Here is a 57,671-nt window from a genome sequence, read left to right on the forward strand (position 1 = left end):
ATTACCCAGTGATGGCATAACCCTTACTTGTTTAATATAAAAAGGACGCTAATGTTAGCGTCCTTTTTCGTTTTTGTATTTACTTAGCCTTGCGGTTTTACGACCATCACATTGATTGGAGAATATTCCACAACCTTACTCGCGACGGAGCCAAGCATTACTTTATTGATTTTAGAGCGCTTGTGACTTGGCATAATGATGAGATCAGCGCCTAAGCGTTCTGCATAATCAAGAATGGTCGCGTAGGCCTTGCCTTCAGCAACATGCACTTGGTAAACCACATCTTCAGCAATATGCTCATTAGCGAAAGTTTTTAGTTGCTGCTTCACGTCTTGCTTCATTTTGGCCGCAGCATCTTTCGGAAAGTATGTGGCAACCATCGACATGTGAATACCAGGTAGTACCGTCAGAAGATGGATTTGAGCATTTGCTTGCTTTGCCTGCCAAACCGCTAGTTCAACCGCTCGGTCTGAAAAGCCTTGGTCATTTAGATCAACCGGAACAAGAATTTGTTTGTACATTCAATGTCTCTCATTAAGGCCCCTTTATCCTCGGGGCCAAATCGGTTATGCGCTCAATTGTTCCTTACGAGCACGACGTTTTTGGTTCATTGCAAGCACCAGCAAAATCATTAAGCATGGTACAAACACCCACTCTTTCATCGGACGGTCTGCATCCTGGATAACCCACTTGATTTCCCAATCAAAGTCGATACCTGCGGACTCTGCTGGACTACCAAATTCAACCATATCGACAATCATTTTGTTGTCACTTTCGGTCAGCATCAGACCCATAGATGAAATACGTGCGTCTGCTGTTGTCGCACTGTCTTCGAATGGAAGACGAACCGTTTTCTCAATGTAGTCGCCCTCAAGGTTTTCACCGGCAACACGTAACTCCAATGATTCTCCTACATTTAGTGTTTCCGTGATTTGAGCTACCTCAACGCCAGGAGAAAGAACTTTCGCTGGGTACAGCATGTCCCACCAAAAACCTGGACGGAAAAACGAAAACGTCAGTACTAATAATAGGACTGTTTCCCACCACTTGTTACGCGTGAACCACCACCCTTGAGTTGCCGCAGAGAAAATCAGCATTGCAATGATCGATGAGATGACCGTGAGTGCCAAATGCCACCAAGAGTCGATCCCCATTAACAATAGCTGGGTATTGAACACAAACATGAACGGCAAAATAGCGGTTCGAATATCGTAAGTAAAACCTTGGATACCAGTACGAATTGGATCTGATTTCGCAATTGCTGCTGCTGCAAAAGCCGCAAGGCCTACAGGTGGGGTATCGTCGGCCAAAATACCAAAGTAGAAAACGAACAAGTGCACCGCTATCAACGGAATAATCAAGCCATGTGCTGCGCCGAGCGTAACAATAACCGGCGCCATTAGCGTAGAGACCACGATGTAGTTCGCCGTTGTTGGCAGACCCATCCCCAGAACCAAGCTAATGATGGCGGTAAAGAGCAGCATAAGAATGATGCTGCCACCAGAGATAAACTCGACGAAGTCGGTCATCACTAGGCCGATACCCGTTAGTGTAACAACACCAACAACGGTGCCCGCTGCCGCGGTTGCAACGCCGATACCAATCATATTGCGCGCACCAGAAACTAAGCTCTCGGCAAGATCGACAAAGCCATCTTTGGTTTGCTGAAGCATGTCACCTTGCTTTGACAGCAGTGCAATCAACGGACGTTGAGTCAGCAAAATGAAAATCATGAACACCGTTGCCCAGAATGCCGAAAGGCCAGGTGAGAAACGTTCGACAGTCAAACACCAAACCAATACGACGATAGGGAGTAGGTAGTGCAAGCCTGACTTAACGGTTGGGCCAGGATCAGGTACTTCTGTTAATTCTGCATCAATCTCAATTGCGCCATCTTGCACGTGATTTGCTGAGACTTTCACCAACCCAACGTACGCGATTAATAGTGCGACGGTAACAATTGGTGTCGCGGCATCACCAAAGACGTCCTTTGTCCAACCCACTCCGTAGTAAACCAATGCGCTGATCACACACAATCCTAAGATTGTGCCAGTAAAGGACAGCAGACTTTGTACTAGTGTTGGGTTGTGGCGACGAGGAAGGCCTGTCATGCCTGCTTTACATGCTTCAAGGTGAACAATGTAAATTAAAGCAATATAAGAGATTAGCGCTGGAAGTAGGGCAGCTTTAATCACCTCAACGTAGGAGATACCGACGTATTCCACCATCAAAAATGCTGCTGCACCCATGATTGGCGGTGTTAACTGACCATTGGTTGAAGCCGCTACCTCTACCGCACCCGCTTTTGTGCCGGGAAAGCCAACACGCTTCATCAGTGGAATGGTAAAGGTGCCAGTTGTTACTACGTTTGCGATTGAAGAACCAGAAACCAGACCAGATAAACCTGATGCAACAACGGCCGCTTTAGCTGGACCACCTTTCATATGGCCAAGCAACGAGAAGGCAACTTTAATGAAGTAAGCACCAGCACCAGCGCGTTCCAGCATTGCTCCAAACAATACAAACAAGAAGACAAAAGAGGTAGAAACACCTAGCGCAACTCCAAATACGCCTTCAGTTGTTAGCCACAAGTGAGACATGGCCTTGTTCAAGCTTGCCCCTTTGTGCGCGATAACGTCAGGCATGTAAGGGCCTGCAAAGGTGTAAGTAAGGAAAACAGCAGCCACGACCATTAATGGTGGACCAAGTGCTCGGCGTGTTGCTTCTAAAAGGAGGAGCATACCGATAACAGCAACAACGATATCAACTGTTGTCGGTGCGCCTGAGCGTCCTGCTAGCTCAGTATAAAAAAGGTATATATAGGCTGCTGAAAAGCTGCCAGCCAACGCGAGTATCCAATCAACAAGAGGGATATGATCGCGAGGAGAATTCTTCATCGCTGGATAAGCAGTGAAAGCCAAAAAGATCGCGAAAGTAAGGTGGATAGATCGCGCTTCCGTGTCGTTCAGTACGCCAAAATTGAAAATAAATGGTAACGGGGATGCGTACCATAATTGAAATAGTGACCAACACAGAGGAACAAACCAAAGGATTCGTCCTTGCATTCCCGAAGGGCTACGTGCACCTGTGTCTGCCTGAGCCACCATTTCTTGCACATCTTGTGACGGAGCTTGATTCGTCGCCATGTACTTTTTCCTTATTATTGATGGTCCTGTCTGATTTTTATCGAGAACCACACTTCGCCTCTATCAGTGTAGTGAATGGAGCGAAGTTTGCTTTCGAGTATTTTGCTGCCTGAACTCAAAGTGTTGATTGTTGGATACTCTGTTAGGCGGCGTTTAAGTTTTCTTGGGTATGAGCTCGCAGTTTTCAGAAGAAAACTGGCGAATGAAGCATACAGTTAGAACGTGCTACAACCTGTATGCACAAACAGGCAGAAAATATTCTTTCCTGCCTGTATGTAGAGTCTGAGGAAATTACTTAATTAGACCCATTTCTTTGTAGTATTTTTCTGCACCTGGGTGAAGAGGAATAGAAAGACCAGCTTTCACCATGTCTTCTTTCTTCAAGTTTGCGAATGCAGGGTGTAGACGTTTGAAGGTATCAAAGTTTTCAAACACAGCTTTTGCCACGTTGTAAGCGACATCGTCTGAAACATCAGAGGTCGTTACCATTGTTGCTGCAACACCAAAGCTGTTTACGTCTTTGTCTGTACCGCGGTACATACCAGCCGGTACTGAGCTAAAGGCGTAGTATGGGTTGTCGGCAACAATTTTATCGATTTTAGGGCCTGTTGCTGAAACTAGCTTCGCATCACATGATGTGGTTGCTTCTTTGATTGAACCGTTCGGGTGGCCGACCATGTAAATGAAGGCGTCAATTTTATTGTCACAAAGTGCTTGAGAACGCTCAGAGCCTTTTAGCTCAGACGCCAATTTGAAGCTGTCGTTTGTCCACCCCATCGCTTCCATGACAACGCCCATCGTTGCACGGTCACCAGAGCCTGGGTTACCGATGTTTACGCGCTTACCTTTTAGGTCTTCAACGTTTTCGATACCTGAATCTGCACGAGCAATGATGTTGAAAGGTTCTGTATGAAGAGAGAACATTGCACGTAGCTTTTTGTACGGGCCTTGTTCTTCAAACTTGCTCGTACCGTTGTAGCCGTGGTATTGCCAATCCGATTGCACGATACCAAAATCTAATTCGCCTGCACGGATAGTGTTAACGTTGTAAATTGAGCCACCAGTCGATTCTACTGAACAACGGATGTTGTGGTCTTTACGACCTTTATTTACCAACTTACAGATAGCACCACCAGTTGGGTAGTAAACACCTGTCACAGAGCCAGTACCGATGGTAATAAACTCTTGAGCGTTAACTGCGCCTGCGCCCATTACGGCTGCAGCGATAGCGCCTACTTTGAGAAGTTTGTTAAATGCCATGAATTTCCCTTCCTTATATTCATTATTTACCCGGAAATAACCATAAATCACTTCTGGAGTTTCCTATTTGGAAACGGCACCTTTTTCAATCCAATCGTTTGAAAAAGCGAGCGAATCATAACAAAAAATTGGCAGAAAATTATCCAATTGTTAAATGTTATAGTTGATAAGTCTGAATTTTGTATCAGGGGATAGGATTCAATTTGTGATTTAATTCTTTTTATAACAATTACTTAATTAACGTTTAGTGACTGAAATGAAAAAGATCAATTGCGTGATGTTAATCACAAAATGGGTGGTTAAAGAATGAGCGGAGTAAGCAAAAAATTTACATAAATTATGGGCTACAAAATGAGACTTCTTTTATAACCCACAATGAGTTAGCTGATTGAAGCTTTATAGAACTTAACCAGTATATTCGAACAGCTCGCACACTGATTTGAAGAGTTGCTCAGTCGTAATTGCCATGGTTGGCGTAATGAAAATGGTATCGTCACCTGCGACAACACCAAGAATACCTTCGGATTTACCGAGTGAATCAAGCAAGCGAGCAATCAACTGTGCTGCACCTGGGCCGGTGTGAATTACCACTAACGCTGCGTTACGATCGATGTCTAGTACTAGTTCACGCAGAGAACTGCTGACTGTTGGGACACCTAGCTCAGCAGGAAGACAGTAAACCATTTCCATTTTTGCATTGCGCGTACGGACGGCGCCAAATTTAGTCAGCATACGTGAGACTTTAGATTGGTTGATACTCTCAAACCCTTGCTGTTTGAGTGCGTCAACAATCTCGCCCTGTGAGCCAAAGCTTTCTTCTTTTAACAGGGCTTTAAAGGCGCGAACTAAGTTGTCTTGTTTTTCTGAATTGCGCATAGTCATTACAAATCTCTTATTACGGGTCAGCAATTTTGCATATTCTCGCATATATATTCAGGCGGTGCCAAAGAGTCCCAGGATTATGTTAGATGCGTCACTGTAAACTATATACCACATAGAATTCTTTAGCGCGCTGAAGTAGGGCTGTATCTGTTTTCTTGAATTCCTTGTCATTTCAACAGAATAAAAGAATAATCCAAGCCCCATTTGTAGCACGGTAACAGCGAGTTGCGCGAGGTCGCAAAGCTAGCGTTAATTGATTGTAATCAAGTTGTGATTCCGATAGCTTTATTTAAGTTGGTTACAAACTACCCTACGAATACGTTTATAAGAGAAATACTCTCAAGGAGAACTACATGAAAGTAGCCGTTATTGGTGCCGCTGGTGGCATCGGTCAAGCCCTGGCCCTTCTACTTAAGAACCGTCTTCCTGCTGGTTCTGATCTAGCCCTATATGATATTGCTCCAGTAACTCCTGGTGTGGCCGCTGATCTTAGCCACATCCCTACGCCAGTTTCTATCAAAGGTTACGCTGGTGAAGATCCTACTCCAGCACTAGAAGGCGCGGATGTTGTGCTAATTTCTGCTGGTGTTGCGCGTAAGCCAGGTATGGATCGTGCGGATCTATTTAATGTAAACGCTGGTATCGTTAAATCGCTAGCGGAGAAGATTGCGGTTGTTTGTCCGAAAGCTTGTGTTGGTATCATCACAAACCCTGTAAATACAACAGTGCCAATTGCTGCTGAAGTTCTTAAAAAAGCGGGTGTTTATGATAAGCGTCGTCTATTTGGTGTAACAACGTTGGATGTTATCCGTTCAGAAACGTTTGTTGCTGAGCTAAAAGACAAAGATCCAGGTGACGTTCGCGTGCCAGTAATTGGTGGTCACTCTGGCGTAACGATCTTACCTCTACTGTCTCAAGTTGAAGGTGTTGAGTTTACAGCTGAAGAAGTAGAAGCATTAACGAAACGTATTCAAAATGCAGGTACTGAAGTTGTAGAAGCGAAAGCGGGTGGTGGTAGTGCAACACTATCAATGGGCCAAGCTGCATGTCGCTTTGGTCTGTCTCTGGTTCGTGCTCTTCAAGGTGAAGAAGGCGTAGTTGAGTGCGCTTACGTTGAAGGCGACGGCGAACACGCGACGTACTTCGCGCAACCTGTGAAACTGGGTAAAGAAGGCGTTGAAGAAGTACTAAGCTACGGCAAACTCAGCGATTACGAAAAGTCTGCATTAGACGGTATGCTAGAAACACTAAATGGCGACATCAACATTGGTGTTGAATTCGCAAAGTAATCTAGAAAGCCTATATAAGAAGAAAGCCGATCATTTTGATCGGCTTTTTTGATCCTTGATTTCTCAACTTCGTAAAACTTTCCAATAAAACCACGTAGTGAAGGAGAAGATGATGGAAGCGAGTCGAATCCGTAAAGGCATGGTTGTTGAGTGCCAACAAGGCGTCGGTACGATATTAGTGGTCGACCATGAAGCAGAGACGGTATTGTTGTCCAAACAAGGGACTGAACAGCAGCTCGCCGTTAGCTTTGATGAAATAGAAGATGATCCACAACTGCATGGCGGTAGTGACAGATATTACTAGCGCCTCCGGCGTCGTCATTAGGTATCAAACGTAAAAAAAGGAAGAGCATGCTCTTCCTTTTTGCTATAAGTCTTGCGTTATGGGTAGCTATTGATTACTTCGTGCGTTGTACTGCGACATGAGCCAGAGTAACAAGCGCTTGTTTGTATTCAGACTCTGGCAACACTGATAGTTCTGCGATTGCTTTGTCTGCTTCTTCTAGAGCTTTTTGCGTTGTGTATTCCAGAGAGCCTGCTTCTTTCATGACCGCAAGAATTTCTTCTAAGCGATCCATACCATTCGCTTTCTCAATCGCTTCACGAATCATGATGGCGTTTTCTGGTGTGGTATTACGCATAGCATGGAGTAGAGGTAAAGTTGGCTTGCCTTCGGCCAAGTCATCACCCACATTTTTACCCATGTCTTCGCCATCAGAAGTGTAATCCATGACGTCATCAATGAGCTGAAACGCAGTGCCTAGATACTTACCGTAATTTTGCATTGCGATTTCCACATGCTCAGGAGCATCATTTAAGATTGCACCGATTTGAGTTGCGGATTCAAATAAGCGCGCAGTCTTAGAGTAGATGACTTGCATGTAGCTTTCTTCTGTCGTGTCAGGGTCGTTACAGTTCATCAACTGCTGTACTTCACCTTCGGCGATCACGTTTACGGCATTGCTCATTAGTTTAAGGATCTTCATGGATCCTAGTTCTGTCATCATCTGAAATGAGCGTGTATAGATAAAGTCCCCAACTAATACGCTAGCCGCATTGCCAAATGCTGCATTCGCAGTGGCTTTACCACGGCGCATGTCTGATTCATCTACCACGTCATCATGCAGCAAAGTCGCTGTATGGATGAACTCAATAAACGCAGCTGCCATTGTATGACCATTGCCTTGGTAACCAAGTGCACGGGCTGACAGTATCGCTAAAAGCGGTCTTAGACGTTTGCCTCCACCACTCACGATATAAAAACCGAGCTGGTTGATTAAAGAGACATCAGAATTAAGTTGGGCTTGAATTGTTTCATTCACTTTTGCCATGTCATCGGCAGTAAGCGCTTGGATAGTTTTAAAATCCATCGTATATCCGGCTGAAGTTAGACCCTGCAAGGCTTATTCGATTTATATAATTGTCGAATAATACACTAAAAAACGTTGATTAATACATTACTAAAGGGCATGATTGCCGCACTTTTCTTTGGCGATTAGCTTTTCGCCAATTTTTTCAAAATATGGCTTGTCATAGGAGCATCTATTCTGTAGAATCTGCGCCCTATTGATGATTAGTTTAGCGCACACCCTCAAGAAAGGCTGTGCGGAAAAAGCGGAGTAAAATATGTACGCTGTTTTCCAATCTGGTGGTAAACAACACCGTGTAAGCGAAGGTCAAACTCTTCGTTTAGAGAAATTAGACGTTGAAACTGGTGCAACTGTAGAATTTGATAAAGTTCTTCTTGTTGCTAACGGCGAAGACATCAAAGTTGGTGCTCCTCTTGTAGAGGGCGGCAAAATTGTTGCTGAAGTTGTACAACACGGTCGTGGCGATAAAGTTAAAATCGTTAAGTTCCGTCGTCGTAAGCACTCTCGTAAGCAACAGGGTCACCGTCAGTGGTTCACTGAAGTGAAGATCACTGGTATCAACGCTTAATCTATTAGGAGAGTTTAACAATGGCACACAAAAAAGCTGGTGGTTCTACTCGTAACGGCCGCGATTCAGAAAGCAAACGTCTAGGTGTTAAGCGTTTCGGTGGTGAATCTGTACTTGCAGGTAACATCATCGTTCGTCAACGTGGTACTAAGTTCCACGCTGGTAACAACGTAGGTATCGGTAAAGACCACACTCTATTCGCTCTTACTGAAGGTAAAGTGAAGTTCGAAGTGAAAGGTCCTAAGAACCGTAAGTTTGTAAGCATCGAAGCTGAGTAATTAGGTTTTTAACCAAATTACTTAATAGCTTTAAGCTGAATTCAAAAGCCCTGCCGAATCGGCGGGGTTTTTTATTTGTGGCAGTCGACATATCGAAGTTTCTCGCTAAGATCCTAAGCGATTTGAATCTGGGAGCTTAGATCTGTCATCTGCTAAAATTGTCGGATGACATAGTAAGATTTAATCCACGCACGAAGTAGTCGGAGTAAAAGATGAAGTTCGTAGATGAAGCGGTAGTAAAAGTTCAGGCTGGTGATGGCGGTAGTGGCGTTGTCAGTTTCTGGCGTGAAAAATTCATCACTAAAGGTGGCCCTGATGGCGGTGATGGCGGTGACGGTGGTGATGTTTATATCCAAGCCGATGAAAACCTAAATACCCTGATTGATTACCGTTTCCAGCGCTTCTACGAAGCTGAGCGTGGTGAAAACGGTCGCGGTGGTAACTGTACAGGTAAGCGTGGTAAAGACATCGTTCTTCGTGTACCTGTGGGTACGCGCGCTGTGGATATCCACACAAATGAAATCGTGGCGGAAGTTGCTGAACACGGTAAGAAAGTGATGATCGCAAAAGGCGGTTGGCACGGTCTAGGTAACACGCGTTTCAAATCTTCAGTAAACCGCGCGCCTCGTCAGAGAACATTGGGTACAAAGGGTGAAGTACGCGAAATTCGCCTTGAGCTATTGCTTCTTGCTGATGTGGGTATGCTTGGTCTACCTAATGCTGGTAAATCAACCTTTATCCGCGCAGTATCAGCAGCAAAACCGAAAGTCGCTGATTACCCATTCACGACTTTGATCCCAAGCTTGGGTGTCGTAAGTGTCGTACCAGAGAAAAGCTTTGTTGTTGCAGACATCCCTGGTTTGATCGAGGGTGCAGCAGATGGCGCTGGCCTTGGTATTCGATTCTTGAAGCACTTAGAGCGTTGTCGAGTGTTGCTGCACATGATCGATATTATGCCAATTGATCAGTCCGATCCGGTGCAAAATGCATTGACGATCATTGATGAACTAGAACAATACAGCGAAAAACTGGCAAGTAAGCCGCGTTGGTTAGTGTTCAACAAAGTTGATCTAATGCCTGAAGAAGAAGCGAATGAGAAGATCCAAGAAATCTTAGACGCACTAGGTTGGGAAGACGAGTACTTTAAGATCTCGGCGATCAATCGTAACGGTACTAAAGAGCTTTGTTACAAACTGGCTGACTTTATGGATAACCTGCCTCGCGAAGAGGAAGAAGTGGCTGAAGAAGATAAAGTTAACTTCATGTGGGATGATTACCATAAAGATGCGATGGCGGGTAAAGACGTTATCACTGAAGATGACGACGACGATTGGGATGACTGGGACGATGAAGAAGATGACGGTCACGTTGTCTACGTTCGTGACTAATCAGAACGGTCAAACAATGCCTGTTTGCCTATAATTCATTAAGCCGCAATTATTTATTGCGGCTTTTTTTGTATCTAAATCATATTTAGGTGATGTGATTTACGGCACAATAACTGATACGTCGTGTTTTTTTGAGGGTTAGTTTGGCCCTCGCGCGTATGAATGAGTAACACCCTAAAAGGAATTAGACTTATTTATGACTCTAGAAACCATACCGCCTAGAGAGTTGGCGGTATCTACTCAACGATCGATTTCTCGTCTTGTCGCCCAAGCCGGACAAATGCTACTTGCTCATGGTGCTGAAAGTACTCTTGTGAGCGATATTATGCGTCGTATTGGCCTTGCTTGTGGGGTGAATGAAGTTGCGGTTGCACTATCAGCTAATGCATTGGTTGTGACGACGGTAATGGATGGGCACTGCATCACCACCACCCGAAGCTGCGCTGATCGTGGCATCAATATGCGCGTTATTACGCAAATTCAACGAATCTGTATCATGATGGAGCGTGGTTTACTCGATTCAACCATGGCGCAGAAAAAGCTGAACGCTATCAGTCCAGAGCGTTATAACCGCTGGTTGGTGGTGTTTATGATTGGCTTGTCTTGTGCGGCATTCAGTCATCTAGCTGGTGGTGATTGGGGAGTATTCATCATGACCTTTTTAGCTTCAGCTGGTGGCATGATCGTTCGCCAAGAAATTGGTCATCGTCATTTCAACCCTCTATTGAACTTTGCTGCGACCGCTTTTGTGACTACCTTAATTTCAGCACAGGCGGAAATTTACCAAGTCGGTAATCTACCTACCGTAGCAATGGCATCGTCAGTATTAATGCTTGTACCTGGTTTCCCACTCATTAACTCTGTCGCAGATATGTTGAAAGGCCACTTTAATATGGGGATTGCTCGATTTGTGATGGCTAGTTTACTAACGTTGGCGACATGTTTGGGGATCGTTGCTGCGATGAGTGTAACTGGAATTTGGGGGTGGGCAATCTAATGAGTTTATTTGATTTGATGTTTGGCCTTTTGAATGACATGTTTTTTGCGGCGATTCCCGCCGTAGGATTTGCATTGGTTTTTAACGTGCCACAAAGAGCTTTAGTGTATTGCGCTGTTGGTGGTGCGATTGGTCATGGTAGCCGCTACTTGATGATGCAGTTTGGCATTCCTATTGAGTGGGCAACCTTTTTTGCCGCGACGTTAGTTGGGATGATCGGTGTGTACTGGTCTCACCGTTTTCTCGCGCATCCAAAAGTGTTTACTGTGGCTGCTTTGATCCCGATGGTGCCGGGTGTGTTTGCGTACAAAGCAATGATCGCTATGGTAGAAATCAATCATGTTGGCTACTCACCCGAGCTTGTCGCAACCTGTATGGAAAACTTTCTTAAGGCCATGTTTATTATTGCAGGTTTAGCAGTTGGTCTTGCGGTTCCGGGGCTGTTATTCTATCGCCGCAGACCAATTGTATAAGGACCTAACATGATCATTAGTATGATTGCCGCGATGGCCGACAATCGCATCATTGGCAAAGACAATCAAATGCCTTGGCATCTTCCCGCCGATTTCGCTTGGTTTAAGCGTTGTACCATGGGAAAACCGGTTGTGATGGGACGCAAAACCTATGAGTCTATTGGTCGCCCTTTACCTGGTCGCTTGAATATTGTTATTAGCCGTGATGAGACACTAAAGATCGAAGGTGTCACTACCGTAACATCGATTGAGCAGGCTCTGGAAGTCGCAGGTGATGTGGAAGAAGTGATGATCATTGGTGGTGGTGCGATTTACACCACTTGTCTGCCTATGGCCAATAAACTGTATGTAACACACATTGAAGCGGCCATTGATGGTGATACTCAGTTCCCAGATTGGGGAGACGAGTTTAAGGAAACTTACTCAGAAATGTATCAAGCCGATGAGAAGAACGCCTACAACATGCGCTTTACTGTGTTAGAAAAGTAATTCGAGATTAACACCGCGTAGTTAATACGGTAATGCCGTTCGTATAACAGCGAGCGGCCATCCCAACCTACCGTCATCCTGAAAAGCGACGAAAGAGCGAGATTCAGGAGCCTCTATACGAGTACTTTGTTGTCAAAGGTATTTCTATCTATTCGCAGCGCGAGGATATTAGATTCCTAGTCTCGTTAAGGCTCGTTGGAATGACCCTACAGGAGGTGTTAAGTGACAGGTATTCTTCCTACTATGGATTATCGACTGTTATTCAGTGTTTAACTTAACGCATCCTGAGTAAAAATTTTCTTATCTTCCCAACGGATCATGGTCAGGCTTCCTCCCCAAACGCAGCCAGTATCTAGCCCGATGACTTCGTTGTTCATATAGCCTTGTAGTGCAGCCCAGTGCCCAAAGAGCACCGCTTTGTTTAAGTGGATACGTTTAGGCACATCAAACCATGGAATAAGTTCGTTACCGGAAACTTGTTGCGGTGGCAATTTACAATCCATATCCAAACGACCATCAGGGAAACAAAAGCGCATCCGCGTAAAAGCATTGATAATATAACGGTATCGGTCCAAACCCTGTAGAGAGTCATCCCAGGAATCAGGTTGATTACTGTACATGTTTTTTAATAGCCAAGGCAGCTCTTCACTTTGGATGATGCGCTCAACTTCACGGGCACACTTTCTCGCTGTTTTTAGATTCCACTGCGGTGATATGCCAGCGTGACACATCACGAACTCGTCATGCTCGGCCATTAGAGGTTGCTGAGCTAGCCATGTCAGTAGTTCCTCTTTGTCAGGGGCCGTGAAAATAGGTGCGGTTCTATCTTTGTCTTTGACCTTTTTTATCCCGTGAGCCACTGCGAGAAGGTGAAGGTCGTGATTACCAAGCACGACGATTGCGTTTGCGCCAAGTGACTTGACAAAGCGTAACGTTTCTAGTGATTTAGGCCCTCTGGCGACCAAATCACCAGCAAGCCAAAGTTGGTCTTTTTTCGCAGAGAAAGATACTTTTTCTAGTAGTCGCTGCAATTCATCAAAACAGCCTTGGATGTCACCAACAATATAGGTAGCCACTGAATCTCCAATTTACTAATTTAAAACATTTGGAACAGCCAAGCGAAATGGTTCGATTTCGGTGATGAACTCTTGCCCTTTCTCATCCAGCATTTTGTAGTGTCCTTGCATAACGCCGACAGGGGTTTCTAACGCGGTTCCGCTACTGTACGTGTATTCATCATTGCTTGGAATAAAGGGCTGCTGGCCTACCACTCCGTCACCTTCAACCGTCATTTGCTTGCCATTCGAGTCTGTGATTAGCCAGCGGCGGCTCACTAACTGTACGGTTTGCTGGCTAAGGTTTTTGATGGTGATGATATAAGCGAAAACGTAGCGTTGTAGCTCTGGGTTGGACTGTTCTTCGATGTATTTGGTGTGAACTTGAATTTTGATGCAAGGTTGAATGACGTCCATGTGCACTCCTCAGAAACGTAATATCCCAATAATAATAAGCCAAACCTACAAGGGTTTGGCTCATTGTTTGAGTTCTTAGTGCTGCGGGTTATCCGCAAGCCAGTTCGCCATTGCTACGAATTGTTCTAGCGTCAGGTTCTCTGGACGCATGCTTGGATTAACACCTAGCTCTTCTAGTACTTCTGTGCTTAACAACGATTTGTAGCAGTTACGAACTGTTTTACGACGTTGGTTAAAGCCTTCACGACAAACGCGATCGAGCAAACGCAGATCTTTCGCCGGGCATGGCAGCTCTTCGTAAGGCACTAAACGAACAACGGCAGAATCCACTTTCGGTGGTGGAACGAATGCCGTTGGCGGCACTTCCAGTACTGGTACCACTTTACAGTAGTACTGAGCCATTACCGTTAAACGGCCGTAAGCTTTGCTGCCAGGGCCGGCGGCTAAGCGGTTTACCACTTCTTTTTGCAGCATAAAGTGCATGTCTTGAATGTCTTTATGGAACTCAAAAAGGTGGAACATCAATGGTGTAGAGATGTTGTATGGCAAGTTACCAAAAATGCGCAGCTTGTTGTTTGGCTTCACTAGTTGAGTGAAGTCAAAACGCATAGCGTCACCCTCATGGATGGTCAACTTATCTGCCAGTTCAGGGTGAGTACGTAGGCGTTCCGCCAGATCGCGGTCTAATTCGATAACTGTGAACTTATCTACTTCACGACCTACTGGCTCAGTGATAGCACCAAGACCAGGACCGATTTCAACCAGGTTTTGACCTGGTTTTGGGTTAATCGCTGATACGATTCCATCAATAATGTATGGATCGTTCAGGAAGTTTTGACCAAAACGTTTACGCGCTTTGTGTCCTAAATGGACATCATTTCTCATTGTTTCTTCTCTACCAAATCTATCGCATGCGTGAGCGCTGTTCGGAAACTCCCTGTATCCGCTTGACCTGTCCCTGCCAGATCTAATGCAGTACCGTGGTCCACCGATGTTCTAATAAAAGGTAGACCAAGAGTAATGTTTACTGAACGACCAAAGCCTTTGTATTTTAATACTGGCAATACTTGATCATGGTACATGCCTAAAACAGCATCAGCATCATTTAAATATTTTTCATTGAAAATGGTATCAGCCGGCAGAGGGCCGATCAGGTTGATACCTTTTTCTTGTCGAATTTTTTCCAGTGTCGGAGTGATGGTTTCGATCTCTTCACGACCTAAGCAGCCATCTTCGCCAGCATGAGGGTTAAGCCCGCAAACGTAGATGTTTGGTTGTGCGATAGCAAACTTTTCTACAAGGTCTTTATGAAGAATATCGATGATTTTTTCTAATCGCTCTTCGGTGACAGCTTTGGACACATAAGCTAAAGGAATATGTGTTGTAACCAGCGCCACGCGCAGTCCTTCCGTTGCTAGCATCATTACGACTAGCGGCGTTTGTGACTTCTCGGCGAAAAATTCAGTATGACCACTGAATGCAACACCTGCGCGATTAATCACCCCCTTATGAACAGGGCCGGTGACAATAGCATCAAATTCATCATTCATACAGCCTAAAGCCGCTCTTTCTAGCGTTTTTAGTACATAGTGGCCATTCGCTTCATTGAGCTCGCCTGCGACCGCAGGTTCCGATATTTGGATATGGTCAACGATAAGCGTGCCCGCTTTTTGTGCTTTAGGTGCTTCTTCTGGATTGTAATCAGACAGTTGGACTTCGATGCCAAGCTGCTTGGCTCGCTCCGTCAGCATATTCTTATCGGCACAGACGACAATTTGGTGCGCCCAATCTTCTTTCGATAGGGCAAGCACTAAGTCTGGGCCGATACCCGCAGGTTCCCCTGCGGTTACGACAATTCTACGAATTGTATTAGTTGTCATTGTTGTCATCCACGATTTCAACAAACGCACTTGCGCGTAGCTCTTGCATCCATGCGCCCGCTTCTTCATTAAATTTACGATTAAATAGAATACGGTAAGCTTTGTTCTTCATCGCTGAGTCAGTGCGGTCAACTTGGCGACGATCCAACACTTCAACGATATGCCAGCCGTGAACGGTTTTGAACGGTTCGCTGATTGAGCCAACTGGCAGAGTTTCTACTTGGTGCTTAAATTCTGGCACGTAAAGATCTGGTGTTTGATAACCTAGTTCACCGTCTTGTGCTGCCGAGCCAGGATCTTGACTGTATTGTGTTGCCAATTGAGCGAACGTTGCTTCACCGGCTTTGATGCGGCGTACAAATTCATTCAGTTGCTTCTTCGCCCCTTCGTCGCTCAGAATCACGGTTGGTTTAATCAAAATATGACGCGCATTTACTTCCGTTACCGCAACCGTTTCTAGGCCTTTTACATCCTCTATTTTTAGGATGTGGAAACCAACGCCACTACGGAAAGGACCAATAATGCTGCCTTTGTTTTGCATCTTGATCTGATCAGCAAAGATGGTTGGCATCTCTTCTTTACGCATCCAGCCCCAGTCACCACCTTGTAAAGCTTTAGGACCTTTTGAGTAGGTGTAGGCCATCTCCGTAAAGTCTGCACCTTCGTTTAGCTTTTTCGCGAGCGCTTTAGCTTCTGCTTCTACAGCTGACTTTTCTTTATCGTCAGAGAAGCGCAGTTGAATGTGTCCAATTTTGTATTGAACAGTCGCATTGGTTTCTTGTGATAGTTGCTCAGCAAGGCTATCGACCTCTGCTGGAAGGATATTAATACGGCGACGAACCAGTGCATTGCGAGCTTCTGATGCGGCGATTTCCTTACGAATTTGTTCGCGGAATTCTGGGTAACTTAAACCTTCACTTTCTACAGAAGCAGCGAGTTGTTCTACCGATTGCTCATTATTACGTGCGATCTCTGCAATCGCTTGGTTTAAACGGTTGTCGTCAATACGCACACCAATACGGTCTGCTTCTTGGCCTTGCAACGTATCAATGATAAGTTTTTCAACGACTTGTTCTTTTAACACGCTGGTAGAAGGTAAGCTCTTTCCACTTTGACGAGCGTTGGCTTGCAGCGTTTTCATCGCTGTTTCGATGTCGCTTTGTAGAACTACACCGTCGTTCACGATGACCGCAACCTTATCGATCTCTACTGGTGCTGCAACCGCTCCGCAAGAGAGTAGGGTCGTGAATAAGATTGATTTCCAAATTTTCATTTAAAATTCCGTCAGTATTTTTGAATAGGCGTCTTATTCATTTAAGACGCCTATTTTGATTAATTGTTCAGATAGAATGGGCGGCCGTACTTAATCGCGTTGTCAGAACCATCCAGTTCTTTGACAGCAGTGTCTTCACGCTGGTTGGTCGCAAAGCCTTGAATACCGAAGTTAACGCTGAAGTTATTTTCGTATTCAGGTGATGCCCCGGTGCTGCCGATAGCTTGGTCTTCCCAACCAAGCAATTGGTTTGAGTAAGTGACGCCAATGTACCAACAGTCAGATTGGTAACGCAGGCTCGCTAACCATTCTAGGTCCGCATTTTCATTGAGGTCGTAGTAGTATTGACCACTCGCAGACCAGTTCGGGTTGAACTCGTAGGCCGCTACAATACCTGCTTGAGAAATACCTTTACGAGTAATTGTGTCTAGGTTTTCGAGAATGATCGTATCTTCGATGTATTCACGCGTAACGTAGCGATAGTTACCCTGAATAAAGCCGCCGTTGAATTGGTATTCCAAGGTACTGTTTGCCAACTGCATGGAGCTCAAATCAATATCGTATTGAATTCCACCGTGATAGAACAAGTAATCGTTGTAGTTGAAATCAGCTTCAATCGCCCATGATGAGTAATTGGTGGTCTCATCCGGAAGATTTGGGCTGTTGCTCAGTTTGGTCTTTTTATCGAAGTAGTAAATCTGACCAAATGAAACGTTAAGACGCTCTTTATAGTCATCATCAAAGAAGCGAGTACTCGCACCGTAGCTTAACTGGTTCGCCGAGGCGATTTTATCAATGCCACTGTACTTACGACTGCGGAATAGCCCGTAGTAGTCGGTTTGTAGCAAGGTGGTATCGTAGTTGTAGATGTTGGTTTGATCTTCTTCAGGTACGTACAAGTACTGCAGCTGAGGCTCCAGTGTTTGGGTGTAGCCCTTGATCCAGCTTGTATCTCGCTCTAAGTAAAGTTGCGCATGCGTACGGAACTCAGGAATAACACGAGAAACTTCATCATCCAACTGGTTTTGCAAGTTTACATCTGTCAAACCCGTTAAGTCTTGAGAGTAATACGTAGAGAGCACACGCGCTTCTGTTGTCCACGTTGCCCATGAGTTTGAGAGTGGTAATGTAAGCCCTGGTTCAATGTGAACACGGGTCGCATTTGGTCGCGCAGCATCGCTGGTATCGAAGCGGCTCACTTGGCTCTTCACGTCAAAGTTAAGGTAGTCTCCCCACAACGGCGTGTAGTAGTTCAAGTCTAACTGAGGAAGCAGGCGATAAGGGCGGTTCTCTTCTTTCAATAAGATTTGGAAGTCACGAACGGTTAACGAGGCATCCCAGAAGTCAGAACGATATTGTACTTGTCCTTCTTGAACCAGTTGACCATCTTCACGGTTACCAATGTCGGAGTCTAGATCGAGGAAGTAATCAATATCACTCACTTTTGAGTAATCGACTTTGACTATCCACTGTTTATTGATGATACCGTCGTGTTTAACTTGGTAGCCCCAACGAGACTCGTCCTGATATTTGCGATCACTATTGAGGTATTCGCCTTTGATTTCCCCATTTCCCCAACCATCTGTTAGGTAGCGGAAATCAGTATCGAGTTTTGTACCACGTTGCTGCATATAGAGCGTGGTGAGTGTCATGTCATATTGAGGCGCGATGTTCCAATAGAATGGCACCTCGACTTCCATACCATCACTAGAACCATACGATAAAGAAGGGAAGAGGAAACCCGTTTTACGCGTATCTCCAATTGGCATGGTTAGATACGGCACATAGAAAACAGGCACATCTAACACTTCAAATCGAGGATGGTGCAGCGTCGCTGTCTCTTCATCTTGGTCAACATCGATGCCTGACGCAACCAATCGCCATGAATTATCGCCTTGAGGGCACGATGTGATAGAGCCGTCTTCGAGTTCATAAACCGACTGACCTGTGCGGGCGATATAGGCTGCAGTGCCTCGGCCTTGTTGGCAAAGGAACTGATAATCGGTGTTCTCAAGTGAAAACGTATCTTGATTAATGTCGTTAGTAACACGATCAGATCGAGCTTTGACTTGGCCGTCATTGAAAGTCACGTTGCCTTCGGCAACCACGACGTTGTCTTGTTGGTGCAGCGTTACGCTATCTGCGGTAATTTTCTTCTGGCCTTGGGTGACTTGTACATTACCTGAGTACTGAGCTTTGTCACCATTGATGGCTTGCAGGGTGTCAGCTTCTACCACTACTGGGGTATTAAGAGCGTCCTCCTCGCCACTTGTATCGACCAAACATTGATCTGTGGCGGGCATTTCCTGCACACTATCATGGATATTCGCTTCAGCTTGAGTGGTGGGTACAAACAAGGCGGTGCTGATAGAGGCCGCTAAAAATGTGCGGGAGAAATGTTGCATTGAATTGAACTTTCCTGTGTCACTACTACTCGATGGCTATAGGGCTTGTTGTACCCTAGCGTAATAGCCAAATGAATCAACTATAGTCGCATTTATCCCAGCGTATTGATTCACTGTGGCATAATGACGACAAAATAGCTGCAAAGATAAGCAGGCGAAATGGCCTAGCCGAAATAAAACTAATTCCATTATCATAAAGGAAATCGTTGCATCCGGCACTATAAGACCGCCGTCGTCGATAAAAATTCATTGATAGAGAACACATAATGCATATTTTTGGCAAAATTCTGGGTGCCTTTTTTGGCTTGTTACTTGGCGGGCCGCTAGGTTTACTCTTTGGCTTATTTATTGGCCATCAATTCGATAAAGCACGTCGCTTGAGTCAAGCCGGGTTCTCTACTGGCGGCTTTGGAAAAGGGCCAAGTCAAGCTCAGCGCCAAGAAGAGTTTTTTAAAGCGGCGTTTGCGGTAATGGGACATGTGGCAAAAGCGAAAGGCCAAGTCACCAAAGAGGAAATCCAACTGGCTTCAGCCATGATGGACCGCATGAATTTGCATGGCGAACAGCGTCGCGCAGCGCAAGACGCGTTTCGTGAAGGTAAAGACAGCGACTTTCCGTTAGAAGATGTTCTTGTTCGTGTGAAAATTTCGACAGCTGGTCGCTTTGACTTGTTGCAATTTTTCTTAGAGCTGCAAATCTCGGCGGCCTTTGCAGATGGCTCGATCCACCCGAGTGAACGAAATGTACTACACAAGATTGCACGTGGTTTGGGTTTCTCTTCTGAGCAATTAGAGCGTCGTTTGCAAATGCAAGAAGCCGCATTTCGTTTCCAAAGCCAGGGCGGTTTTCATGGTCAGCATCAAGGCCAATCTTCTGGTGGTAGCTGGCAACAAGCTTCACAAGCAGATCAACTGGCTGACGCGTACAAAATTCTGGATGTGTCTTCAGATGCCGACAGTAAAACCGTCAAGCGTGCTTATCGTAAATTGATGAACGAGCATCACCCGGACAAATTGATGGCTAAAGGTTTACCACCAGAGATGATGAACGTCGCGAAAGAGAAATCTCAAGAGATTCAAAACGCTTACGATCTTATTAAGAAGGTTAAAGGCTTTAAGTAGTCGGACGTTTTCTATCAAACATTTGGATGTAAAAAAGGGCACTCAGTGCCCTTTTTCATGTCTTAGTCTTTGAGTTGTCGGTGTCTTTAGCTTTTGGCCTATCATGTCCCTAATGCTAATTGACCTCACATCCCCCCAGTTTAGTTGGCTTGATTCAAGTCCCAATCGTATTCGTATTTCACTTTGCCAGAGAAGTTTTTGTATTGCGGAGCATACTTTGCGATGTGGTTGAAGACTTGTTTCTCTCCACCAAAGTCCGCTGCAAACCAATCATAAATAGAAGACAGCTGCGCCGTGTTTCCTTGGATAGATACGCCTTTGCTGCTGTTGATAAATGTTTTGGCGGCACTATCCAGTAGAGCTTGCGTGTTGTCAGCAGTGAATGCTTGAGATTGCAGATTAGGGCATCCTAGGCTGGCACAGTTAACCGCGTAATGCGTTCTTGGGTCATTCCAAATTGGACGCAAAATTCGATGTTCAATATCGTTTAAAGTTAGATCCTTCCCGTTGACCACGACCACATCGTCTCCCCAAGGACCAAAGCTAAATAAACCACCTAGCTTGGTGATTGATTCGACTGGATAGTTATCCAAAATAAGATCTACCGTGATGGCGTTGTAAAGGTTTACCCAATAGGCATATTGCTCTGCTTGGTTGTATTGTAGAGGGTCTAGTTTTGCCAAACGCTGGATGTATTGTTTCAGCTTAGTTTTATCGACAGAGGAGACTTGGCTATAACGAAACAAGGTATTCTCGCCTTGTTCAACTAAATAAGTATCGAGTAGTTGTTGCCATTCTTGATGAGAAATTAGGGTTTGGTTGGCTTGATTCGATTGTTTCCAATATGGCCATAAGTCGGATTTTGGAGCGGAAAATGTCGAGAAAGAAACCAGAGCACACAACAGCAATAACAGACGCTTCATAGAGATACCTTTGAATGAGATATTGTTGATAGTGTAGACCAGTTTAGTGCTTGTTTTCTTTCAGTAATCAGTGGCCTTTATTCGCCGTCATTCTGAGGAGCATAAGCGATATCAGGAATCTAATACCCACAAACTCTTGAGTAAAGACAGTATGAATCTGCACAGTGCGCTCTGGCAGTAGATCCTGAATTACACTCCTTCGTCGCTGTTCAGGATGACGAATTTCAACAGAGGCGTTCGGTATTCTGTAAGCAAAGCGATATGAGAACAGTTACCCAAAACATTAAAAGGGCCGACAATTGCCAGCCCTTGATTTGTGTATTTACTAACGCGTCTTAACGCAAGAAGCTTGGAATATTCGCTTCGTACTCGGCAATCTTATCTTCGTGCTGAAGGGTTAGACCAATGTTGTCCAAACCGTTTAGCAAGCAATGACGACGGAACGAATCGATTTCAAAGCTGTACTCTTTGCCGTTGGCACGAACCACATTCGCTTCTAGGTCGACCTCGACTTCTGCACCTTCATTCGCCTCAACAAAATGGAAGATTTCATCCACTTCTTGTTCAGTCAAACGAACTGGCACCATTTGGTTGTTGATTGAGTTGCCGTAAAAAATATCGGCAAAGCTTGGAGCGATCATCGCTTTGATGCCGTAATCCGCTAGTGCCCACGGTGCGTGCTCACGAGATGAGCCACAGCCGAAGTTCTCACGAGCCAGCAAGATAGAAGCGCCTTGGTAGCGAGGTGCGTTCATCACGAACTCTGGGTTCGGTTGTTCGCCAGCATCGTCTAGGAAGCGCCAGTCATGGAATAGGTGCTTACCGAAGCCTAGGCGAGAGACCTTTTGTAGGAACTGCTTTGGAATGATGGCATCAGTATCAACGTTCGCTGCATCTAGAGGAACAACTAAGCCTGTGTGTTGTTTAAAGCCTGACATTGGTTTGCTCCTTAGTCTAGTTCACGAATATCTACAAAGTGACCAGCAATTGCTGCTGCCGCTGCCATCGCAGGGCTCACTAGGTGGGTACGGCCATCACGACCTTGGCGGCCTTCAAAGTTACGGTTTGAAGTAGACGCACAACGTTCATGTGGACCCAAACGGTCATTGTTCATTGCTAGACACATCGAGCAACCAGGTAGGCGCCACTCAAAGCCCGCTTCTTTAAAGATAACGTCCAAGCCTTCCGCTTCTGCTTGCGCTTTTACTTGCTCAGAGCCAGGAACGATTAGCGCTTGAACGTGAGGCGCGACTTTGCGACCTTTCGCTACTTCAGCGGCTGCGCGCATGTCTTCGATACGTGAGTTAGTACAAGAACCAACGAAGACTTTATCGACGTTGTAGTCAGATAATGACTTGCCTGCCTCTAGGCCCATGTAAGCCAATGCTTTTTCTGCCGATGCCTTTTCTACTGGGTCGGCAAAGCTTTCTGGTGCTGGGATAGGTTGATCTACCGCGATCACTTGGCCTGGGTTAGTACCCCAAGTGACTTGTGGTTTAATGTCTGCTGCGTTTAGCGTCACGACTGCATCAAACTGAGCATCATCGTCCGTTTTTAATGTCTTCCAGTATTCTACTGCTGCATCAAAGTCGGCACCTTGAGGTGAGAATTTACGGCCTTTGATGTATTCGAACGTGGTTTCATCTGGTGCAATCAAACCGGCTTTCGCACCTAGCTCAATTGCCATGTTACATACGGTCATGCGGCCTTCCATTGAAAGGTCTGTGATCGCTTCACCACAGAATTCAACCACGTAGCCTGTACCGCCAGCTGCTGTCGTTTCTCCGATGATTGCTAGCACAATGTCTTTCGCAGTAATGCCCGGAGCCACTTTGCCTTTCACTTCGATCTTCATCGTTTTAGCGCGCGCTTGTTTTAGCGTTTGAGTCGCTAATACGTGCTCAACTTCAGATGTACCAATACCAAAAGCTAGCGAGCCGAATGCACCGTGTGTAGCAGTGTGCGAGTCACCACAAACAATGGTCATGCCGGGTAGGGTAATACCAAGCTCTGGACCCATAACGTGCACAATACCTTGGTATTTGTGGTTAATGTCGTAAAGCGTAACCCCAAACTCTTCACAGTTTTTCGATAGCGTTTCCATCTGGATACGAGCCATCTCACCGGATGCGTTGATGTCTTTGGTGGTTGTCGAAACGTTGTGGTCCATGGTGGCAAAAGTTTTGCTGACCTGACGCACTTTACGACCTTTTTCACGCAAGCCGTCAAATGCTTGCGGAGACGTCACTTCGTGTACCAAGTGACGGTCGATGTACAAGATTGGGTTTTCCCCTTCTGCTGCGACGGCAACGTGTGCGTCGTAGACTTTTTCGTATAATGTTTTGCCCATTGTTTGCTTCCTTTCCTCGTCGCCTTTGCCGCAATAACTGCGTTAGCGACACCCATTTATCCAGTTATTTAGCGAACTAAACGCCTTAATATAAATGGGCTTGCTGCCTTGCTATTGCACCAATGACTTAGAGGAAAGCCATTGGTTGACCGAGGATTTAGTATTTATTATGAATCTGTTTTGTATTAAGAGTTTAAGATGTACTCAGCGATCTTATCGCCCATCTCAGACGTCGAAAGTGCAGGGTTGTCACCAGCAAGGTCACCCGTTAGCTCACCCGCTGATAGTGCTTTTGAAACTGCCGTTTCGATGTCTTGTGCCGCCGTTTCTTCACCTAGGCTATAACGCAGCATCAGTGCAGCAGATAGGATTTGTGCCACAGGGTTAGCGATGTTCTTACCTGCGATATCTGGTGCACTGCCGCCTGCTGGCTCGTACAGACCGAATTTGCTTTCGTTTAGACTTGCTGATGGCAACATACCCATAGAGCCTGTGATCATCGCGCATTCATCAGAAATGATGTCGCCGAAGATGTTTGAACACAGCATTACGTCGAACTGAGCAGGGTCTTTGATAAGCTGCATAGTCGCGTTATCAATGTACATGTGTGACAACTCGACATCTGGGTAGTCTTTTGCGATTTCTTCGACTACTTCACGCCATAAGATAGAGCTTTGTAGAACGTTCGCTTTGTCGATAGAGCACACTTTATTGCGACGTAGACGAGCAGACTCAAAAGCGATTTTTGCAATACGTTCGATCTCAAAGCGGTGGTACACCTCAGTATCAAATGCTTTTTCTGTCGCGCCTTCGCCTTCACGGCCTTTTGGTTGACCGAAATAGATACCACCAGTCAGTTCACGGACCACGACGATGTTAAAACCACGGCCTGAGATGTCTGCACGAAGTGGTGAGAAGGCTTCAAGACCTGAGTGAATTTGCGCTGGACGTAAGTTACAGAACAGTTGGAAGTGTTTGCGTAGTGGCAGTAGGGCACCGCGTTCAGGTTGGTCATTTGGTGGTAAGTGCTCCCACTTAGGGCCGCCAACCGAGCCGAATAGGACTGCATCAGACTCTTCACATGCTTTTATTGTGCTCTCTGGAAGTGGGCAACCGTGATTGTCGATCGCGATACCACCTACACCATGCTCGTCACGCTCAAACGCAATACCATGTTTCTTTTCGATTGCATCCAATACTTTATGTGCCTGCGCCATTACTTCCGGGCCAATGCCGTCACCGGGTAGGACGGCAATTTTGTACGATTTGTCTGTCATGTTAATCCTTTAAGTTTTCTAATTTTGAGCTTAATTATTTCAACGAGCGTGTTCTTTCCTGAGCCGTGTAGCCCGGTTGTTATTACACAGTCGCAATCTTTTTCTGCTTCATTTCTTCGATTTTATCTGCACGATGAATGCTGTTAATAACGTGCAATAATGCTTGGCCGGAAGCCTCAACGATGTCGGTGGAAACACCCGTACCGTGGTATTTGCGACCTTTGTAGTTGGCAATGATGTCTGCTTGACCCAAACCATCTTCACCTTCACCTTTCGCGGTTAGGTCGAATTTATCCAGAACGATGTCGTAGCCTGTCACGCGGTAGATACATTGGTATAGCGCATCAACTGGGCCATTACCGACCGCTGCTTCACACATTTCTTCATCACCGCATTGCATTTTGATGCTGGTGGTGGCCATTACGCTGCCAGACTGCACGCTTAGGTAGCTCAATTTGTAGAAGTCATCTTCTTCACGTAAGTTCGAGAAGTGCATTAGGGCTTCTAGGTCGTAATCGAACACTTGGCCTTTGCGATCAGCAAGTTTCAAGAAATCCGCATACAGCGCGTCTAGGTTGTACTCGTCTTCGTTGTAACCCATGGTGTCCATATGGCTCTTCACGGCAGCGCGACCGCTGCGGCTGGTTAGGTTCAGAGCTTGGTTTTTTAGGCCAATAGACTCAGGGGTCATGATTTCGTAGGTATTCTTATTCTTCAACATGCCATCTTGGTGGATGCCTGAAGAGTGGCTAAACGCATTTGCACCCACAATTGCTTTATTGCTTTGAATCGGCATATTGCATAGCTGGCTAACCAACTTACTGGTGCGGTGAATTTCATCATGCTTAATGCCAGTGTGAACGCCCAAAAACTCTTGACGCGTCTTGATGATCATTGCGATCTCTTCAAGTGAACAGTTACCCGCTCGCTCTCCAATGCCATTGATCGTTCCTTCTATCTGACGTGCGCCAGCTTGAACGGCGGCAATAGAGTTGGCAACTGACATCCCCAAATCGTCGTGACAGTGAACGGAGATGATCGCTTTATCAATGTTCGGAACGCGGTTAAATAGAGTTTCAATAATCCCACCAAACTCACTTGGTACGGTGTAGCCAACGGTATCTGGAATGTTGATTGTACTCGCACCTGCATTGATGGCGGCTTCTACCATGCGACATAGGTTGTCGATTGGAGTACGACCAGCATCTTCACAAGAAAACTCGACATCATCAGTGTAGTTACGTGCATGTTTAACGGCGTTGACTGCCATTTCTAGTACATCGTCGTAGCTGCGGCGTAGTTTGTCTTCTACGTGAATGGTGGAAGTGGCTAAAAACGTGTGAATACGGAATTGGTCAGCCACTTTTAATGCTTCAGCGGCAGCATCAATGTCTTTCGCAACGGCACGCGAAAGGGCACAAACTCGACTGTTTTTTATGTTTTTTGCGATGGTTTGTACAGACTCGAAATCACCTGGTGAAGAGATTGGGAAGCCAGCTTCGATAACATCAACGCCGAGTCTTTCCAGCGCATAGGCAATCTGCAGTTTTTCTTTAACCGTCAAGCTTGCTGACAACGCTTGCTCGCCATCACGCAATGTGGTGTCGAATATAATGACCTGATCGTTCATGTTTGCTTCCTTCCTGATTTCTGCACTTTCGCGCAAGTGAATCGTTTACTTCCAGTATTTAGATATAAAAAAACCCGCATTCTCATGCGGGTTCTTAGAAATTGGTGTGGTTATTTTTCTTCCACAGCCTACCCGCGCGAACTGGTCACGATCAGGAGGAGGCTAAGCAGGATAGAAAAATGAGCTGACATAGTTGTTAAGCTTTCCACATAATTAAGTTAACAAATTAGTACCGCACTCCATGAAGCGCGTCAACCCTAAAGTCGATTTTTTATTCATATCGGATGAGTCTTTTCGTTTGCTTGAGAAAAATGAAGCACTAAGTGAAACGGCATGATGCGATAGAAACGTGCTAGAAGAAGTAAGTTCTCATCAAGTTTGCGACGTTTCATTACCAAAACAAGCATCGGGATTGCGACTTGTCACACAAAGGTCCGAATTGTTTGGCAAAAGTTTTGAATGACCATTTATAGTAGTGCAGTTGCACTAGGTAAAAGAAATATAAGGGTTAGGGAAAGAATGAGGTTAACAAAACAATTTGGACGTTCAGCCATAGTACTTACTCTGGTCAGCTTGTCGGGTTGTCAGCTGTTTCAATCGCAGACCTATGTGGAAGTGGCTTCCCCCGTTGTTATGAATGATCACTCACAGAGCGTCATGGTCATCAATGATCAAATGGATCGATTTTTGAGTTATGAAGGACGCGAATCGTTCTTGAATCAGATGCTTGTTGCCCTTGAGTCTGACAGCCGAAATAAGTTTAAAGGTAAAGATCCGGAAACGTATTCTTGGTGGAAGATCCGTGTCCAGCCTAGTGAGAAACAGCAAGCGGAAGTTTTCCGACCAACCACTGAAGGTGTCGATACCTCAAACCCAGTAGAGTTTATGGATGTCTCTTACCGCTCTAAGACCACATTAAACCTACGCTCCAAACCGAGTCTTGAAGGAGCAAAGCTTGGCGTATTATCGAAAGGGGAAGTCTTTAATGTGCTAGCAAAAGTGGTTGATCAACCTTGGTTTCTCGTTGAACAGAAAGGAGTGATAAAAGGTTATGTCCATAAGGATTATGCGCGCAGCAATGTGATAAATCGTGACATTTTATCTACTCAGCCTAACCCTCTACTAGAGCCTAACTCGAGTAAAACGGAGAAAACGAGTATAGAGCATGAACTGTCGGGAAACTATACTTGCCGCTCACTGAGCTATGAGCTTACAAAAGATGGCGACATGACGACAGGCTCTTTGCGCGCCTGCCGCAAGAAGAGAAAAGTCTGGTATATAGACACCCCTCAACCGCAACCATCAAACCCTTCTTAATGTTCTATTTTTATGGTTATGTCCAATAGATAAATCGTTGGGCACACCTTAATTTGGCCTTTGTCATTAATTGTCCAAACTCCCGTCATGCTGTTGTCACCTAAACCTCCTACTTTTCACAAAAAGGCGTTGTCAAAGTAAGGAAAGGTCACATGCGAACCATAGAGACAATTACACAGCCAATTGCAACCATTGCTAAGTTTGATTTAGCGCTCTCTAGTGTTTGTCTTAAGCACCGTTTTAATCAACAAGTCGCCAATATCAGTAAAGGAGTTTCCCACAGTGGTGACGGGCATCTTTACTTGGTGTTGGGGTTATTAGCTTGGTATTTAGATAAGGAGCAAGGAGTCTGGTTTTTACTGGCGGGTTTACTTGCTTTTGCTATCGAGCTACCAATTTATTGGACGCTGAAAAATAGTTTTAAGCGTCGTCGTCCTGAAGAGCTTAGTGCACTCCTTCCTGCTTTTATTACCCCCTCTGATCGCTATAGTCTTCCTTCAGGACACACTGCCGCTGCGTTTGTCATGGCGACGCTGATTGACCATTTCTATCCGAGCCTAGGCGTTGCTGCATTCTTTTGGGCAAGTTTAATCGGAACCGCGCGAATCTTATTGGGTGTACACTTTTTTACCGATGTCATCATTGGTGCACTGCTTGGCAGTCTTTGTGGTGGATTAGCGATTGCGATGTTGGGAGGCTAATTGATGAAAATCTTGTACGGTGTTCAAGGGACAGGAAACGGACATATTGCACGCGCAAGGGCGATGAGTCATGCGTTTAAAGAGCACGATGTTGAGGTCGACTTTTTGTTTTCTGGGCGAGCGCCGGAAAAATACTTTTCAATGGAAGCATTTGGCGATTACCAGACTCGCCGAGGCTTCACCTTTATTACTGAAAAAGGCTCTGTAAACTACGCGAAAACAGCATTGAATAACAATTTGGTGCAGTTTTTCAAAGAAGTTAAGCAACTCGATCTGTCGTCCTACGATCTTATCATTAATGACTTCGAACCTGTGACTGCGTGGGCAGCGAGACAACAAAATAAGCCTTCTATTGGTATCAGCCACCAAAATGCTTTCCGTTATCCGGTGCCACTAAAGGGAGCAAGTTGGTTAGATAAATCCGTCATTGAATACTTTGCGCCTTCTCAACACCACCTTGGTTTGCATTGGCATCATTTTGATCAACCTTTGTTACCGCCGATAGTGCATACCGTCGATAGCCAAGCAGAAAACGACGACTTCGTGTTGGTGTATCTACCGTTCGAATCGATTGAAGATATCTCGGACTTATTGTTCCACTTTAATCAACAAGCGTTTACCTGTTATCACCCGGATGTGATCGAATGTGAGCAGGTAGAAAACATAGAACTGCGCCCTTTATGCCACAGCAACTTCCAACATCATTTGCATCGCTGTAGTGGTGTCATTGCTAATGGTGGGTTTGAGCTTCCTTCAGAAGCCTTGTCTTTGGGGAAAAAATTGTTACTAAAGCCACTCGCGGGTCAATTCGAGCAGCAGAGCAATGTTGCGACCTTAGAAGACTTAGGGCTTGCGATGTCGATGGAGAGCTTAGACATTTCCGCAGTACGCCAGTGGCTAAAGGAGCAACAAGCCGAAAGTGTGAAATACCCAGATGTTGCTCAGGCTATTGTTCATTGGGTATTGCAAGGTGCATGGGATTCAAAAGCAGAGTTATCCAGACAGCTGTGGGAGCAGGTTGATTTTCCAAGTTACGTGTCGAACATTTAAGTACGTTGTTCTAAGTACATAGTTCCTTCCATTTTTGACACGATTTTGTTGCAGCCTTTCTGTTTGGAAGGCTGCATTTTTATTCTTCCTCTCTCATTTCTATTCAGTGTGTATTTGCTGATAATTTGACTGATAAGTGCAAAATTCAATCAGAGATATAGCTTCTATATGTTGTTCCTATTCCAACCAATAACCGAGCTAAATGCATGCTTGTGTTAACCACCTGTCCTATCAATTTGCTAAATACGTCCTCAAAGAATGCATTTTTACGTGTTTTATAGTTTTTTATGTTTTTATCAAGCTTTTGTTATTTAACGAATAAATACCTAATTGGCTAAAATTTACTGATTAAATATCAATCTAGTTGCGAAACCGCAATTGATTAGTTGATAGTACAGTTCGAGCCGGAAGTATCCGGACGATAAATATAATAAAAAGTTAGGTTATCTATTCGTAAAATGATTCGAATCCAGCCGCCGTCTTTTGTGCGAGATGGGATTCTATTCGTTATGAATTTAATGAACAAAGTTGACGATTACAAAAGAGGCGCACTCAATGTTAGAGAAGAAAGACGCGATGAGCGCAATTGCTAGCTACCGTATGGAAAGCACTTTGCGTGGTGTAGATTTAAACCTACTGACTGTATTTGATGCTGTAATGCAAGAGCAAAATATTACTCGTGCAGCACATAACCTAGGCATGTCTCAACCGGCGGTAAGTAACGCCGTGGCACGCTTAAAAGTGATGTTTAACGACGAGCTATTCATGCGCCAAGGTCGTGGTATTCAGCCTACGCAACGAGCACGTCAACTGTTTGGTCCTATTCGCCAAGCACTACAGCTGATTCGCAATGAACTTCCTAGCTCTGTATTCCAACCAGAATCTTCGACTCGCTTATTCAAGCTTGCGATTTGCAGCCCTTGTGACATGCGTTTTGCTCCGAAGATCATGGCAAAAGTGAATCAACAAGCACCAAACGTTCAGCTTCACCTAGATGCAGAATTTGACCGTTTGTTGTCTGAGCGTATGCGCTACCAAGAAATTGATTTCGTGATCGACTACGCTCGTTTTGATGAGCAAGGTTTCTCAAGTACTGAAATCTTCAAAGATGAATTAGTGGTTATCGCATCAAAAACCCACCCACGCATTCAAGGTGGTGTGACGGCTGAGCAACTGCTTAACGAAAAGCATGCGAAGTTATCGAAAGTGCATGGCCAACGTAGTTTCTCAGAGCAAGCGTACCGTGAACTGGATTGCCAAGCGGCGTATGAAGGTTCTAGTTTAAGCAACCTACTATACGTGGTGGGTCAATCTGAGCTTGTGACTATTGCACCACGTTGGATGGCGGAAAATGCGGTAAACAGCGATCAACTGCAAATTCTTGATTTCCCATTTGCGAACAAAGAAATCAGCGGATTCTTAAGCTGGCATGAATCAAGTGAAAAAGATAAAGGCCACATTTGGCTACGCGATCAACTGATGATCACTTGTGGTGAAGTCGTTGCCGCAAAATAAGATGACGTTTGGTCTTCTCGATTAGACCATATTGGTAATCATCAATTTTTACAATTCATTGGTCCCCGAGCGATTTTTGTCTCTCGGGGCTTTTTGTTTTCGTAATAAACAATCTAAACAGTAAGTTAAATAGAGTAATCATTCAGCAATTTGAGGTACGTTCGCGACGTATAAGTGATAGTTGTCTCTTATTAGTGATAAGTTTGATACTGGTCAGTTGCGTTTTAGCAAGCCGTGAGTACACTTGTTCGCTCAATTAGCTTACGCCTGTAAGCCAAAAGGTAAGTAAAAGAATGGCCAAGTTAGATTTTCATATCGTTAAACGTATTCGTGAACAAATTGCGAACGGTGGTACACGCGTTGCACTCAAGCATAAAGTGGGTGAGGAGTGGCAAGGTATTACGTGGACGCAATTTGGTCAGCAAGTTGATGCTTTATCACTTGCACTTTTGGCTCAGGGATTAGGAGTCCAAGATAAGATCGGCATTTTCTCGAACAACATGCCGCAATGGACGATCGCTGATATCGCAGCACTGCAATTACGCAGCGTGACAGTACCTATTTACCCAACCAATACTGCCGCTCAGTCGGCGTACATCATTAACAATGCAGACGTCAAAGTTCTGTTTGTTGGTGAACAGCCTCAATTTGATGCAGCCGTGAGCATTTTCGACCAGTGCGAACAGTTAGAGCTCATTGTTGCGATGTCTGATGATATAGAACTTGGCGATCATGATTTCGTTATCTCTTGGCAAGCATTTGTTGCCAAAGGCGACACTACATATCAAGTTGAATTGGATGCGCGTTTAGATCAGGCAAAAGAAGATGATCTACTCACGCTCATCTACACCTCGGGTACAACAGGCCAGCCAAAAGGCGTTATGTTGGACTACGCAAACATTGCGGCGCAATTGGAAGGGCACGATCAGCGCTTGAGCCTTTCTCAAAGTGACGTGTCATTATGTTTCCTTCCGTTGTCACACGTATTTGAGCGCGCTTGGACCTTTTATGTATTGTACAAAGGGGCGACCAACTGCTATTTGCAAGACACCATGCAAGTACGTGATGCACTGAGCCAGGTGCGACCTACCGTGATGTGTGCCGTACCGCGTTTCTATGAGAAGATCTTCTCTGCGATTCACGAGAAAGTGTCTCGCGCGCCGATTCACCGTAAGATCATGTTTACTTGGGCAGTCAACATGGGCGCAAAAATGGCCGCTTGTCATCAAGAAAAACGTCAGCCATCGCTCTTGCTGCGTAAGTCATACGCTTTGGCGGATAAGTTGGTTCTGAGCAAACTGCGTGCGCTACTTGGCGGGCAAATCAACTTTATGCCTTGTGGCGGTGCAAAGTTGGATGAAACCATCGGTCGATTCTTCCATGCGATTGGTATCAACGTTAAGTTGGGCTACGGTATGACTGAAACCACGGCGACAGTATCGTGTTGGGATGATAAATGTTTTAACCCCGACTCTATTGGTATGTCGATGCCTGGCGCACAGGTTAAGATCGGCGAAAACAACGAGATTCTGGTTCGTGGTCCAATGGTGATGCGTGGCTATTACAAAATGCCAGAAGAGACGGAAAAGACCTTTGATGAGCACGGTTTCCTAAAAACGGGCGACGCTGGTTACATTGATGAAAATGGCAACTTGTTCATCACCGATCGTATCAAAGAGTTGATGAAAACTTCAGGTGGTAAATACATCGCTCCACAAATGATTGAAGGTGCGATTGGTAAAGACCACTTCATCGAGCAAATCGCAGTCATTGCGGATACTCGTAAGTTTGTTTCTGCGCTTATCGTGCCTTGTTATGACTCGCTAGAAGAGTACGCGAAAGAGCTGAATATTAAATATCACGATCGCGTTGAGTTGATTAAGCACCACCAGGTGGTCGAAATGCTTGAGAAGCGTGTGAACGATCTTCAAAAAGAGTTGGCAAAGTTTGAACAAGTGAAGAAGTTTAAATTGTTACCAAGAGCTTTCTCTATGGATGATGGTGAGTTAACGCCAACTCAAAAACTTCGTCGTAAAGTCATCAATGACAAATACCAAGATGAAATTGAAGAAATGTATAAGGAAAAGTCGGATAAAAAGTAACTTAAGCTGACTTAGATTTTATATTGATGAAAAAATCCCCAGTGATGTGATCGCGCATTGCTGGGGATTTTTGTTTGTATTGATTTTTTCTGTTCTGCTCGTCAAATAACGCTATTTAGCACCCTGTAGCTAAAAGCTTATGAAATAATGTTCTTTTTTTAAGCGTTAATTTTTTAGGTTGTACTGTGAAATAGGAGATGTGTGGCTGCTATTCCTACTAACATTCTAATTACTAGTATCTTGTTTAAAAAGTAGACCAATCTCTCATTAGACCCTTTGATAATAAAACGTTACATTTGTTGGGTAACCTTGCGGGATGTTATGACGAACGCAAGACATAGCCGAAAACGTGGAAGTATTTCGATTAGGCTACGAATAAGACCTAGACTATGTAAAACCAGACCAATCCGTTGACCTTACGGTGAGGAAACTGGCTAAGGAGAGCAATTATGACAGCAATGTTGTCAGGCGCAGAGATGGTGGTTCAATCTCTGATAGAAGAGCACGTAGAGCAGATCTTTGGCTACCCAGGTGGCTCTGTTTTGGATATCTACGATGCACTGCATGCCAAAACCGATCAAATCAAACACGTACTTGTAAGGCATGAGCAAGCCGCCACTCATATGGCAGATGGTTACGCTCGAGCTACCGGTAAACCGGGTGTCGTACTTGTGTGCTCGGGGCCGGGCGCGACCAATACCATTACGGGTATTGCAACAGCGTATATGGACTCTATCCCAATGATCGTTATCTCGGGTAACGTACCGAATAGCCTAATTGGTAATGATGCTTTCCAAGAGTGTGACATCGTCGGTGTCTCCCGCCCAGTGGTCAAACACAGCTTTTTAGTAAAAAAAGCGGAAGATATTCCTGAAACAATCAAAAAAGCGTTTTATATCGCGACTACAGGTCGACCTGGTCCAGTTGTGATTGATTTGCCAAAAGATGTGATGAACCCGCAAATCAAACTGCCTTATCAATATCCAGAAACGCTTTCAATGCGTTCTTACAAGCCGACAACTTCGGGCCATAAAGGCCAGATTAAAAAAGCGCTTAAATCGCTATTAGAAGCGAAAAAACCAGTGCTTTATATCGGTGGTGGTGCGGTGATTTCTGGCGCTCATGAACATATTTTAGAGCTTTCCGACAAACTGAACCTACCCGTTGTGAGTACTTTGATGGGCTTGGGGGCATTCCCGGGTACACATAAAAACTCACTGGGCATGTTGGGTATGCACGGCACTTACGAAGCTAATATGGCAATGCATGAAGCGGATCTTATTTTTGGTATCGGTGTGCGTTTTGATGACCGTACAACCAACAACCTTGAAAAGTACTGCCCAAACGCAAAAGTGATGCATATTGATATCGATCCGTCATCGATCTCGAAAAACGTGAAAGTGGATTTGCCGATCGTAGGTTCTGCGGAAAAAGTGCTGACAACCATGCTCGGGCTGCTTGCAGAGCAAGGTAGTGGAAATGATCAAGATGCTATCACTGCATGGTGGGATGACATTCAAGTATGGCGTGACCGCAACTGCTTGTCTTATGAAGCGTCTCCAGAACGAATCAAGCCACAGCAAGTAATTGAAACGCTGCACAAGCTAACTAATGGTGACGCATATGTGGCGTCTGATGTGGGCCAGCATCAGATGTTTGCGGCGCTGTACTACCCATTCAATAAGCCGCGCCGTTGGATAAACTCTGGTGGTCTTGGCACCATGGGATTTGGTCTTCCGGCTGGCATGGGCGTGAAGTTTGCCATGCCACAAGAAGAGGTCGTGGTTGTGACTGGTGACGGCAGTATTCAGATGAATATTCAAGAATTGTCGACAGCCATGCAATACGACATTCCAGTGAAGATCATCAACCTGAACAACCGATTCTTAGGCATGGTAAAACAGTGGCAAGACATTATTTATCAAGGTCGTCACTCTAATTCTTACATGAGTTCTGTTCCTGACTTTGCAGCGATTGCAGAAGCTTATGGTCACGTCGGTATTCGTATCGAAACGCCTGATCAGCTCGAAGAAGGGCTACAAAAAGCGTTGGATATGAAAGATCGTCTGGTGTTTGTGGACATCAACGTAGACGAAACCGAACACGTATACCCGATGCAAATCAAAGGTGAGGGTATGGATAAAATGTGGCTAAGCAAAACGGAGAGAACTTAATATGAGACACATTATTTCATTGCTATTGGAAAACCAACCGGGTGCGTTGTCTCGTGTTGTTGGTTTGTTCTCTCAACGTGGTTACAACATTGAATCTTTGACGGTATCACCGACTGATGATGAAACCCTGTCGCGAATGAACATTACCACGACATCTGATGAGATGCAGTTGGAACAAATTCAGAAGCAGTTACACAAATTGATCGATGTGCTGAAAGTGCAAGAAGTCACCGAGTATGAGCACATTGAGCGTGAACTGATGATGGTGAAAGTGAAAGCCAGTGGTTTTGCGCGAGCAGAAGTGAAGCGGACGGCAGACATCTTTCGTGGCCAGATCGTGGATGTCACGGCTTCCCAATACACCGTACAACTTGCGGGTACGAGTGAAAAGCTAGATGCCTTCATTCAAGCGATATCCGAAGTGACCGAAGTTGTCGAAGTTGCTCGTAGTGGTGTCGTTGGCATTGCGCGAGGAGAGCGAGCCCTCAAACCTTAACTCTCTGATTGCATATAGAAAAGCCACTTAATCTAAGTGGCTTTTTTGTTTAGAAAATAACAATTAATGATATAATTGTCGTTTTAGTAAGCATGATAGGCATTAGACGTGTGAAAGTACCTAAGCGAGTCGGCACCTTATTGGCGACAGCACTATTTTTTAGTGCACTCACTGCCGCTTACTACTATCAGAAATATCTGACGTTGTTAGAAAACAATGTTGAGAACACCGCTCAAGAAGCGTTACATCAATTGGCCTATACTGGCCGTGAATACAGCAATATTCAGGATCAAATCGAAACGATCAGTGACCTACTTGGTCACAGCCAAAGTCTGTATGAATATCTGCGCCAACCTAACCGGGTGAACCGTTCCATCTTAGAAGACATGTGGATCTCGGTCGCAATCAATCAAAAGTTGTATAAGCAAATTCGCTTTCTTGATGTTTCTGGTCGAGAAAAAGTGAGGATTAATTATGAGATTGAAACAGGCGCTGCGTTGCCCGCGATCAAATTGCAAAATAAGTCAGAGCGAGATTACTTTCAATTCGCTAAGAACTTAGACGATGGCGAAATCGCTTCGTGGGGGATAGGTTTAGAACGAGAGTATGGCGAGTTAGTCTATCCCTATAGCCCGTCACTGCGTATTTTGATGCCTATTTCGCTTAACGGAAAGCGCGAAGGGTATCTTGTGCTTAATGTTGATATTGACTATTTATCCTCTCGACTCAACTATTCGTCAGTGCTTGATTTCCATATTGAGCTGATTAAAAGTGACGGATTTTACATTGATAGCCCTAAATCAGCTCGTTTATATGGCCATATAATTCCCGCTCGCTCTCAATTTAATTTTGGCCGGATGTACCCAAACATTTGGCGTAGTTTAAATTCAAAAGATTCGGGCTATGCTTACAATGGTTCGAATTTGGTCGCGTATCGCACCATCCAGTTTGTTTCTAGCGAACCTCTTCATCTGGTTATTGATCTTACCAATGAGCAGTTATTATCCCGAGCTCAGAGGGACATTGATGACTTAATCCAAGAAGCGTTTTTTGTTCTAAGTTTGGTGCTCGGCTTCACTTTGCCGACGGCAGCCCTTGCTCTGCATTATCGGCGTCATAGTATGGAATCGAAGTTGGCTCGAGCTGCTCTTGATGGTATGACTGCGGTGATGATCTCGGATGCTTCACATAGAATCATCATGGTTAATCAAGAGTTTGAAAACATGATGGGTTACTCAACCAAGCATGCCCAAGGTTGGAGTGCACATCATTTAATTCTCTTACCTGAAGATCTCGAAGCAAACCTGAGTATCTGGAAAATACTGAAGAGTGAACACGTATGGGAAGGGGAGATTCGTTGTCGAACTAAGTTTAATCAAGTCTTTACCGCAATAATGCGTATTCAGGCGAATTTAACCAAATCAGGTAAAGTGAGTTATTACATTACGTCGCTGGTGGATATCTCTGGGCAAAAAGAGTTAGAAGAAAAATTACGAAACTTAAGCGAAAAAGATGGTTTGACGGGTTTGTGGAACCGCCGAAAATTTGAAGAGCAATTGGCGCAATATGCGGGGATTATTGAACGTTATCCTGATAGCCCTCCTGCTTGTTTGGCGTTGTTTGATATTGACCACTTTAAGCGTATTAATGACGAGCTTGGCCACGACGAAGGAGACAAGGTGATTTGTAGTGTCGCAGAAACCCTCCTAGAAGAAGTCCGCAGCACAGACTTTGTATCTCGTGTCGGTGGTGAGGAATTTGCAGTGATTATGCCGCATACAACACTAGAAGAAGCTGAAATTGTATTGAACAGGCTACGTGTCGCGGTTCAAATGCGTAGTGATAGAGGCATTACTGTCAGTGCTGGATATAGTGATTTAACCTCTGATCGTACAAGAACGTATAAATGTGCTGATATTGCTTTGTATGAGTCAAAAAGTGCAGGACGTAACTGCGTATCGCTATGTCATAGTTATGATGATATTGCTTAGCGCTTTTACAAAAATGAATAAACGGGGATAGACCCCGCTTTTTAGTCTCAGCGTTATTCGCTAGCCAGTATGCGACACTGGTTGTCGATGGCGGCTTCGATACACTGTATTGACTGTCTCAAATAACGCTCTAGATAACCTAAAGCATCCTGACTCTTTTTGTCTAGCGATGCCTTCATCAGTATTTCTTGCTCATCGAGATTACAGTGCCCAGGGTTCCCTGTGCCTAAAATCTGCATCGCGAAGTATTGGTAGCGTTTAATTTGCGTGAGTAGATCGCGGAAAAACCCAAACATATTGACAGAGCCAGCACCTTCAAACAGCGCAGTAAGAAACTGATTTTGGCGCTCTTCCCATTCCCTCCAGCAAAAGCTTTCGCCAGGTTTTACTCGGGATAACTTGTGATAAGCAGTTAGTACATCCAGTTCCCATTTTTCATCGCCAATCGTAATTGCCTTACTGAGTAAGCATGCGGAGACCATTTGCAGGCTTTCGTACAAGTCATGTAACTCATCTTTACATACAGGTGCAACCCAGCAGCCTTTTTGCGGCTCGAGTTTGACGTATTTGCTCCAAGATAATTGCACCAATGCTTCTCGAATGGGTGACGCTCCTACGTTGTACTTCTCTTTGAGTTCGGCAACCACGAGTTTTTGACCTGGTTTAAGCTCGCCATCGAGAATATCCTGACGGATCATTCTTAATACTTTGTCGGTAAGAGTGGGACTAGACACATACACCTCATAGAAACTTTAATCGTGACGATAAAATTAAACAGTACGAAATTCTGATAGAGGTAAATAATACAATTAGCCTATTATGAGAGCAAGAAAGCCATATAAAAAAGGAGGGCATAAGCCCTCCTTCTCAAGAAACTGAAGTGTTAAAAATTCAGTCTTATAGTACGTGTACAGAAGCTGTGTTCGTAGTACCTGAAGCAACTAGAGCGCCAGAAACCATAACAACGATATCGCCTTTGTTACCTAGACCTGATTCTAGAGCAAGTTCTTTACCCGCTACGTAGAATGCGTCAGTGCTTTCGATTGAATCAACAACTACAGGAGTAACACCTTTAGTTAGAACTAGCTGTGCAGCAGTTTTCTTGTTAGTTGTTAGCGCTAGGATGTTTGCAGTTGGGAAGTACTTACGTACTGAACGTGCAGACTTACCGCCTTCAGTTGCAACAACGATAAGTGGAGCAGCTAGTTTCTCAGCTGTGTCTACTGCACCTTTACATACTGCTTCAGTGATGCGAAGACGTGGGCTGTCTAGACGAGAACCTAGTTCAGCTTTTAGCGCTGAGTCAGTACGGTTCGCGATTTGAGCCATGATAGTTACCGCTTCAACAGGGTATTTACCTTTCGCCGTTTCACCAGAAAGCATTACTGCGTCAGTACCGTCCATTACCGCGTTAGCAACGTCGCCTGCTTCCGCACGAGTAGGACGTGGGTTGTTGATCATAGAATCAAGCATTTGAGTTGCTGTGATAACCATCTTACGTGCACGGTTACACTTCTCGATCATCATTTTCTGAGCGAAGATTACTTCTTCAGCTGGGATTTCAACACCTAGGTCACCACGTGCAACCATGATGCCGTCAGAAAGCTCTAGGATCTCGTCGAAGTTATCAACACCTTCTTGGTTTTCGATCTTAGAGATGATGTGGATGTTCTCGCCGCCGTTTGCAGCAAGTACTTCACGGATTTCTTGAACGTCAGACGCTTTACGGATGAAAGAAGCTGCTACGAAGTCAACGCCTTGCTCACAACCAAACTTAAGGTCGTTCTTATCTTTTTCAGATAGTGCAGGTAGGTTTACAGAAACGCCAGGAAGGTTAACACCTTTGTTTTCGCCTAGTGCACCGTTGTTAAGAACTTTACATTTAACTTCAGTTTCAGTCTTAGAGATAACTTCCATCTCGATTAGACCGTCGTCTACTAGGATAGTGTTACCTACGTTTAGGTCTGCTGCGAAACCAGCGTAAGTTACTGCAACTTTATCTTTGTTACCTACAACTGAAGTGTCAGTTGTGAAAGTGAATTCTTGACCTGCTACTAGATCAACATCGTTACCGCCTTCTAGCTTGATAGTGCGGATTTCTGGACCTTTAGTATCTAGAAGAATTGCTAGTGGTTTGCCAGTAGCTTCCATTACTTTACGGAAGTTCGCGATACGAGTGCCGTGTTCTTCGTAGTCACCGTGAGAGAAGTTAAGGCGCATTACGTTCATGCCTGCGTTAACTAGTTCAGTTAGCTTCTCTACAGATTCTGTTTTAGGGCCAATCGTACATACGATTTTGGTCTTTTTCATGGAAGATACTCTCCGGTAAGTATAGTTACAATTTGAAAGTCGGTTATTTACTCTGAAGTCAGGACGTTTTTGATGACATTTAGTACCTGTCACCCACCGATTTTTCGTCTCATTATTAGAACTTCAGATTCTGAAAGTCTTTCACCAAGTTTAGTCATTTTATGACTAAAAGATCGGCGATTTTGGTTACCTTTTTGTGACTAATCCCACTTTATATGCAGAAAGTTGCAAAAAAATAGCCTTCAATTCTGTAATTTTTTTTCTTTTCGGTGGCGAATTCTACCACTGAATGAATCCAATATCACTGTTTAAGAATTGTCTTAGGACAAGGTTTTATCGAGAAATATTAATTTTTTGGATCGAAATAAATGGACTTAAAAGTTTCGGTTTGACTATAATAAGTTTCACATCGAAACTTAAAATCAAAACTTAAATGTCGAAACGAAATACTCAATTAAGAAGACACGCCATTTCTAACTTGGTTTCTGAACTAGGAGAAGTTAGCGTTGATGAACTTGCTCAGAAATTCGAAACCTCAGAGGTCACGATTAGAAAGGATTTAGCTTCTTTAGAGAAAAACGGCCAACTTCTACGCCGCTATGGCGGTGCGATTGCTATCCCAAAGGAAGTCATTCACGAAGAATTGGGCGCTAATGTTTCGACTCGAAAGTTAAGCTTAGCAAAAGCAGCAGCATCATTGATTCGCGATCATAATCGCATCGTGATCGACAGTGGCAGCACGACTGCCGCGCTGATTCAACAGTTGAATGACAAACGTGGCTTAGTGGTCATGACCAACTCGTTGCATGTTGCTAACGCCCTAAATGAATTAGAGAGCGAACCGACACTGCTGATGACTGGTGGTACTTGGGATACGCACTCAGAGTCCTTTCAAGGCAAAGTGGCCGAATCTGTATTACGAGCTTACGACTTTGACCAACTATTCATCGGTGCGGATGGCATCGATCTCGAGCGTGGAACCACGACATTTAATGAGTTGGTTGGCTTAAGTAAGGTAATGGCAGAAGCGTCACGTGAAGTGATCGTAATGATCGAGTCCGAAAAAATCGGCCGTAAGATCCCAAACTTAGAGCTCGCTTGGCATCAAGTTGATGTGTTGGTGACCGATGCAGATATCCAAGCAGAGCATAAAGTACAGATTGAACAACATGGCGTGAAAGTCATTTGCGCCTAATAATGTAATCAGTTTCATATTTTACTTCCCTCTGGATAAAGGCCTTTGCTTGCTGCCTCTATTTGAAATCATGGCTAGGGAAGAACAAAACTACAAACGGAGATAAACACATGTGTGGAATCGTAGGTGCAGTAGCACAACGAGATGTTGCAGAAATTTTGGTTGAAGGTCTACGCCGCTTAGAGTACCGCGGTTACGACTCTGCTGGCGTTGCGGTTGTTGATGGCGAATCAAACCTAACGCGCGTTCGTCGCTTGGGTAAAGTACAAGAATTGGCTGATGCAGTAGAAGAAGCAAAAGTGATCGGCGGAACTGGTATTGCGCACACTCGTTGGGCGACGCACGGTGAACCTTCTGAAATCAACGCTCACCCACACATGTCTGGTGATATCGCAGTGGTCCATAACGGCATCATCGAAAACCATGAAGAGCTGCGTGAGCTGCTTCAATCTCGTGGCTACGTGTTTGAATCGCAAACGGATACAGAAGTTATCGCACACATGGTTGAGTGGGAACTTCGTACTTCAGAAACGCTATTAGAAGCGGTACAAAAAACAGCAAAACAACTTGAAGGCGCATACGGCACCGTAGCGTTGGATCGCAAAGATCCTTCACGCATCGTAGTAGCGCGTTCAGGCAGCCCGATCGTGATCGGTTTTGGTGTAGGTGAAAACTTCCTAGCGTCTGACCAACTTGCATTACTTAACGTTACGCGCCGTTTCATGTACCTAGAAGAAGGTGACGTAGCAGAAATTACTCGCCGTGAAGTCACTGTGTTTGATGCAACGGGTGAGCCAGTTGAGCGTGAAATTGTTGAATCTAACGCAGAGCATGATGCAGGTGATAAAGGCCAATACCGTCACTTCATGCAAAAAGAAATCTATGAGCAACCTAAAGCGTTGATCAACACAATGGAAGGTCGTATCACGTCAGATTCTGTTGTGACAGACGCGATCGGTGTGCACGCGGCAGACATTCTAAGCAAAGTAGAACACGTACAAATCGTCGCGTGTGGTACGTCTTACAACGCAGGTATGACGGCACGTTACTGGTTTGAAGACATTGCAGGCGTGAGCTGTGACGTCGAAATCGCGTCTGAATTCCGTTACCGCAAGTTTGTGACTCGCCCAAACAGCCTATTGATCACGTTGTCTCAGTCTGGTGAAACCGCTGATACGCTAGCAGCACTTCGCCTAGCAAAAGAGAAAGGTTACATGGCGGCTATGACCATCTGTAACGTAGCAGGCTCTTCTCTGGTTCGTGAATCAGATTTTGCGTTCATGACTCGCGCTGGTGTTGAAATCGGTGTGGCTTCAACCAAAGCGTTCACGACTCAACTTTCTGCACTACTTATGTTGGTAACGGCACTGGGTAAAGAGCAAGGTCGCATCAGCAAAGAGAAAGAAAAAGAGATTGTTGAAGCGCTACACGCACTTCCTAAGCAAATCAACGCGGCACTTTCTTTCGAGAAAGAAATTGAAGCACTAGCAACGGATTTTGCAGACAAGCACCACACATTGTTCCTAGGCCGTGGCGAGTTCTACCCAATCGCGATGGAAGCGTCTCTAAAACTGAAAGAGATCTCGTACATCCACGCAGAAGCGTACGCGGCGGGTGAACTGAAACACGGTCCTCTGGCTCTAATTGATGCTGACATGCCAGTTGTTGTGGTTGCACCAAGCAACGACCTACTTGAAAAGCTAAAATCAAACGTTGAAGAAGTGCGTGCGCGTGGCGGCCTTCTATACGTATTCGCAGATGCAGACGCAGGCTTCGAAGGCGATGAAACAATGAAGATCATCACGATGCCTCACGTTAGTGAAATCACGGCGGCGATCTACTACACCATCCCAATGCAGTTACTGTCTTACTACGTAGCACTGATCAAAGGTACGGACGTAGACCAACCACGTAACCTAGCGAAAGCGGTAACGGTTGAGTAATTACACTTAATAGCAAAATTCTAAGCGGCACATGCGAGAGTATGTGCCGCTTTTTTTATTTAAACCCACTTTAAGGTTTGTGAGTTATTGACCCAACTGGTGAGCGGTTAGAATTGCAGAGTAGACGTTTTCTGCCGTCACTGGGAATGGCATATTGTGGATGGTTTCTCCCTCGGCCGTTGAGGCTTCGGCGACCTCGCGCAACTTAGTGTGGTTAAGCTCTTTAACGCCCATATCAAATAAGTTGGTTGGTAGACCTACAGAGCGGCAGAATGCAAGAACCGTATTAATCTCTTCCATCGCTGCGTTTTCTAGTACCAGCTGAACTAGTGTGCCGAACGCGACTTTCTCACCATGATAGAGATGATGACACTCTTCAAGCTTAGTTAGGCCGTTATGAATAGCGTGAGCACCCGCTAGACCACTGCTTTCAAAACCGATACCGCTTAGGTATGTATTGGCTTCAATAATGTTTTCTACCGCTTTGGTGCTCACACCATTTTCTACCGCAGCTTTTGCTTTTACACCATCTTCAAGCAAGGTTTCATAGCAAAGTTTCGCAAGCGCTTGTGCTGAACGCGTCGCTAACCCACCAGCCATTGTTGCCTTACCAGAAGTCATGTTGGCACGAGCTTCAAAGTAGGTGGAAAGCGCGTCGCCCATCCCCGATACAAGTAAGCGAACAGGGGCTTTGGCGATGACTGACGTATCCATGATGACCATGTCTGGGTTTTTAGGGATCATCAAATATTCTGCAAATTCACCTTCAGGTGTGTATATCACCGCAAGCGCTGAGGTTGGCGCATCAGTCGAGGCAATCGTAGGAACCACCACGACAGGAATTTTGGTGTAAAACGCAACAGCCTTTGCTGTATCTAACGTTTTACCGCCACCAATACCGACAATGACATCGTGTTTTTGAGTCGCACAAATGTCCGTGATGCGTTCAATCTCAACGCGCGAACATTCGCCACCAAAAATGTTCATAGTGAGTGGAAGCTTTTCGTCAGCAAAACTTTGTTTGACGTCATCACCAACCAGGTTAGTCACGAACTCATCGGCAATTACTAACGGACGTTCACCCAATGTTTTCATATAGTGAGCGATAGATGTAAGTACTTGTTCACCTTGGACGTATTTGCTTGGGCTGATAATAATTTTGTCCATAATTCAAACCTTTAACCTTTTTTTTGTGTGTTTTGGAGTGCAATGAATATCCATTGTAGGGATAAGGTTTATATTAGGTTTGGTGTGGTAAGTGGTGAAGGATATCTCTGGTTTTGTTCCATGCTTTTATGACCTCTGTGTCAAACCGACTGTCAGAAGTAATAAGCATCAGCATGCTTTATGGCGACGATCACTATTCAGGAAAATTTGTCGTTTTTCGTTTCATATTGAAACAATAATGCCGAAGTTTTTGTTTCAATATGAAACAGATTGATTTTTGTTGAGCACGCTTTTTCTCTGTTTAAGATGAATTCATACCCTACATAAAAATATAAATGGAATGAGATAGAACGATGAAAAAATTAATTAACCAAGTTGATGATGTTGTATTGCAGCAAATGGAAGGTCTGGCTTTATCTCGCCCAGAGCTAAAAGCGAACTACGAACCTCGTTACATGTGGCATGAGGAAACGCCGGGGCAAGTGGCATTGGTTTCTGGTGGTGGCTGTGGTCATGAACCTTTGCACGCAGGTTTTATTGGTAAAGGCATGCTGACAGGCGCCTGCCCAGGAGAGGTATTTACTTCACCTACACCAGATCAAATGTACGAATGTGGCAACCAAGTGAATACTGGTGAAGGCGTGCTATTTATCATTAAAAACTACACCGGCGATGTGTTGAACTTTGAAACGGCCGTGGAGCTCCTTCATACCGATGGTATCAAAGTTGGGTCGGTGTTGGTGGATGACGATGTTGCAGTCAAAGACAGCCTGTATACCGCTGGTCGCCGTGGCGTCGCTGGAACGGTATTGGTTGAAAAGTTAGCTGGGGCTGCCGCGAGCAAAGGTTATTCGTTGGAGCAATGTGAAGCACTGGCTCGTCGCGTTAATAACCACTGTCGTTCATTTGGCGTGGCGCTTAATGCTTGTGTTGTACCCGCAGCAGGTAAACCATCTTTTGTTCTGGAAGATGATGAAGTTGAGTTTGGTGTTGGTATCCATGGTGAACCAGGTATCAAGCGAGTGAAATACACCGATGTCGATACGTTAGTGGATGAAATGTTTGCTGAAGTTGCTGAAAACACACCTTATCAGCGCACATTGCGTATTTGGAATCGTGACGAAGGTGAATGGGATGAAGTGGAATCCAGCATTGAGCCTTTCGCCGCTGAACACGACTACATCGTGATGGTGAATGGTATGGGTGGTACGCCAACTTCAGAGCTTTACGGAGTGTACCGCCGTCTGGCTCATAACTGCGAGCAAGCAGGGTTCCGTATCGTGCGTAATATGGTTGGTAACTTCTGTACGTCACTCGATATGGAAGGCGTTTCGATTACGTTGCTGAAGGCAGACAAAGAGATGTTGGAGCTGTTTGATGCTCCTGTCGATACGGCCGCGATCAAGTGGTAACAGGGGAGAGGAAACATGCAAATTGAAAAACAACATATCGTTCACTGGCTAGAGTTATGTGCAAAAACGTATCAAGAGAATCAAGATTTTCTGACCGACCTTGATCGTGATATTGGTGACGCCGACCACGGTCTCAATATGAACCGTGGCTTTAAAAAAGTTGTTGAAAAACTGCCGCAATTTGCGGACCAAAATATCGGCAGCATTCTCAAGAATACGGGCATGACCTTGCTTTCTAGTGTCGGTGGGGCAAGTGGCCCGCTGTATGGCACGCTGTTTATTCGCACGGCTGCCGCTGTCGGAACCCGAGAGCAACTAACGTTTGAAGAGTTGGTCGATGCACTAAAAAGCGGTGTGGATGGCGTGGTGTCTCGTGGTAAAGCGGAACTGGGTGATAAAACCATGTGTGATGTTTGGTTACCCGTTTTAGTTAGCGTGAAGGCATCGTTAGAAAATGGTATGAGTGCTGACCATTTATTGAATGAAATGGTTGAGCTAGCAGAAACGAACGCGGTTGCCACGATTGAAATGTTGGCGAAAAAAGGGCGAGCAAGCTATCTGGGGGAACGTAGTATTGGCCACCAAGATCCCGGTGCAACCTCTTCTTTGTTAATGATTAAAGCACTACAGCAGGCAATAGCAGGTAATTAAGATGGTGGGAATTGTAGTTGTATCTCATAGTCGTCGCCTTGCAGAAGGGGTGGCCGAACTTGCCACCCAAATGACGCAAGGCAAAGCCAAGCTTGCGATTGCTGCTGGGATTGATGATCCAGAGAACCCGATCGGAACCGATGCCATTGCCGTGATGGAAGCGATTGAGCAGGTACAAGATCAACAAGGGGTTGTTGTGTTGATGGATCTTGGCAGCGCGTTGCTTAGCACGGAAATGGCTCTGGACCTGATTGATGATCATGTGAGGGAAAATGTCACCCTTATCTCGGCACCTATTGTTGAAGGAACCATGGCGGCGTCGGTGGCTGCCGCCGCCGGACTGCCTTTATCGACGGTAGTCGAAGAGGCACAGAATGCGTTAAGCGTAAAACAAGAGCATCTTGGTGATCAGCCACTAACATCCGCTGAGATAGCGCCAGTATCAGAAAACTTTGAGCAAGAACGGACATTTGATTGGGTAGTGCAAAATCCGCATGGATTACATGCTCGTCCCGCTGCGGCCATTGTTGGTGCACTCGCGCCTTTTGACTGCCAATTATGGTTTAAAAAAGGCGAGCGCCGTGTGAACGCGAAAAGCTTAAACAGCATTGCGAAACTTGGCGTTCGTAGTCAAGAGACGATCACCTTATGCGCACTTGGACCTCAATCCAGTGAAGCAATCAAGGCATTTGAAGCCTTAGCTTATGAGCACTTCGGAGAAAAAGAGGCGGTTGAGCAAGGCATTGTCGAACCTGAAGAAAGCTCGGGTACTCTGCTCGATGGCATGGCCTCAAATCAGATTGAAGGTGCTGTTGTTGGTATTCGAGTCAATGACGGTATCGCTACTGCTCCTGCTGTCCTTTTTACTCATGAAATGCCAGCTGTGCCTGAACGTGATTTCCAAAGTGAACAAGATGAAATTGAACGGGTTAAGCGTGCGATAGGCGTGGTTGTTCAACATTTGCAGGAGCAAGCGAAGCAGCCGAAAGGGGAAATATTTGCTGCTCATAGCATGATGCTCAGTGACCCAGAATTATGGGCATCGGTCGAGTCGCGAATTCAAACGGGCATGATAGCCGAGCAAGCTTGGGTAGAATCACTGCAAACGTTGGCCGAAGAGTTTCGCCAGGCAGAAAGTCAGTACATGCGGGAACGCGAAGCAGATGTACATGATATCGCACGCCAAGTTATGGTCGAAATGACAGGCGTAACGCCTAATGCCATCGACATTCAGGAACCGAGTATTTTGTTGGCCCGCGACCTGATGCCTTCTGATGTGGCCGGGCTTGATAAATCGAAAGTGCTTGGTATCTGTTTGAGTGAGGGAGGGAAAACCTCTCACAGTGCGATTCTTGCTCGTGCGATGGGGATTCCTGCCATCGTTAAAGCTCAGGGCTGCCTTGATGCTGTGCGTGCTGGTCAAGTGGTGACTATTGATGGCTTCCGAGGGCATTTATGGTTCTCTCCTTCAGATGCCGTACAGCAGGAATTAGAAGCGCAACAAATTGAGTGGCAAAGCATCCGACAACGTGCATTAGCGAGTGCTCAGCAAGCCGCAGTCACCTGTGATGGTGTCCATATTCAAGTATTCGCCAATATTGGTGGACCGAAAGATATTGATGATGCACTAACATCGGGGGCTGAGGGCGTTGGTCTATTTCGGACTGAGTTTCTATTTCAAAACAGTGATGAGTTGCCGACTGAGGAAGCGCAATATCAAGTGTATCGTGATATTGCTGCCGCACTTGGTGATAAGCCACTTACGATTCGTAGTCTAGATGTTGGCGGTGACAAGCCTTTAGCCGCTTATCCTATGCCAGCAGAAGATAATCCATTTTTAGGTTTGAGAGGGGTGCGGTTGTGCCTTCAACATGAGTCATTGTTTACCGCTCAACTTCGAGCCATTCTGAGAGCCTTTCACGAGCAACCGAATATTCAATTGATGATACCGATGGTGGCTCAGGTTGAAGAAGTGAGAAAAGTAAAAGCGCTGTTGGCGCATCAAGCAAACCAACTCGGCTTGGATGCGACTCATTTGCCCGTTGGTATTATGATTGAGGTGCCAGCCGCGGTATTAAATGCTGATGCGTTAGCCCAAGAAGTCGACTTTTTCTCTATTGGCACCAATGATTTGACTCAATATGTTATGGCCGCCGATCGAGGTAACGCCGCTGTTGCTGAATTGGTGAACTACTTTGAACCATCGGTACTAAAAGCCATTGAGCTCACGTGTGCAGCAGGCGATCGCGCGGGTATACCGGTTAGTATGTGTGGTGAGATGGCTGGCGATCCAAATGCCACAGAAACATTGCTTCGCGTGGGGTTGCGAAAATTCAGCGCCAGTGCGAGTCTGCTACCGGGACTAAAAGCGCAGATTCGTCAGCTGTCTGTCGATGTTTAATCGAAACCGTATCGTTAGTACATCTATACCGGCGTGCTTACGCCGGTTTTACTTTTGTTATAGGAACGCCACTTCACGGCTTAATACAGCTTCATTTGCTCCTGCAGCCCAAACTTATTAATTTTTCTCCATAAGGTCGTGCGGCCAATTTGCAATGCTTTCGCCATATCATGCATTTTGCCATCACACTGATTCCAAGCTTGAACGATAGCTCTTCTCTCGGCTTCTTCTAACGTGATTACTGGCGTATTTTCTGCGGTATGGCGAGAATTCAGTTTAATGTCTTCAGGAATATCGTTCAGCTTGATTAAGTTGGAACTACGGTTAAGCAAAATTCGCTCAGTTCGATTTCTTAATTCAGAGTTGTTGCCTGACCAACGAAAATTCATCAACGCTTCCAGTGCGACTGGCTCTATCGAGATCGTCACATTGTGGCGGCGTTCGTAATGGCTGATAAGCTGCTGGACGAGAAATTCAATGTCTTCTTTACGCTTTCGTAGTGGTGGAATATGCAGCTCGTTCGAGGAGATTTCATAATAAAGTTGCCGACCAAATGAGCGCTGAGTGACATACTCGCTGATCTCTGAAGCGGTGCTGGTAATAAGTTGAAAATCTACGGGGATCAATCGCAAACTGTCGCTGCGGCTGACGAGCCCAGTTTTTAACAACTTAAGTAGCACGGCTTGTAAATCGGGCGACAGATATTCCACCTTTTCTAAAAAGAGCGTACCGCCATGGGCGAGCTCAAACTTTGAAGGCATGCCTTGCCCTTCGTCATACCCCAGGGTTTCTTTGACCAGTTGCTCTGTATTGATGGAGCGGCAGTTGAGCGTAATGAACGGCCCTTCTTTGTAGGTGCTTTCGTTATGAATCGCCATGGCGAGAGTGGCTTTTCCTACGCCTTCTTCACCTGTAATTAGAATCGGTGATTTGGACTTTATGGCCCGTTTTGCCACGGTAATGACATGCTTCATTTTTCGTGAAATGACGGGCAAAGTGCTGAACGTATAGCGCGCACTGCCACCTATTTGTTGTTGAGCAAGTTCGCGAATTTTATCGATAGGGTGCAAGAACAATAAGTGTGTGCCGTCGTTGAGTGGACGCAAGGTGATGATCGCTTCAACAAACTCGCCACGAACCTCTACCGTTGTGAGTTTACGGTTTATGCTCGCACCTGACTCAATACTAGTAAGGACATTCGGTGGGAAGCGTAAAACAGAAAAGACTTCTTTATCCAAGACCTGACTGGCTTCAATGTTTAACAAACGCTCGGACTGGTGATTTACCATGGTGATGCGATTTTCTTCATCCCACGCTAGAAGGCCGTCATCCATGCACTCTAACGTTGCGTTATGCGCACAAGTGAGGCGGTTCATGTTTTCTTGTTCCGACTGAATGTGGATTTGCAAGCTGACTTCTTTCGCGCTCGACGCGATGATGACTAAGTCTTCTTTCTTATAGCTTTCCGCTTTTCTGAAAAGGCATGTTGTACCGCGTAATTTGCCAAATTGGTCAAAAACAGGCGCCGCTACAGAGGCATAAGAGTGCAAGTGGCGATTGAAATGTTCGGCAGCAAAAACTTCACACGGGATATGAGTGTTGATACAGAGATTGACTGCATTTGTGCCTATCTTTCCTTCGGAGAGAAAACAGCCTTGTTTTATGCCGAGCGTTTGCATCTCTTGTCGCATAGAGTCGTGCCCGACGGTGGAGAGAATACAGCCGTTGCCATCGGTTACCATCAATACCAGGTCTTCGTCACCAAGCATATCGTACGTATCTTCAAGTACGGTCGTGGCGCATTCGATGAGATGTTCGTTGCGCTTCATTAGAGATGAGAAGGTAAATCCAGAGGCAATATGTGGTTTTGACCAGGTGTAAGGGCTGCATTGCTTTATGCAACGCTCCCACGACTCGAGGACGGGAGTGCGGGAAAATTCTGGAGATACCCAGTGGTGTTTCTGGAAAAACTCCCACTTAGTTTTAGTGTCTTCGATTGAAAGCATGCGATACCGTTTCAATACTAGCGATAGATTGGTCTGATGTTACAGAGACATCGGAATATGGACTGTGATGGCTTTCACGCACGTTGTATAGAAGAATGTGCAAAAAGAGGGGCGAGTTGAGGAGGCTTCCGTGCCAGTTTTTCGATTAAAAAGGGCTGTCTTTGCCGAGCTCATTGCAAATCTCGACAATGGCAAGTGAGAGCCCTGACTTAATGATTTGTTGTTGACGTTGCAGTTGTAGCTGATAAAACTCAAGGTCGATGTCGTCATCTGGTTCGCTGACTTCCAGTTGTACCATGCCCATTTTCTTCACCAAGTGCAGTTTCTTAATTGGTTCTAGAATATTCGGGTCAGTGAATTCGTAATCTGAAGCGTCACTATTGAGTTGGTTTTTGAGTTTGATGATGTCTTCGATGTCGTGGTAAATGTCATCGGGGAGCACTCCCAAGCCAAACAATAACTTCAAACGAACAGACAGATCGCCCAGCGGTCCAGAGTCTTGTAGCAGCGGACCGACAACCGATTGAACAGCGAAGTTATCTTTACGAAAGATTCTTTGCACTAACCCGTCGATCGAATCGTTAAAAACGTCGACTGCTGCAATGAAAAAGCCTCGTACCGATGGGGCGCTGTTTAATCGCTCAATGATCTCGGTTTCGTTGATGTTATCTGCCATATACTGAATACATTTCTAATTATTAGCTATCCCAACTCTTCAAGCAGAGAAGGACATAGAAGGGGAGCCGAGCTCCCCTAGGTAAATCAAAGCTGGTTGTAAAGTGTCTCGATTTGAGCCGCTTCATCACTGTCTTCTGCAAGACCTGTGTATGTCGCTAGCGTCTTCTTCACACCCACTTCTTTTAATGAGTTTTGTAGCTCTACGGCTTGTGGGTCAGTGTCGTTAGTGTACTTCAACGCAGCGGCAATGCCTTTCAAAAGTGTTTGATTTTCAGTGCCATACTCAATTGTACCGAGTAAAGGCTTCACTAATCTATCGTTTGCACCCAATTTTCGAATTGGTTGACGACCTACGCGATCCACCTCATCCACTAAGTATGGGTTGGCAAAGCGTCCTAAAATCTTCTCGATGTAGGCGTTGTGCATGTCACGGTCGAAGCCGTAACGTTTGATCAGCACTTCACCACTCTCTTGCATCGCCTGTTTTACTTCAGCGTGAATGCTTGGGTCTTCAATTGCTTCACGAATGGTACGATGGCCTTTCAAGCAACCTAGGTAAGCGGTAATGCAATGGCCTGTATTGAGAGTGAATAGCTTGCGTTCTACGAATGCCATTAGGTTGTTGGTTCTTTCCATGCCTGCGATATCAGGGATTTCACCTTTGAATTGCTGTTCATCCACAATCCATTCACTAAAACTCTCTACCGTGACTTCTAGTGGGTCATCGTTCGCGGCTTCTGCTGGTGGTACGATGCGGTCCACTGCGGAGTCGACGAAGCCAACTAGCTCGTCTGCTTTCGCGTGTAATGATTCATCCAAATGTTTGTACACTTCACCTTTTAGGTGTGTGGTGCCACGAACCATGTTTTCACACGCGATGATGTTCAACGGTTTTTCGTTGCCTGCCGCAAAGCGCTTTGCAATGCCGGTCGCGATGGTTTTTGCAATGATGTCCAGTACGTTAGGGCCAACCGCTGTTGTTACCAAGTCGGTTTTTACAATGCGGTCAATGACATCTTTACTGGCTGAGTTTACTGCGGTGACGTGAGTTACTGTGTCGATTTGGCACTCAGTACCGACCACTTTTACTTTGTATTCTTGCTTGTGACTCAGTTGATCGACGAGTGGTGCGTCAACGTCTGCAAATGTCACCTCGACTTCTGCATCAGCTAAGAGTTTTCCGATGAAGCCACGACCAATGTTACCTGCGCCAAAATGAACTGCGTTTTTCATAATTCTTACCTACCAATGTCTGAAATGTTGACTAAACGAATTTAGGGTGAGGCCAACCGCATAGGGGGTGACAGCTGACCTCGGTTTGCTCAGGAGCAAATTAAAGGGAGTGATTAAGCCGCTTGCTGGCCGCCAAGGATGTTCAGAATCTCTTCCACATCGTTGGTGCTAGTTAGCTTCTCAATTGCCTCCGGCTCATCGAGCGCGTTTGTAATGGTGGTAATCACCTGGATGTGCTCATCGTTCTTAGCGGCAATGCCGATAACCAGTTTCGCTACATCATCGTCGTCTTCAGTAAATTGGATACCCGATGGGTATTGGCAGATTACAATGCCGGTTTTCTTCACGCGGTCTTTCGCTTCTACCGTACCGTGAGGTACAGCGATAGATTCGCCTAGGTAAGTTGGAACCAACGCTTCACGCTCAAACATCGCGTCTACGTATTCTGGTTCTGCGTAGCCAAGTTCAACCAATTTGTTGCCTGCAAAGCGAATGGCTTCTTCTTTGTTGGCTGCTTTCAAACCTAGGTGAATGTTCTCACGCTGGATTTGGAATACCGATGGTTGTTGTGGCTCAAAGCTGTCGTCGTTCGCCGCCATGACTGACACTTTTACCATCTGGTCGTCATTAGCTGCGGATTGGTTTTGTGCTGCTAGTAGTTTGGTGACTAGCTGGTTGTACATTTCGCTGTCTAGGAAGTTAGTCAATGAAATGTGGTGTGCGTTTGGAGCATGCTTACGTGCACGATCCGTTAAGTCTTTATGAGTAATCACGATATCTGCACTCTCTGGTAAGCTGTTAATGGCAAGGTTGGTTACGTGGATGTTCAGACCTGCGTCTTGAACCTTTTTGCGTAGCATGCTCGCTCCCATTGCACTCGAGCCCATGCCCGCATCACAAGCGACAATGATGCTTTGTACTGTCGCTAGGTCTACGTCACCTTTGCTTTGGCTGTTTACCACCGCATCGTTTTTAGATGCTGATTTCATGTCTTTCATTTGTGATGTTGCTTTTTCTAGTGCTGCTGCATCACCGTCTTCTTCTGTTGACGTTTGTGTCTTCATTAGCAGTGCTGCTACGGCGAATGACACGCCTGTTGCTGCTGCGATAGACGCTAGAACACCAACGATTGAGCCTTTCTGAGTCATCAACAAGATTGCAAAGATTGAACCTGGTGATGCTGGAGAAACGATACCTGCGTTAAAGATAGTTAGAACGAATACGCCAGTCATACCACCTGCGATAGCCGCAAGGATTAGGCGAGGGTTCATTAGGATGTATGGGAAGTAAATCTCGTGGATACCGCCGAAGAAGTGGATGATTGATGCACCACCTGCCGTTTGACGAGCCGTACCTTTACCAAACACCATGTAAGCTAGCAGGATACCTAGACCAGGACCTGGGTTTGCTTCGATTAGGAAGAAGATCGATTGACCTGTTTCAGACGCTTGTTGGATACCCAGTGGAGAGAAAATACCGTGGTTGATCGCATTGTTTAGGAACAGGATCTTCGCAGGTTCAACGAAGATTGAAGTCAGTGGTAGTAGGTGAGCAGAAACTAGGAAGTTAACGCCAGCCGCCAAGCCACCAGAAAGAATTTTTACGAATGGACCGATAAAGATGAAAGCAAGGATCGCACATAGCATGCCGATGATGCCCGCAGAGAAGTTGTTAACCAACATCTCGAAGCCACTTTTTACTTTACCATCGATGTAGTTATCGAATTTCTTGATAGCCCAGCCGCCCATTGGGCCGACCATCATTGCACCCATAAACATTGGGATGTCTGTGCCGACAATCACACCCATTGTTGTGATTGCACCGACTACCGCACCACGATTGCCACCAACTAATTTACCACCGGTGTAACCGATAAGTAGTGGCAGCAAGTAGGTAATCATTGGGCCAACCATAGAGGCTAACGTTTCGTTTGGTAGCCATCCAGTTGGGATAAATAGAGCAGTGATAAAGCCCCACGCGATAAACGCGCCGATGTTTGGCATTACCATGTTTGACAGAAAACGACCAAAATTTTGTATCTTGATCTTGGCATCTGGTGATATCATAACAATTCCCCGTTCGATGTTCTGATGAATCTTGTTGTAGTAAACGGTTCGCCAAAACCGTTTGTTTGATTGCTTAGTACCCAATCAATTTACCACACATTTTCCAATTGGAACTGACAACGGGTTTTTCGTGATCTACGCCCGCATTTCTTAGGCTGAGAAACGGTTTTTAAGTGACCAAGTTCAACTTATTAACTTGTAACTTAATAACAAAAAGCAACTTTCAAACCTGTCAATAAAAATCTTAGTGATCAATCCGATCTTCTGACAAATTTAAAATCAAAATACTTTGTGACTTTGATCACTTTTGATTTTTTTTGAAATTCGAATTAAATGCTTGTGATGATCAATGTCACGTTTTGCGTTGAGTTGTGGTGGATTTAAAGTGTGACTTGGATCTGTTTTTGTTTTTTGTGAAAGTTTGTGACGGAATTGGTGAGGTAAATGCTATCTAGATCTTTCGATAGATTGTATCTATAAGAGTCTTTTCGGCGCACTTCACGGAGCACGCCTAATTAGTTGATGAAAGGGTAAATAAAGTGAGTCGCCACACGGTTCTTCTTGTGATTCCCAACTCTCTACTTAATCACTGTTCTTAATCATCGTTGCTATTAGTATGATAGACGAGGTAGTCATGAGCTTGCTCGCGTCCCATATACCTTGCCAACGTCTTTTCTTGAACATCGCGCAAATCCACCATAATCAATCCATCTAGAGCGTTATTGAATGCAGGGTCGACGTTGAAGCATACCAGCTTGCCATTGAGGCTTAAGTACTGACGCAGCAAAACGGGCACTCCTTTCCCTTCATCGATTCTGGCAATGACGCGTGATAGTAACTGTAAATCACCCAGAGCAGTGAGCATGCTGGTGTTCCAGTCACGGTGGTGCTCAGGAAGTGGGTTAGAAGGTGTGACGTACTCTGCGCAATTGTTGTCGTAGTGGTGCAGTGTCATTGATTGAGCCAGTAATTGACGTGCAGTATCGCTATAATCGTTGCTAATGCTTACCGGACCAAATAGGTGAGTGTAATCTGGGTTTTGATGAACGAACGTTGCGATGCCTTTCCACAGCAGCAGTAGCGCGCTCATGCTCTTTTGATATTGCTGTGCAATCACAGAGCGCCCCATCTCAATGGATTTACCCATTTGGTCGATAAAGCGTTGGTCATAGTTAAACAACGTTCGTGAATACAGACCTGCTACGCCGCGCTTTTCAATCAGTTGATCAACCAGACCTAAACGATACGCGCCCACCAAGCATTGGTTCTCTCTGTCCCACACAAACAGATGCAGGTAATCATGATCGAAATGGTCAATGTCTATTGCTAGTCCCGTCCCTTCGCCAACTTGTCGAAAATTGAGCTCACGTAGGCGACCAATTTCATGCAGTAGGGAAGGGATACTCTGCGACTCCGTGCAGTAAACATCGAACTCACCACTTGTTAGCAGCTTGGACTCTTTTGGTAAGTTGTTCAGCTCTTCAAGCAATTCGCCTACGGGTAACCCTGCCGCTATTGGAGAGAGCATTTCTGATGAAGAAGAAGGCTTCACTGAATGGGTTTCACGATTGAGCAAGTAAGTGTTGAGCCGCAAATAGTTCACCACTTGATCATCGTTAAGTGTGTTGATCTCTTTGAATTTGATCACTTGGCCAAAAGATAAATCAATGGTTTGCGCATGTTTGTTCAGTAGCTCCCGCCCGAGCATTAGGGTACGCAAAAGTGGATGGATTTTCCCTGCCATATAGAAGCGTTTCGAGTTCTGACCACTGATGAATACTGGAACTGTCGTTGCTTTGTTTTTGCGGATCAGGCTACTTACGCTTCGACTCCACGCTTTGTCTTCCAAGCGTTGCTGTTTGGCATCGACTAACTGGGACACTTCACCGGCAGGAAAGACAAGCAATAAGCCGCCACTTGCGAGGTGTTTATTAGCCGCTCTGAGGGCCTTCATATTCGATTTGACGGCGTCTTTGCCTTCAAACACATCGACACCAATGAAGAGCTGATCTAACTCCGGCACGGTTTTCAGGTATTGATTGGCTAGAATTTGGATGTCGTCTCGTACCATCAACAAGAGTTCGGCCAAGATGACGCCTTCCACACAACCAAGCGGGTGGTTCGCCACAATGACGGTAGCACCTTGCTTAGGTACTGAGTCGAGTGAACCATGAGCAATGCGATAATCGATACCTAAGATATCCAGCGTGAAGCGGAGAAAAGTTTTGGTATCGGCATTAACGGGGCGTTGGGCGTAGAACTTATCAAGTTGGTTTAAACCGGTTGCCCATTCAGCAACGTTTTCACCAATGCCAAACGGCGTTTTACGAGGGAGACGAAAAGGGGTTGAACTATCCATATTTACCTCAGCGTACAAGTTGCTGATTGGATAGTAGAAATTACAGATGACAGTTAAGAGGCAAAAGCATGAGCCTTTGGTGACAAACTAATGAAGCTTTATTGACTAAAGAAAACGGTATATCACTGTGCTATGAATCAAAACTCGCGTTATGTCTCCCTCTTAAAACAAGAGATAGGCTATCTTATTTAGAACAAAGATTAAGCTAAGTTGATATTTATCAGGGGGAAATAATGGAACGAGTTTCCAATAAAGCAGCACTTTGGATTGGGCTAAGTTTGATACTTGGCCTTGGCATCCTTGGCTATTTTATGCAGCAGACGGCGGTGAAATACCGAGCCTATGAAAGAGTCGTGACAGTAAAAGGTTTGTCGGAGCGTGAGTATCCTGCTGATACGGTGATTTGGCCGATTCAATTTACTCTAGCGAGTAA

At 45.3% G+C, this 57,671-nt stretch carries 48 protein-coding genes (2 of these 48 running past the window's edge); 24 read left to right on the top strand and 24 right to left on the bottom strand.

What is annotated here, in order from left to right; genetic code table 11:
- On the top strand, positions 1-20 hold the 3' portion of the coding sequence (locus L3V37_RS09830) for an alkene reductase (RefSeq protein WP_025768366.1). Its footprint begins 1,057 nt before the window's first position; the window shows 20 of its 1,077 coding nt (coding positions 1,058-1,077); its start codon lies beyond the left edge, outside the window; it ends in the stop codon at positions 18-20.
- Positions 21-83: 63 nt separating this feature from the next.
- On the opposite strand, the gene L3V37_RS09835 is transcribed toward L3V37_RS09830, so the two are convergent.
- From L3V37_RS09835 to argR, 4 genes are all read right to left on the bottom strand, one after another.
- Positions 84-521, bottom strand: coding sequence for a universal stress protein (locus L3V37_RS09835; RefSeq protein ID WP_005379654.1), 438 nt, complete (start codon positions 519-521; stop codon positions 84-86).
- 45 nt (positions 522-566) lie between these two features.
- On the bottom strand, positions 567-3,146 hold the full coding sequence (locus tag L3V37_RS09840) for a TRAP transporter permease (RefSeq protein WP_017820274.1): 2,580 nt from the start codon (positions 3,144-3,146) through the stop codon (positions 567-569).
- Positions 3,147-3,437: 291 nt separating this feature from the next.
- Positions 3,438-4,406 (bottom strand): TAXI family TRAP transporter solute-binding subunit, encoded by a 969-nt coding sequence (locus L3V37_RS09845; protein WP_005379657.1) that lies wholly within the window; start codon positions 4,404-4,406, stop codon positions 3,438-3,440.
- A 405-nt stretch (positions 4,407-4,811) separates the two neighbouring features.
- The gene (gene argR / locus L3V37_RS09850; protein WP_005379659.1) at positions 4,812-5,282 is read right to left on the bottom strand and encodes a transcriptional regulator ArgR; all 471 of its coding nucleotides are present in this window, start codon (positions 5,280-5,282) and stop codon (positions 4,812-4,814) included.
- A 359-nt stretch (positions 5,283-5,641) separates the two neighbouring features.
- Here argR and mdh point away from each other — a divergent pair, with 359 nt between their 5' ends.
- Positions 5,642-6,577 (top strand): malate dehydrogenase, encoded by a 936-nt coding sequence (gene mdh, locus L3V37_RS09855; RefSeq protein ID WP_005379660.1) that lies wholly within the window; start codon positions 5,642-5,644, stop codon positions 6,575-6,577.
- A 112-nt stretch (positions 6,578-6,689) separates the two neighbouring features.
- Positions 6,690-6,881, top strand: a complete 192-nt coding sequence (locus L3V37_RS09860; protein WP_005379661.1) for a hypothetical protein — start codon at positions 6,690-6,692, stop codon at positions 6,879-6,881.
- A gap of 94 nt (positions 6,882-6,975) precedes the next feature.
- On the opposite strand, the gene ispB is transcribed toward L3V37_RS09860, so the two are convergent.
- On the bottom strand, positions 6,976-7,947 hold the full coding sequence (ispB, locus tag L3V37_RS09865) for an octaprenyl diphosphate synthase (protein ID WP_005383097.1): 972 nt from the start codon (positions 7,945-7,947) through the stop codon (positions 6,976-6,978).
- Between the two features lie 256 nt (positions 7,948-8,203).
- Between ispB and rplU the strand changes: the two genes are divergently transcribed.
- From rplU to folA, 6 genes are all read left to right on the top strand, one after another.
- A complete protein-coding gene (gene rplU, locus L3V37_RS09870; protein WP_005383096.1) occupies positions 8,204-8,515 on the top strand; it encodes a 50S ribosomal protein L21 in 312 nt (103 codons plus the stop codon).
- A 20-nt stretch (positions 8,516-8,535) separates the two neighbouring features.
- Positions 8,536-8,793, top strand: coding sequence for a 50S ribosomal protein L27 (gene rpmA / locus L3V37_RS09875; protein WP_005383095.1), 258 nt, complete (start codon positions 8,536-8,538; stop codon positions 8,791-8,793).
- 212 nt (positions 8,794-9,005) lie between these two features.
- Positions 9,006-10,181, top strand: a complete 1,176-nt coding sequence (cgtA, locus tag L3V37_RS09880; RefSeq protein WP_005383091.1) for an Obg family GTPase CgtA — start codon at positions 9,006-9,008, stop codon at positions 10,179-10,181.
- 196 nt (positions 10,182-10,377) lie between these two features.
- Positions 10,378-11,178, top strand: a complete 801-nt coding sequence (locus tag L3V37_RS09885; protein ID WP_130544790.1) for a threonine/serine exporter family protein — start codon at positions 10,378-10,380, stop codon at positions 11,176-11,178.
- Positions 11,178-11,651, top strand: a complete 474-nt coding sequence (locus tag L3V37_RS09890) for a threonine/serine exporter family protein (RefSeq protein ID WP_005379665.1) — start codon at positions 11,178-11,180, stop codon at positions 11,649-11,651. Before L3V37_RS09885 ends, L3V37_RS09890 begins: the two co-directional genes overlap by 1 nt.
- A 9-nt stretch (positions 11,652-11,660) precedes the next feature.
- Positions 11,661-12,140, top strand: a complete 480-nt coding sequence (folA, locus tag L3V37_RS09895; protein WP_005379666.1) for a type 3 dihydrofolate reductase — start codon at positions 11,661-11,663, stop codon at positions 12,138-12,140.
- Positions 12,141-12,409: 269 nt separating this feature from the next.
- Here folA and apaH read toward each other — a convergent pair whose 3' ends face one another.
- From apaH to lptD, 6 genes are all read right to left on the bottom strand, one after another.
- Positions 12,410-13,216, bottom strand: a complete 807-nt coding sequence (apaH, locus tag L3V37_RS09900) for a bis(5'-nucleosyl)-tetraphosphatase (symmetrical) ApaH (protein WP_213877113.1) — start codon at positions 13,214-13,216, stop codon at positions 12,410-12,412.
- A gap of 15 nt (positions 13,217-13,231) precedes the next feature.
- Positions 13,232-13,612, bottom strand: coding sequence for a Co2+/Mg2+ efflux protein ApaG (gene apaG / locus L3V37_RS09905; RefSeq protein ID WP_005379668.1), 381 nt, complete (start codon positions 13,610-13,612; stop codon positions 13,232-13,234).
- 75 nt (positions 13,613-13,687) lie between these two features.
- The gene (rsmA, locus tag L3V37_RS09910) at positions 13,688-14,497 is read right to left on the bottom strand and encodes a 16S rRNA (adenine(1518)-N(6)/adenine(1519)-N(6))-dimethyltransferase RsmA (RefSeq protein WP_005379669.1); all 810 of its coding nucleotides are present in this window, start codon (positions 14,495-14,497) and stop codon (positions 13,688-13,690) included.
- Positions 14,494-15,492 (bottom strand): 4-hydroxythreonine-4-phosphate dehydrogenase PdxA, encoded by a 999-nt coding sequence (gene pdxA / locus L3V37_RS09915; RefSeq protein ID WP_005383085.1) that lies wholly within the window; start codon positions 15,490-15,492, stop codon positions 14,494-14,496. Before pdxA ends, rsmA begins: the two co-directional genes overlap by 4 nt.
- On the bottom strand, positions 15,482-16,765 hold the full coding sequence (gene surA, locus L3V37_RS09920) for a peptidylprolyl isomerase SurA (protein ID WP_005379672.1): 1,284 nt from the start codon (positions 16,763-16,765) through the stop codon (positions 15,482-15,484). Before surA ends, pdxA begins: the two co-directional genes overlap by 11 nt.
- Positions 16,766-16,824: 59 nt before the next feature.
- Complete coding sequence (lptD, locus tag L3V37_RS09925) at positions 16,825-19,170, bottom strand: LPS assembly protein LptD (protein WP_005379673.1); 2,346 nt, start codon at positions 19,168-19,170, stop codon at positions 16,825-16,827.
- 266 nt (positions 19,171-19,436) lie between these two features.
- Here lptD and djlA point away from each other — a divergent pair, with 266 nt between their 5' ends.
- Positions 19,437-20,291 carry a co-chaperone DjlA gene (gene djlA, locus L3V37_RS09930; protein WP_005383076.1) on the top strand — a complete coding sequence of 285 codons (855 nt, stop codon included), beginning with the start codon at positions 19,437-19,439 and terminating at the stop codon, positions 20,289-20,291.
- 140 nt (positions 20,292-20,431) lie between these two features.
- Here djlA and L3V37_RS09935 read toward each other — a convergent pair whose 3' ends face one another.
- The 5 genes from L3V37_RS09935 to leuA all read right to left on the bottom strand — a co-directional run bounded on the left by L3V37_RS09935 (position 20,432) and on the right by leuA (position 26,471).
- Complete coding sequence (locus tag L3V37_RS09935; RefSeq protein WP_213971577.1) at positions 20,432-21,214, bottom strand: DUF547 domain-containing protein; 783 nt, start codon at positions 21,212-21,214, stop codon at positions 20,432-20,434.
- A 335-nt stretch (positions 21,215-21,549) separates the two neighbouring features.
- Positions 21,550-22,152, bottom strand: a complete 603-nt coding sequence (leuD, locus tag L3V37_RS09940) for a 3-isopropylmalate dehydratase small subunit (RefSeq protein WP_042522424.1) — start codon at positions 22,150-22,152, stop codon at positions 21,550-21,552.
- An 11-nt stretch (positions 22,153-22,163) separates the two neighbouring features.
- On the bottom strand, positions 22,164-23,564 hold the full coding sequence (gene leuC / locus L3V37_RS09945; RefSeq protein WP_005379681.1) for a 3-isopropylmalate dehydratase large subunit: 1,401 nt from the start codon (positions 23,562-23,564) through the stop codon (positions 22,164-22,166).
- A gap of 185 nt (positions 23,565-23,749) precedes the next feature.
- Positions 23,750-24,841 carry a 3-isopropylmalate dehydrogenase gene (leuB, locus tag L3V37_RS09950; RefSeq protein ID WP_213971578.1) on the bottom strand — a complete coding sequence of 364 codons (1,092 nt, stop codon included), beginning with the start codon at positions 24,839-24,841 and terminating at the stop codon, positions 23,750-23,752.
- Positions 24,842-24,923: 82 nt separating this feature from the next.
- The gene (gene leuA, locus L3V37_RS09955; RefSeq protein WP_005379685.1) at positions 24,924-26,471 is read right to left on the bottom strand and encodes a 2-isopropylmalate synthase; all 1,548 of its coding nucleotides are present in this window, start codon (positions 26,469-26,471) and stop codon (positions 24,924-24,926) included.
- A 519-nt stretch (positions 26,472-26,990) separates the two neighbouring features.
- Here leuA and L3V37_RS09960 point away from each other — a divergent pair.
- The 8 genes from L3V37_RS09960 to L3V37_RS09995 all read left to right on the top strand — a co-directional run bounded on the left by L3V37_RS09960 (position 26,991) and on the right by L3V37_RS09995 (position 37,817).
- Positions 26,991-27,788: an SH3 domain-containing protein gene (locus tag L3V37_RS09960; RefSeq protein WP_025768373.1), complete on the top strand. Its 798-nt coding sequence runs from the start codon at positions 26,991-26,993 to the stop codon at positions 27,786-27,788.
- Between the two features lie 152 nt (positions 27,789-27,940).
- Positions 27,941-28,489, top strand: coding sequence for a phosphatase PAP2 family protein (locus tag L3V37_RS09965; RefSeq protein WP_005379690.1), 549 nt, complete (start codon positions 27,941-27,943; stop codon positions 28,487-28,489).
- A 3-nt stretch (positions 28,490-28,492) separates the two neighbouring features.
- Positions 28,493-29,539 carry an MJ1255/VC2487 family glycosyltransferase gene (locus tag L3V37_RS09970; RefSeq protein ID WP_237306239.1) on the top strand — a complete coding sequence of 349 codons (1,047 nt, stop codon included), beginning with the start codon at positions 28,493-28,495 and terminating at the stop codon, positions 29,537-29,539.
- A 555-nt stretch (positions 29,540-30,094) separates the two neighbouring features.
- Positions 30,095-31,054 (top strand): LysR family transcriptional regulator CalR, encoded by a 960-nt coding sequence (calR, locus tag L3V37_RS09975; protein ID WP_005379693.1) that lies wholly within the window; start codon positions 30,095-30,097, stop codon positions 31,052-31,054.
- A 293-nt stretch (positions 31,055-31,347) separates the two neighbouring features.
- Positions 31,348-33,156 carry a long-chain fatty acid--CoA ligase gene (locus L3V37_RS09980; protein WP_033906039.1) on the top strand — a complete coding sequence of 603 codons (1,809 nt, stop codon included), beginning with the start codon at positions 31,348-31,350 and terminating at the stop codon, positions 33,154-33,156.
- 449 nt (positions 33,157-33,605) lie between these two features.
- Positions 33,606-35,330, top strand: a complete 1,725-nt coding sequence (locus tag L3V37_RS09985; RefSeq protein WP_237306240.1) for an acetolactate synthase 3 large subunit — start codon at positions 33,606-33,608, stop codon at positions 35,328-35,330.
- A 1-nt stretch (position 35,331) separates the two neighbouring features.
- Positions 35,332-35,826 (top strand): acetolactate synthase small subunit, encoded by a 495-nt coding sequence (ilvN, locus tag L3V37_RS09990; protein ID WP_005379697.1) that lies wholly within the window; start codon positions 35,332-35,334, stop codon positions 35,824-35,826.
- A 110-nt stretch (positions 35,827-35,936) separates the two neighbouring features.
- A complete protein-coding gene (locus tag L3V37_RS09995) occupies positions 35,937-37,817 on the top strand; it encodes a diguanylate cyclase (RefSeq protein ID WP_054576648.1) in 1,881 nt (626 codons plus the stop codon).
- Between the two features lie 53 nt (positions 37,818-37,870).
- Here L3V37_RS09995 and L3V37_RS10000 read toward each other — a convergent pair whose 3' ends face one another.
- Positions 37,871-38,557 (bottom strand): GntR family transcriptional regulator, encoded by a 687-nt coding sequence (locus L3V37_RS10000; protein WP_213962887.1) that lies wholly within the window; start codon positions 38,555-38,557, stop codon positions 37,871-37,873.
- Between the two features lie 157 nt (positions 38,558-38,714).
- Positions 38,715-40,127: a pyruvate kinase PykF gene (pykF, locus tag L3V37_RS10005; RefSeq protein ID WP_005392243.1), complete on the bottom strand. Its 1,413-nt coding sequence runs from the start codon at positions 40,125-40,127 to the stop codon at positions 38,715-38,717.
- Positions 40,128-40,560: 433 nt separating this feature from the next.
- Between pykF and L3V37_RS10010 the strand changes: the two genes are divergently transcribed.
- Together L3V37_RS10010 and glmS are read left to right on the top strand one after the other, a co-directional pair.
- A complete protein-coding gene (locus L3V37_RS10010) occupies positions 40,561-41,322 on the top strand; it encodes a DeoR/GlpR family DNA-binding transcription regulator (RefSeq protein WP_005379701.1) in 762 nt (253 codons plus the stop codon).
- A 110-nt stretch (positions 41,323-41,432) separates the two neighbouring features.
- A complete protein-coding gene (gene glmS, locus L3V37_RS10015) occupies positions 41,433-43,265 on the top strand; it encodes a glutamine--fructose-6-phosphate transaminase (isomerizing) (protein ID WP_005379702.1) in 1,833 nt (610 codons plus the stop codon).
- Positions 43,266-43,349: 84 nt separating this feature from the next.
- On the opposite strand, the gene L3V37_RS10020 is transcribed toward glmS, so the two are convergent.
- Complete coding sequence (locus L3V37_RS10020; RefSeq protein WP_237306241.1) at positions 43,350-44,432, bottom strand: glycerol dehydrogenase; 1,083 nt, start codon at positions 44,430-44,432, stop codon at positions 43,350-43,352.
- Positions 44,433-44,785: 353 nt separating this feature from the next.
- On the opposite strand from L3V37_RS10020, the gene dhaK reads away from it, so the two are divergent.
- Genes dhaK through ptsP form a run of 3 tightly spaced genes read left to right on the top strand, consistent with a single transcriptional unit; the run spans position 44,786 to position 48,896 of the window.
- The gene (gene dhaK / locus L3V37_RS10025) at positions 44,786-45,844 is read left to right on the top strand and encodes a dihydroxyacetone kinase subunit DhaK (RefSeq protein WP_237306242.1); all 1,059 of its coding nucleotides are present in this window, start codon (positions 44,786-44,788) and stop codon (positions 45,842-45,844) included.
- A gap of 15 nt (positions 45,845-45,859) precedes the next feature.
- The gene (gene dhaL / locus L3V37_RS10030; protein ID WP_025768378.1) at positions 45,860-46,495 is read left to right on the top strand and encodes a dihydroxyacetone kinase subunit DhaL; all 636 of its coding nucleotides are present in this window, start codon (positions 45,860-45,862) and stop codon (positions 46,493-46,495) included.
- A gap of 1 nt (position 46,496) precedes the next feature.
- Entirely contained in the window at positions 46,497-48,896 is a 2,400-nt protein-coding gene (ptsP, locus tag L3V37_RS10035; RefSeq protein WP_237306243.1) for a phosphoenolpyruvate--protein phosphotransferase, read from the top strand.
- 80 nt (positions 48,897-48,976) lie between these two features.
- Here ptsP and dhaR read toward each other — a convergent pair whose 3' ends face one another.
- The 5 genes from dhaR to L3V37_RS10060 form a co-directional block, all read right to left on the bottom strand.
- On the bottom strand, positions 48,977-50,902 hold the full coding sequence (gene dhaR / locus L3V37_RS10040) for a dihydroxyacetone kinase operon transcriptional regulator DhaR (protein WP_158159547.1): 1,926 nt from the start codon (positions 50,900-50,902) through the stop codon (positions 48,977-48,979).
- 145 nt (positions 50,903-51,047) lie between these two features.
- A complete protein-coding gene (locus L3V37_RS10045; protein ID WP_005379708.1) occupies positions 51,048-51,578 on the bottom strand; it encodes an MltR family transcriptional regulator in 531 nt (176 codons plus the stop codon).
- A gap of 86 nt (positions 51,579-51,664) precedes the next feature.
- Positions 51,665-52,813 carry a mannitol-1-phosphate 5-dehydrogenase gene (locus L3V37_RS10050; protein WP_237306244.1) on the bottom strand — a complete coding sequence of 383 codons (1,149 nt, stop codon included), beginning with the start codon at positions 52,811-52,813 and terminating at the stop codon, positions 51,665-51,667.
- A gap of 113 nt (positions 52,814-52,926) precedes the next feature.
- Positions 52,927-54,879, bottom strand: a complete 1,953-nt coding sequence (locus L3V37_RS10055; RefSeq protein ID WP_237306245.1) for a PTS mannitol transporter subunit IICBA — start codon at positions 54,877-54,879, stop codon at positions 52,927-52,929.
- Positions 54,880-55,474: 595 nt separating this feature from the next.
- Complete coding sequence (locus tag L3V37_RS10060; RefSeq protein WP_237306246.1) at positions 55,475-57,238, bottom strand: lysophospholipid acyltransferase family protein; 1,764 nt, start codon at positions 57,236-57,238, stop codon at positions 55,475-55,477.
- A 233-nt stretch (positions 57,239-57,471) separates the two neighbouring features.
- Between L3V37_RS10060 and L3V37_RS10065 the strand changes: the two genes are divergently transcribed.
- Positions 57,472-57,671 carry the start of an SIMPL domain-containing protein gene (locus L3V37_RS10065; protein WP_130544775.1) on the top strand. It continues 520 nt past the right edge of the window, so 200 of the gene's 720 nt are visible here — the first part of the coding sequence; the start codon lies at positions 57,472-57,474; its stop codon lies beyond the right edge, outside the window.

The organism is Vibrio sp. D54, assembly GCF_021728075.1.
Classification (GTDB): domain Bacteria; phylum Pseudomonadota; class Gammaproteobacteria; order Enterobacterales; family Vibrionaceae; genus Vibrio; species Vibrio alginolyticus.

Excerpts from the sequence above, each read along its gene's own strand:
- L3V37_RS09835 (WP_005379654.1), bottom strand. The coding sequence starts at position 521 with ATGTACAAACAAATTCTTGTTCCGGTTGATCTAAATGACCAAGGCTTT.
- L3V37_RS09840 (WP_017820274.1), bottom strand. The coding sequence starts at position 3,146 with ATGGCGACGAATCAAGCTCCGTCACAAGATGTGCAAGAAATGGTGGCT.
- L3V37_RS09845 (WP_005379657.1), bottom strand. The coding sequence starts at position 4,406 with ATGGCATTTAACAAACTTCTCAAAGTAGGCGCTATCGCTGCAGCCGTA.
- argR (WP_005379659.1), bottom strand. The coding sequence starts at position 5,282 with ATGCGCAATTCAGAAAAACAAGACAACTTAGTTCGCGCCTTTAAAGCC.
- mdh (WP_005379660.1), top strand. The coding sequence starts at position 5,642 with ATGAAAGTAGCCGTTATTGGTGCCGCTGGTGGCATCGGTCAAGCCCTG.
- L3V37_RS09860 (WP_005379661.1), top strand. The coding sequence starts at position 6,690 with ATGGAAGCGAGTCGAATCCGTAAAGGCATGGTTGTTGAGTGCCAACAA.
- ispB (WP_005383097.1), bottom strand. The coding sequence starts at position 7,947 with ATGGATTTTAAAACTATCCAAGCGCTTACTGCCGATGACATGGCAAAA.
- rplU (WP_005383096.1), top strand. The coding sequence starts at position 8,204 with ATGTACGCTGTTTTCCAATCTGGTGGTAAACAACACCGTGTAAGCGAA.
- rpmA (WP_005383095.1), top strand. The coding sequence starts at position 8,536 with ATGGCACACAAAAAAGCTGGTGGTTCTACTCGTAACGGCCGCGATTCA.
- cgtA (WP_005383091.1), top strand. The coding sequence starts at position 9,006 with ATGAAGTTCGTAGATGAAGCGGTAGTAAAAGTTCAGGCTGGTGATGGC.
- L3V37_RS09885 (WP_130544790.1), top strand. The coding sequence starts at position 10,378 with ATGACTCTAGAAACCATACCGCCTAGAGAGTTGGCGGTATCTACTCAA.
- L3V37_RS09890 (WP_005379665.1), top strand. The coding sequence starts at position 11,178 with ATGAGTTTATTTGATTTGATGTTTGGCCTTTTGAATGACATGTTTTTT.
- folA (WP_005379666.1), top strand. The coding sequence starts at position 11,661 with ATGATCATTAGTATGATTGCCGCGATGGCCGACAATCGCATCATTGGC.
- apaG (WP_005379668.1), bottom strand. The coding sequence starts at position 13,612 with ATGGACGTCATTCAACCTTGCATCAAAATTCAAGTTCACACCAAATAC.
- rsmA (WP_005379669.1), bottom strand. The coding sequence starts at position 14,497 with ATGAGAAATGATGTCCATTTAGGACACAAAGCGCGTAAACGTTTTGGT.
- pdxA (WP_005383085.1), bottom strand. The coding sequence starts at position 15,492 with ATGACAACTAATACAATTCGTAGAATTGTCGTAACCGCAGGGGAACCT.
- surA (WP_005379672.1), bottom strand. The coding sequence starts at position 16,765 with ATGAAAATTTGGAAATCAATCTTATTCACGACCCTACTCTCTTGCGGA.
- lptD (WP_005379673.1), bottom strand. The coding sequence starts at position 19,170 with ATGCAACATTTCTCCCGCACATTTTTAGCGGCCTCTATCAGCACCGCC.
- djlA (WP_005383076.1), top strand. The coding sequence starts at position 19,437 with ATGCATATTTTTGGCAAAATTCTGGGTGCCTTTTTTGGCTTGTTACTT.
- L3V37_RS09935 (WP_213971577.1), bottom strand. The coding sequence starts at position 21,214 with ATGAAGCGTCTGTTATTGCTGTTGTGTGCTCTGGTTTCTTTCTCGACA.
- leuD (WP_042522424.1), bottom strand. The coding sequence starts at position 22,152 with ATGTCAGGCTTTAAACAACACACAGGCTTAGTTGTTCCTCTAGATGCA.
- leuC (WP_005379681.1), bottom strand. The coding sequence starts at position 23,564 with ATGGGCAAAACATTATACGAAAAAGTCTACGACGCACACGTTGCCGTC.
- leuB (WP_213971578.1), bottom strand. The coding sequence starts at position 24,841 with ATGACAGACAAATCGTACAAAATTGCCGTCCTACCCGGTGACGGCATT.
- leuA (WP_005379685.1), bottom strand. The coding sequence starts at position 26,471 with ATGAACGATCAGGTCATTATATTCGACACCACATTGCGTGATGGCGAG.
- L3V37_RS09960 (WP_025768373.1), top strand. The coding sequence starts at position 26,991 with ATGAGGTTAACAAAACAATTTGGACGTTCAGCCATAGTACTTACTCTG.
- L3V37_RS09965 (WP_005379690.1), top strand. The coding sequence starts at position 27,941 with ATGCGAACCATAGAGACAATTACACAGCCAATTGCAACCATTGCTAAG.
- L3V37_RS09970 (WP_237306239.1), top strand. The coding sequence starts at position 28,493 with ATGAAAATCTTGTACGGTGTTCAAGGGACAGGAAACGGACATATTGCA.
- calR (WP_005379693.1), top strand. The coding sequence starts at position 30,095 with ATGTTAGAGAAGAAAGACGCGATGAGCGCAATTGCTAGCTACCGTATG.
- L3V37_RS09980 (WP_033906039.1), top strand. The coding sequence starts at position 31,348 with ATGGCCAAGTTAGATTTTCATATCGTTAAACGTATTCGTGAACAAATT.
- L3V37_RS09985 (WP_237306240.1), top strand. The coding sequence starts at position 33,606 with ATGACAGCAATGTTGTCAGGCGCAGAGATGGTGGTTCAATCTCTGATA.
- ilvN (WP_005379697.1), top strand. The coding sequence starts at position 35,332 with ATGAGACACATTATTTCATTGCTATTGGAAAACCAACCGGGTGCGTTG.
- pykF (WP_005392243.1), bottom strand. The coding sequence starts at position 40,127 with ATGAAAAAGACCAAAATCGTATGTACGATTGGCCCTAAAACAGAATCT.
- L3V37_RS10010 (WP_005379701.1), top strand. The coding sequence starts at position 40,561 with ATGTCGAAACGAAATACTCAATTAAGAAGACACGCCATTTCTAACTTG.
- glmS (WP_005379702.1), top strand. The coding sequence starts at position 41,433 with ATGTGTGGAATCGTAGGTGCAGTAGCACAACGAGATGTTGCAGAAATT.
- L3V37_RS10020 (WP_237306241.1), bottom strand. The coding sequence starts at position 44,432 with ATGGACAAAATTATTATCAGCCCAAGCAAATACGTCCAAGGTGAACAA.
- dhaK (WP_237306242.1), top strand. The coding sequence starts at position 44,786 with ATGAAAAAATTAATTAACCAAGTTGATGATGTTGTATTGCAGCAAATG.
- dhaL (WP_025768378.1), top strand. The coding sequence starts at position 45,860 with ATGCAAATTGAAAAACAACATATCGTTCACTGGCTAGAGTTATGTGCA.
- ptsP (WP_237306243.1), top strand. The coding sequence starts at position 46,497 with ATGGTGGGAATTGTAGTTGTATCTCATAGTCGTCGCCTTGCAGAAGGG.
- dhaR (WP_158159547.1), bottom strand. The coding sequence starts at position 50,902 with ATGCTTTCAATCGAAGACACTAAAACTAAGTGGGAGTTTTTCCAGAAA.
- L3V37_RS10045 (WP_005379708.1), bottom strand. The coding sequence starts at position 51,578 with ATGGCAGATAACATCAACGAAACCGAGATCATTGAGCGATTAAACAGC.
- L3V37_RS10050 (WP_237306244.1), bottom strand. The coding sequence starts at position 52,813 with ATGAAAAACGCAGTTCATTTTGGCGCAGGTAACATTGGTCGTGGCTTC.
- L3V37_RS10055 (WP_237306245.1), bottom strand. The coding sequence starts at position 54,879 with ATGATATCACCAGATGCCAAGATCAAGATACAAAATTTTGGTCGTTTT.
- L3V37_RS10060 (WP_237306246.1), bottom strand. The coding sequence starts at position 57,238 with ATGGATAGTTCAACCCCTTTTCGTCTCCCTCGTAAAACGCCGTTTGGC.